Below are 57,049 nucleotides of genomic sequence, written 5' to 3'. Positions count from 1 at the left end.
GGCGCTGGAACATGCTGCGATCGAGGGCTTTTTTTGCCAGCAGCTCTTCGATCTCGATATCGCTCAGGGCGTTGCCCGGCAGTGGCTTAGCCATGGTCGATCCCCAGCAGGTCACGGTAAGTCGGGTTGCGCTGCAGCAGTTGCGCGTGGGTGCCGCTGTCGGCGATGGCGCCGTGGTCGAGCAGCAGCACACGGTCGGCGCGTTGCACGGTGGAAACCTTGCTGGCGATCAACAGCAGGGTGGTGGCGCTTGCCTGCTGGCGCAGGTTGTCCAGCACCCGGCCTTCGCTCAGCGCATCCAGGGCGCTGGTGGCATCGTCCAGGCAGAGAATGGCCGGCGCCGCGAGCAAGGCCCGGGCCAGGCACAAGCGCTGGCGCTGGCCGCCCGAGAGGGTTACGCCGCGATCGCCGAGCGGGCTGTCGAGGCCTGCGGGCAGGCGTTCGAGGATGTCGTCGGCAGCAGCCTGGTGCAGGGCCTGGAGCAGTTGCGGGTCGCTGGCGTCGGGCGCACTCAGGCGCAGGTTGGCGGCCAGGCTGTCGGCAAACAGAAAACTCTCCTGGGGCAGCACATGCACGCGCCGGCGCAGGTCGCGCAGCTCCAGGTTGCGAATGTCCTGCCAACCGGACTGCGCGTTGCCGAGCAGCACACGGCCCTGGGCAACATCGCTCAGGCGTGGCAACAGGCTGGCCAGCAGGCTCTTGCCGGTGCCGGTGGCGCCGACCAGGGCGACGGTTTCACCGGGGGCCAGCTCGAACGAGCAGTGACGCAGGATCGCCTGGCCACCGCCAGGGGCGGCGACACTGACGTCTTCAAGTCTCAGCCCCAGCGGCCCCTCGGGCAGGCGCTGACTGCCGCCGACAATCGCCGCCGGCGCATCGAGCAACTGCCAGATCCGCCCGGCCGAGGCGCGGGCGTCGGCGAAGGTCTGCATCACCCGGCCGATGCCTTCGATGCGAAATACCAGGGTGGTGGCGATCAGCAGCGACGTGACCAGTTCGCCAATGCCGATCCGGCCGGCGGCGACCAATTGCGCGCCCACCACCAGTATCCACACATGCCCCAGCGCCACCACCGCTTGCGGCAGTGGAATCCGCGAACTGGCGTAGGCCAGGGCCTGGCGTGCCAGGCTGCTGAACTGCAGGACCTGACGCTCGAAGCCGTCGATGCGCTGGGCTTGCAGGCCGAACGACTTGATCACCCGTACCGCGCCAATGCCTTCAGCGAGGTCCTGGTTGACCCGGTCGTAGGCGGCGCCGACCGCGCGGTCGAGGCTGACCAGGCGCTCGGTCTGCACTACGAATATCCACACACCGATCACCGTCAGCAGCAGCGGCCCGAGCGCCAGCCACGGGTGGTACCAGGCCAGCAGGCCGACGGTGGCGAGTATCACCAGCGGCGTTTCGACCAGCTGGCGCCAGAAGCTCACCAGTGCATCGCGGACCTTGTCGGCATCGCGGGTGGTGCGGGTGACCATCTCGCCCATGCCGTGCTGCCAGTGATAGCCCAGGTGCAGGCGCAGCACCTGCTCCAGCAGGCGCTCGCGCAGGCGCGTGAGCAGCGCCTGGCCAAGGATCAGCGAGCCGATGGCGGCGGCGTACTGCAGCAGCGCGCGGCCCAGGGCCACGCCGAGGATCAGCCAGAACCAGCCCCAGGCGCGCTGACCGTCGAGGCTGCCATCGGCCAGGCGCTGCACCGCCGTGCCGGCGCTGACCTCGTTGAGGGCGTGGCCGATCAGCCATTGTTGCCAGACCAGGCCAAGGTTGATGGAAACGAACAGCCCGGCGACCAGGGCGAAACGCCAGGGCATTTCACCGTAGATCGCCAGGCTGCGCAGCAGCGGGTGTCGAGGGCTCATGAAGGACTCGCGGCAGGAGGAAAGTGTGTGCTCAGCGGTTGGCGCCGGCCTTTTGCTTGGCATTGAGGATGGCGGTGTATTCGCCGGGGTCGATGCCGTTGAGGTAGTAGTTGCCGACGTGGTGCAGGCGCCAGCGGATCGGGTCGTGGGTGGTGTGCACCCGGGCGTTGCGCCAGAAACGGTCGAGGTTCCACTTGCTCAAGGATGAGCTGGCGCCGAGCAGCGAGAAGATGTCGCTGGAGATCTTCAGCGCAGCGCCATCGGAATGGGCGCGGGCGCTGGCCACCGAAAGGATCAGCTCGTCTTGCAGGGCCTTGTTGTCCGGGTCCTGCTCGTGGGCGTCGAAGGTTCGCGCGGCGTCGCGCAGCAGTGATTCGGCGGCGCGCAGGGCCACCGCGTACTCGCCGATCTGGCGAATGATGTGCGGCTCGTCGCTGGCCCGTTCCACCTCGCTCTCGACCCACGGCCGGGCGTGCTGGTTAAGGTAGTCGATGCCGGCCTGCAGGGCGCCGGCGGCGATACCGGTGTCGATGGCGGCGTGAAGGATCTGCGGGAAGGTCAGGCCGGTGCGCTTCATCGGGCCCTGGCGGCGCAGCACGTAGCGCTCGTCCAGCTCGATGTTGTCGAAGATTACCGTGCCGCTGACCGAGTTGTTCTGGCCGAAGGCGTCCCAGTCATCGACCAGGGTCAGGCCGGGCGTGTCGCGCTGCAGCAGCACGCCGGCGCCGCCGTCATCGCTGGCGGCGGTCAGCGAGATCCACTCGGCCAGGTAGGCGCCGGTGGAGTAGAACTTGCTGCCGTTGAGGATCAGCTTGCCATCGGCGCGGCGCTCGACCCGGGTCTTGAGGGCGAACTTGTTCTTGCCGCCGACCTCGGCCAGGGCATTGCCCAGGCGCTTGCCGGCCAGTACATCGGCGATCAGCCGATCACGCACGGCATCCGGGTAGCCGCTGAGCACGCCGCGCAGCATCACGTTGTGAATCTGCAGCAACTGGCCGACGCCGCCGTCGGCGCGGGAGATGATCCGCACGGTCTCGACGATGGTCTCGACCGACGCGCCCAGGCCGCCGAGCGCTGTCGGTACGCCGATGGCGGTGATGCCGCTGTCGGACAATAACTGCGCCTGGCGCCGGGGCAGTTCGCGGTTGAGCAACGGGTCGGCAGCGAGGGCGGCGATTTGCTCGGCAATTTCATGGGCCGCGGCGATGGCCTGGGCGGGGCTGTGCAGGCGATGGGGCAGGGTACTCACGATAGGGCTTCCTTGAATGAACAGGTACCCAGGGCCTTGAGCAGGTTCTGTGCCAGTGGCGGCAAAGCCCCGTGGGGCAGGGCTTGCGGCGTTTTTGCCGGTGCCGGGTGTTGCTGGGGCAGCAGTAAGCCGGTGATTGTTGCTCTGGCAGCAGCAGGCTTGCGGCCCGACTGCTGGCAGATCAGCAGTCGCGCCTTGCGGCAAGGGGCAAAGCCCAATGAAATCAGGGCTTTGCCGAGTTGGCACGGGCGCTGCAATAGCTCAGGCACAGGCCACCTGGCCGATTCGATCCGCTTGATGGAGCATGCCCATGACAATCGCCGCCACCTTGCCACTGCCCAGCGCAACCACGCTTGAGCAACTCTGGTTCACCCGCTGCCCGGTGCCGACCGCTTCCGGCATCGCCTACACCCTGGGCTGGCTCACGGAAGAATTCGCCGCCGACGGCCTGCCGGTAGAAACCCTGCAGGAAGTCCGGCAACTGGGTCATCACCACTACGATCACCAACTGCCCGGGCTGTTTCGCGAGGGCGGTAACGTGCCGGCGTTGGCCGCCCGCGCCGCCGGTGCACCGAGCCGGCTGATCGGCCTGACCTGGATCGAGGAATGGCAGACCATCCTGGTGCGCCCGGATTCGGGCATTCGCAGCGCCGCCGACCTCAAGGGCAAGCGCCTGGCGCTACCGGCCTGGGGCGCCAACCGCCCCGGCAGCATCGCCCGGGCCATGAGCCTGCACGGCTACAAGGGCGCGCTGAGCCTGGCCGGGCTGAGCTTCGATGATGTCCAGCTGGTGGAGGTGGCGCTGCAGTCCCAGGACGATGCACCGACCCCGCAGCAGGGCCTGCAACGCCTGTGGTCGGGCCTGGATTACCTGGTGCGCGGCGAGGTCGATGCGGTCTACGTCAAGGGCGCTGCCGCCGCCGATGCCGCCCGGCGCCTGGGCCTGGTGGTGGGCATTGACCTGGACCAGATCACAGACCCACGCTATCGCATCAACAACGGCACGCCACGGCCGATCACCGTGCACCAGAGCCTGCTCGACGATCACTTCGAGCTGGTGGTGCGCTTTCTTGCCCAGACCCTGCGCGCCGCCGACTGGGCCCGCGACAACCGCGACGGCCTGCTGCGCATCCTCCAGGACGAAACCCGCGCCGGTGCCGAAGGCGTCGATCAAGCCTACCGCGGCGACTTTCATACCACCCTGGCCCCGGACCTTTCGGCCGAACGCCTGGCGTACCTCGACATCCAGAAAACCTTCCTCAACCTGCACGGCTTTCTCGAAGCCGATTTTGCCCTGGCCGACTGGGTCGACCCGCGTCCACTGCAAGCCGCCCAGCAACTGCTGGCTGAACGCCGCGCCCGCGCTTAAAGGAGCATTGCCATGACCGTACTGACCACCGAGCACCTGATCGACGCCGAGCTGCAAACCTTCATCGAGCAGGTGCTCGACGAGGCCGGGCAGGCCTTCACCGTGTTCCGCGAAACCAACACCATCACCGCCAACGGCACCGTCGGCTTTATCGAACGGGTACCGGGGCGCGAGCTGCTGGTGTCGGTCAACTACCCGGGGCCGTGGGAGTACCGCAAACCGCTGCAGGCCACGGTCAGCGACCTGGCCGGCAACCTGGTGCATGGCCAGGGCAAGGGTGGCCTGGGCCGTTACGCCAAACTGTTCCGCGAGCAGGCGCAGATCACCACGGTGTCGCATGTGCACTCGCCGTACCTCGGCGCCTGGGCCCAGACCCAGCGCACCTTGCCGTTCAACTACGTGCCGGTGCAGCGCTTCCAGCTGGCCCGCGAGCTGCCGACCTACATCGACCGGCGCCAGGACGAGGTCGATTTCATCCTCGAACGCCTGGCCGAGAACCCCTTCACCCCGGCCATCCTTGAAGCCAACGGTGGCGCCACGGTGTGGGGCCAGCAGGGCCTGCGCGCCACTGCCGAGTTCATCGTGCTGCTGGAGGAGGGCGCGCAACTGCAACTGCTGGCCGAAGCCATCGGCGGCTCGCGGCCCTTCGGCCCGGGCGTGCTCACCCAGCAATGGAAGATGAGCAGGCTGATCGACAAGGCCAGCGAGCTGGGCCTGATTCCCGCCACCGACCGCATTCGCGCCTGAGGAAAGACCATGGCAGTGAAAATTCTCTGGTACCTGACCAGCCCCGATGGCCCCTATCCGTGGGAAGCCCAGGGGCGCTGGAAAACCGATTTCGCCCACCTCAAGCAACTGGCGGTGGCCAGCGATCGCCTGGGTTACTACGGCTCGCTGCTGGGTTCAAGCCCCAACGAAAGCCTGGCAGTGGCCGCCGCGCTGATCGACGCCACCGAGCGCCTGCGTTTTCTGGTGGCCCAGCATCCGGGCGAGCTGTCGCCGGCGGTGCTGGCCAAGTGGGCGCTGACTTTTGACGAGTTCTCCAACGGCCGCCTGTTGTTCAACGTGGTCAACGGCAGCGACGCCGGCCTGGCCACCCTCGGCGTGCATTACCCGCACGACGAGCGCTACCAGTTCAGCCTGGAATACTGGCGCGCGTTCCAGAGTATTTATACCGGCGAAACCGCAGGCTTTGACGGTCAGTACGTCAAGCTGGCGCCGCGCCCGGCTGCGGCGGCACGTCACCCGCTGGGCGGCTGGCACCCGCCAAAACGCGCCAGCGTGCCGCTGTGGGGCGCCGGCACCTCGGGCCCGGGCGTGGCTCATGCGGTGCAACTGCTGGACGTTTACTTGAGTTTTGCCGACACCCCGCCAAAGCTTGGCGACAAGTTCCGCCGGGTAGCGGCAGAGGCGGCGAAGATCGGCCGCGAACTGACCTTTGGCACGCGCCTGCAGATCATCGTGCGCGAAACCGAGGAAGAGGCCTGGGCCCACGCCGAAAAACTGCTGCAGCAGACTTCGCTGGCCACCGCCCGCGCCGCCATCGAACGCCAGTTGCCGCCCGGGCAGAGCCTGGAGACCTTCAGCAGTGACAACCCGCAGATCCAGCGCAATGTGCAGAGCATTCGCGACGGCCGCCTGCCCACCGCGCGGGAGCTTGAGATCTATCCCAACGTCTGGACCGGCCCGAGCCTGTTCGGTTTCAACATTCTCGGCCCGGCGGCCGGTACCTACCTGGTCGGCAGCGCCGAGCAGGTGGCCGAACGGATTCGCGAGTACGAGGCCCAGGGCACCTCGGCGTTCATCCTCTCGGGCTTCCCGCTGATTGATGAAGCCCACCGGGTCGCCGACCTGCTGTTCCCCTTGCTCGACCTGGACCACGGTTTCGACATTGCGCACCTGAGTGTGCGCACGGTTGCCGAACCGGCTTAAGGAGTTGCCCATGCCAAACGAATTTTCCCGCCGGGTGTTTCTCGGCAACAGCCTGGCCGTCGGTGGCGGCCTGTTGCTCGGCTCCAGTTTGCTCACAGGTTGCGGCGCCGGCGAGCCGGCGGTGGTCGGCGCCATCAGCCGGCCCACCCAGCCGGTGCGTGGCGGGCGCTTGCGGGTTGGCATCATCGACGGCGACCAGGCCGGCAATCTTGATGCCCACAAGCCGTCTGGCGGCGGGATCATTCGCGGCTGGGCGTTGTACAGCAAGTTCTGGGAGTGGAACGACGACGTCAGCACGCGCCTGGGCCTGGCCGAGTTCGCCGAGCCCAACGCCGATGCCAGCGCCTGGACCATCCGCATCAAGCCGGGCCTGGAGTTCCACCATGGCAAGAGCATCACTGCCGACGACATGCTGTTTTCGATCCTGCGCCTGACCGACCCGAAACTGGCCTCGCCGTTTGCCGGGCTGGTCGGTGCCATCGACCGCCAGGCCTTGCGCAAGCTCGATGAGCGTACCATCGAGATCCGCTTCAAGCAGGGCCGCAGCTTCTTCCCGCTGGACGAAACCCTGATTGCCTTCGGCGCTATCGTGCCGACCGATTACGATCCGCTAAGCAACCCGGTGGGGGCGGGGCCGTACCGGCTGAAAAGCTTCGTGCCAGGCCAGCGCGCGCTGTTCACCCGCTTCGAGAATTACTACAAACCCAACCAGCCCTACGCTGACGAGCTGGAGATCATCGAATTCAAGGACCAGGTGTCGCGGGTCGCCGCCCTGCGCGCCGGGCAGATCGACGTCGCCAGCGGTGTGCAGGCCGAGCACAGCGCCCTGATCAAGGCCGACCCACGCTTGCAACTGGTGGTCTCGCCCACCACCTCGTTCAGCGGCTTCAACCTCAACACCGCCAAGGCGCCGTTCCAGGACGAGCGGGTGCGTCAGGCCTTTCGCCTGCTGGCCGATCGGCAAGAGCTGATCGGCCGTGGCCTGAATGGTTTCGGGCGCATCGCCAACGACCTGTATTCGCCGCAAGACCCGACCTACAACCACGCTATCGCCCAGCGCGGCTACGACCTCGACCAGGCCCGCTCGCTGCTGCGCCAGGCCGGTGCCACCGACCTGCGCGTCGAGCTGACCACCACCGCCAACGAAGTCAACGCCGCGCTGGTGTTCGCTCAACAGGCGAAGAAGGCCGGGGTCCAGGTCAAGGTCACACCCGTGGACAGCTCGGTGTTCAACGGCCCGCAGAAAGAGCAGTGGCTGATGTCGCCAGGCTCCACGCCTGCCCGTGGCTTCCTGGCCACCGGCCTGCACAACGACGCGCCGCTGGCGATCTACAACCGCAGCAATTTTCGCGATGAGCGTTTCTCCGAGCTGTTCACCCAGGCCCTTGGCCAGCCCGACCTTGAGCGGCGCAAGCAACTGGTGCACGAGGCCCAGAGCATCCAGCACCAACGCGGCGGCTTGCTGATCTGGGGCTTTACCGACGTGCTCGATGCCGCCTCCAGCAAGGTCGGCGGCTTGCACGGCGAACAGACCACCTTCGCCTCCTGGCGCTTTGACAGCCTGTGGTTGAACCATGCCTGAACCGTGCGCACGAACTTCCCGACTGCCTGCCTGGCTGCCCTGGTTCATCGGCCGCCTGGGCTACGGCCTGCTTACCGCCTGGGTTATCAGCCTGGTGGTGTTCATCGCCACCCAGGCATTGCCGTCGGACCCGGCGCGGGTCATCCTCGGCCCCGAGGCGCCGCTGCAAAGCGTGCTGACCCTGCGCGAGCAACTGGGCCTGAACCGGCCGATCCTGGTGCAGTATTGCAGCTGGCTTGGCCAGGTGCTGCGCGGTGACTTGGGCATCTCGCTGGACTCCAGCCAGCCGGTGGCCTCGATCATTTTCAGCCGCTTCGGCAATACCCTGGCGCTGCTGGCCGGCGTGCTGGTACTGGTGGTGCCGCTGGCCTTGGGCATCGGCGTCAGCCTGGCTTTGCGCCGCGACAGCCGCCTGGACCGTTTTGGCCTGTCGGCGCTGATCTTCCTTAAAGCCACGCCTGGGTTCTTGCTGGCCATCGGCCTGGTGCTGCTGTTCTCCATGCCCCAGGTCAACCTGCTGCCGGCGGTGTCGATCCTTGATCCGGACAAGGCCCTGTGGCAGCAGCTTGAGTACCTGCTGCTGCCGATCTTCGCGTTGAGCCTGTCGTCGCTGCCGTACCTGGCGCGCATGGTCCGCGCCTCGATGATCGAAGCGCTGGAGTCGGACTACGTCAGCGCGGCGCGCCTGCGCGGCATCGCCGAATGGCGCATCGTCTGGCGCCACACCTTGCCCAATGCCCTGGTGCCGGCGATCCAGGGCGTGGCCCTGACCCTGCGCACCTTGATCGGCGGCGCCTTGCTTGCCGAGGTGATCTTCAGCTACCCGGGCATCGGCACCCAGCTCAACAGCGCGATCCAGATGCGCGACCTGCCGCTGGTGCAGGGCGTGGTGCTGGTGATCACCCTCGGGGTGGTGCTGATCAACCTGGTGGCCGACCTGCTCACCGTGCTGCTGACCCCAAAACTGCGCACCGCCCGCCGTGCCACCCTGATCCAGCGCAACCGCCGTGGTATCCAGAGTTGGTGGCGGCGCCCGGCAGCCAAAGCCCCTTGAGAGGAATCGCCCATGTTCAATTCACGCTGGTGGCGTGAGCCGCAGATTCGCCGCGGCGCCCTGGTGACCCTGGCCATTGTCCTCCTGGCGCTGTTCGGGCCGTGGCTGGCGCCCCATGCGCCCACCGACATGGTCGGCGGGGTGTACGGCACGCCGGCAACGGATGCGCCGCTGGGCCATGATTTTCTTGGCCATGACGTGCTGTCGCGGTTGCTCAATGGCGGCCTGTCGATTTTGTGGATGTCGTTGGCGGCAGCGGCGATTGCTTTGGTCGTCGGCACCGTACTGGGTCTGCTGGCCGGTCTGTCGCGCCAGCGCCTGGACCAGGCGATCACCTGGCTTGCGGATGTCTGGCTGGCGTTCCCCGACCTGATCCTGGTGCTGTTGATCGTCTCGATGCTCGGCCGCGCGCCGTGGCTGATCGTGCTTACCGTGGCCATTGCCTTCACCCCCGGGGTGATCCGACTGGCCCGGGGTAGCGCGGTAGCGGTGGCCAGCCAGGAGTTCGTCGAGGCGGCGCAGATGATGGGCTTTTCGCGCACGCGCATCCTTGTGCGCGAGATCCTGCCCAACGTGCTCACGCCGTTGCTGGTGCACTTTGGCAACATGCTCACCTGGGGCATCGGCATGCTCTCGGGCCTCAGTTACCTGGGGTACGGCGTGGCGCCGCCGGCTGCCGACTGGGGCCTGATGATCAATGAAAACCAGGCTGGCCTGCTGGTTCAGCCCTGGGCGGTATTGGCCCCGGCGCTGCTGATCGGGGTGTTCGCCTACGGCACCAACATCTTCGCCGAAGGCATTGCCCGGCACAGCGCGGGAGAGCGCCGATGAATTCCTATGCGCCATCGCGGGTCAAGCCCGCTCCCACAGGCTTGACCCGCGAAAAGCCGGCCCTGCGGGTGCAAAACCTGCGGGTTGAACTCAACACAAGCGCCGACATCATCGACCACATCAACTTCAGCCTGGCCCCCGGTGAAATCCTCGGCCTGGTCGGTGAGTCCGGCTCGGGCAAGACCACCCTGGCCACCGCCTTGCTGGCCCACGCCCGGCGCGGTGCACGGATTGCCACCGGGCAGATCGCGGTCGCCGACGTCAGCCTCCTTGAGCTGCGCGGCGAAGCCCTGCGCCAGGCCCGTGGCGGGCTGATCGGCTACGTCGCCCAGGACCCGGCGCAAGCCCTCAACCCGGCGCTGCGCATCGGCCGCTTGTTGCTGGAAACCCTGCACGCCCACGAACCGCAATTGGCAAAGGAGGCGCAGCAACAGCGCCTGCAGCAGACCCTGATAGACGTCGGCCTGCCGGGCGACGCCGAGTTCCTGCGGCGCTTCCCTCATCAGTTGTCTGGCGGCCAGCAACAGCGGGTGATGCTTGCCCTGGCCTTCGTGTTGCGTCCACGGCTGATCGTCCTCGACGAGCCGACCACGGCGCTGGACGTCAGCACCCAGGCGCACATCCTGCAAACCCTGCGCCGGCTGTGCAAGGAGCAGGGCGTGGCGGCGGTGTACGTGTCCCACGACCTGGCGGTGATCAAGGACCTGGTCGACCGGGTGATGGTCATGTACGCCGGGCGCATCGTCGAAGTCGCCAGCCGCGAACGGCTGTTCGCCCGCCCCAGCCACCCTTACACCCTGGGCTTGCTGGCGGCGATTCCAGACGTTGCCCGCCAGCACCCGCTGCAAGCAATTCCCGGCCATGCCCCGGCGCCGGGCCAGCGTGCCCATGGCTGCGCGTTTGCGCCGCGCTGCCCACGGCGAACGGCTGCCTGTGAACAGGCCGAGCCGGGCTTGCAAACCCTCGAGGCGCAGCAACAGGTCGCTTGCCTGCATCCGCAGCTTGAGGCACCAGCACCGATCGCGGCGCTGCAGGTTCGGGCGATTCGCGCCGATCAGGCACCGCTGCTGGCGATCAGCAATCTGAACCTCAGCTACGACCGCCAGGTGCTGTTCGACCTGGCCCTCGACGTGCAGGCAGGCGAATGCCTGGCGGTGGTCGGCGAGTCTGGCTCGGGCAAGACCAGCCTGGCCCGCACCCTGGCAGGCCTTGGCGACAACGCCAGCGGTGAGCTGCGTTTCGACGGCCAGCCGTTGAGCCTGCTGGCCCGGCAGCGGCCCAGCGCCAGCCGACATCGCATCCAGTATGTTTTTCAGAACCCGTACCGCGCCCTGAACCCCCGGCAGACCGTGGCCCAGTGCCTGCAGGCGCCGCTGGAGCACTTCTTCAAACTCAAGGGCCAGGCCTGCCGGGCGCGTATCGAGGCGGCCCTGCAGCGGGTGGCCTTACCCGCCTCGGTGGCTGACAAGTACCCCCATCACCTCTCCGGTGGCGAGCGCCAGCGGGTGGCGATTGCCCGCGCGCTAGTGTGCGAACCCAGCGTGCTGATCTGCGATGAAGTGACCTCGGCGCTGGACGTTTCGGTGCAGGCGGCGATCCTGGCGTTGCTCAAGCAACTGCAAGGCGAAGGTATGACCCTGGTGTTCGTCACCCACGACCTGGGGGTGGTGCGGGCGATTGCCGATCGGGTGGTGGTGATCCAGCAGGGGCGCATCGTTGAGCAGGGCCCGGTGGATCAGGTGCTGGACAGACCGGCAGACCGCTACACCCAGAGCCTGCTGGCCCATACGCCACGCCTGGCGGCGGTCTAGCGGCTGCGCCAGGGCGCGCCGTGGGCAAAGCGCGCCTCGATCCACTGCTTGAAGGCGAGGGTCGCGGCGCTGTTGTAGCGGGCGCCGGGGCGCACCAGGTAAATGCCGGCGTCGGCATCCAGCTGCCAGTCGGGCAGCACCCGCAGCAGGCGGCCGCTGTCGAGGTCGTGCTGCATCAGCCAGTCGCCACCGGCAAGGATGCCAACCCCGGCCCGGGCGGCGGTCAGCAGCGCTTCGTTGTCGTTGCTGACCAGCGAGCCGCGCACTTTAACCGTGTGTTGCTGGCCCAGACCGGCCAGGCGCCACTCCGGGTACGAACGCAGGCCGGTAAAACCCAGGCAGTTATGCCCGGCGAGGTCGGCCGGGGTTTGCGGCTGGCCGTGCTGTTGCAGGTAGGCTGGCGCTGCGCAGAGGATACGCCGGTGCTCACAGAGCTTGCGCGCCACCAGGCGGCTGTCGGCCAGCTCGCCAATGCGGATCGCCGCATCGAAGCCTTCGGCGACGATATCGACAAAACGTTCGGCGTATTCGGTCTCAAGCTGCACCTGGGGAAACGCCAGGGCAAACTCGGCAAGCATCGGGCTCAGCCACAGCCGGCCCATGGACGAGGGCAGGGCGATGCGCAGGCGCCCGCGCACCTGGGTCGCACCTTCGGCGGCTTCGCGCTCGGCCTCGCTGATCAGGCTGGCGGCCTGGCGCAGGCGCTCGACCAGGCGTGCGCCTTCGTCGGTGAAGCGCAACTGGCGGGTGGTGCGCTCGACCAGGCGAATGCCTAAGCGCTGTTCCAGGGCCCCGAGGCGCTTGGACAGCACCGACGGGTGGCGCTGCAGCGTGCGCCCGGCAGCGGCAAACGAGCCGTGCTCGAACAGCGCCAGGAGGGTGGCAAGCTCATCGGCCTGGCGACTGTCGAACGGGTCCATCGCGGTTACCTCGGTAGGTCAGGGCGTGAGGATGATTGCGCCCTGTGAGCGTCCTTGTTGCAGGTCGTCATGGGCCAGTGCGGCGTCGGCCAGGGCATAACGCTGCCAGATCTGCGCGCGAATGATACCTGCCGCCAGCGCTGCCAGCACCTCCCCGGCGCGCTGCTGGTACTCGCCAGCGCTTGCCGTGTGCGCCGCCAGCGAGGGCCGGGTGATGAACAACGAGCCCTTGGCGTTGAGGGTGCTCAGCTCGATGGCTGGCGGCGCTCCCGAGGCCATGCCGCAGGACACCAGCAAGCCGCGCGGGCGCAGGCTGTCCAGTGAGGCCTCGAACGACAGCCGGCCAATCGGGTCTTAGACCACGTCGAGTTTGCGCCCTTGAGTGATATCCAGCACCTGCGCAGCGAGGGTCGCGGCGTCGAACACCAGCACCTGATCACAGCCGGCGGCACGGGCGCGGGCGACACTTTCCGGCTTGGAGACCACGCCAATCACAAATGCGCCCAGGTGCTTGGCCCAAGGCACCAGCAACTGCCCCAGGGCCCCGGCGGCGCCGTAGATCATCAGCCGCGTGCCGGGCCCGACCGGGTACGTGCTGTGAAGGAGGTAATGGGCGGTGATGCCCTTGAACAGCACGGCGGCGGCTTGCTCCAGGCCAAGATCATCGGGCAGTTTCACCAGCCGCTCGGCGGGGTACAGTCGGGCGCTGGCATAGGCGCCCAGGGGGCCGGTGGCGTAGCCGACGCGCTCGCCGACAGCCAAGCCGCTGACGCCGGCGCCGATTGCCGCTACCGTTCCGGCGCCCTCAAGGCCCAGCCCGCAGGGCAGGGCGATGGGCACATCGCCCTTGCGCTGGCTGACGTCCAGCGGGTTGACGCCGATCGCCGCCTGTTCAAGCCAGACCTCGCCGGGGCCGGGGGCTTGCGCGCTGGTTTGTTCGAGGTGCAGAACACTTGGTGCGCCCGTCTGCTGGAGGCGGATGTGCATGACCATGGTTGAGAGTCCTGAGACACAGTTAAGGTGCGTTCAAGGGTATTTTTTCAACCAGGGTCCAGCAATCGGCTTGCATGCAGTTGATTGCTGCAGCCAGTGCACGAGTCTGAGTGTTTGAACCTGCTTATGCCAGCAAAGGCCGTAATACGCCCGCTACGATGGTGTCGTTGAGGTACTCGACGATGCCGTGGCGGTTATCGCTGCCGTTGCTGGCGTTGCTGTGGTTTTGCACCGCAGGTGCTCCACTGAAGCGCGCGGCGGGAATTTCGTAGAGCGCCACCACATCGCGTTTGTCACGAATGTTGACCCAGCTGGGTACGCCATCCGGGGCCTTGCGCGGCGAACCGTTGGAGGGCAGCCGGCTCAGGATGGCTTCAATGCCCAGGGGCGAGCCGAGGGTCACCAGGCCCTTGATGTTGCTGCGTGCAGGCCGGTTCATCAGCAGGTTATAGGCAATGATGGTGCCCAGAGAGTGAGCTACCACGATGCACGGATCGTTTTCTGGAAGCTGGGCATCGACCAATTTGTTGACCGCGTCACGGATGGTTTTTTCGGTCAGGTAGTACCACACATCGCGGGTGAACAGCTCGACCGAAGTCGCGCCGACACCGGGCAACTGGTCGAGCAGGCGCAGGGCCGCCAGCACGCCGCGCCAGTTCTGAACACCTTTCTCAAGCATCTCGCCATTGGCCTCGGCGTTGATCTGTTCCTTGCTGATACCTTGCTGCTTGGCGATGTCGTAAATGACCTGGCGCATGAACTCTTCTTCCTCGCCACCCGGGGCCGCGGCGTCGGCGCCTTTGTCGGTGAGTACCTGAAAGTCTTTCTGCGCTCTGCGGTAGGTTTCGTCGAACAACAGATCACCGTAGTAAGGGAAGGCCACATCGACCACGCCAGGGTAGGGCGAACCGATGCCTTCAAAACCCTTGATCAAGGCATTGGTCCAGGTGTTTTGCAGGGTGAGCGGGTTTTTACCTTGTTGCGACCGGCCATGGATGAACACGACTTTCATGACAACTCTCCTTGTAGAAAAGCTTCGATAAGCGGTTGGGTATCGCGGCGGCGAAAGGTCGACCATTCAGTATTGAGCCGGTATTTACCGGCTTCGAGGATTGCAGGGTGGAGCTTCTGGTTCTTGCCATGGGCTGCCAGCACTGTCCAGCCAAGGCTCATCATCGGGCAGAACGGTGCGATCAGCGGCCGTGCCTTGCGCTTGCCGGGTGCCTGGGCGCCGGCGAGCAAAGCCACATCGAACGGCACGGGCAAAGGCGGTTGGGACGATGCCTGGTAGTCAAGGAAGTAGCTCAGCACCGAACGCACGCCTTGGTCGTCAGCGGCCAGCAGATAGGCGTAGGCGGCGTAGATGCCCAAGGTCGGGTCCAGGCGCTTTTCCTGGCGCAGGACATCGGCGAAGCTCGATGCCTGGGTCGCGGCCAGGGTGCGCAGTTTGGCGCTGCTGGCGAAGGCTGCGGCAAGTGCTTGCAAGTGGTGCAGGTGCAGGCGCCTGCTCGGAGTTTGCGCAAAGGTCTGGGCCAGGGTCCTACCCATCTCGAACGAAACCGACTGCACCAGGCCTTCGTCTACGTGGACTGTGCCTATGTAGCCGGGCATGACCGGTAAGACGATCAGGGTGTCGTCGCTGAACGTGACGATGACTGACTGCGCCTGAGCAGACGGCGCCAGGCTGATGATGCTCTGCTGGTCATCGGTTTGCACATCGGGCGCCGCTTGGCCGGGGGCCACCAGGACGCTGATGGCCTGGCTACCGATGATGCGCAATCCGCTTTCGGCCGGGCTCTGGGGGAGTGCTGTGTAGCGCCGCAGGTTGCGCCGGTAGGCTTCGTCGAGGCCGGCTTGTTCAAGCAATGTGGTGCTGATGTACGCCTCGGGTTCCTTGAGAAAGCTGCTGGCCACCTGTTGTATCGCCTGGTTTCGGCTGGTGACCCTGAGGTTTGCTGGAAACAGCTCGGGAAGCGGCAAGATCTGGATTTGCTCAAAGTAGGGTGCTCCGGCTTCAGCGGGCAGGCCGTAGTCCAGCGGCCCGGGGCCAGGCAGCGGGGGAGGGCTGGCAAAGACTAGCGGCGGGCTGGCATAGCCGAGGAACAGCGGTTGGCGCGCCTGGACAATGATGTCCGGCGTTTGCTCGAAGCGCGGTGTTTGCTGCTGGGCGCGGGTCGGCACCTGGTTGTACAGGTAGTCTTCCAGAAGCCAGGTGGGAATGATCGGCACGCTGGAGCTCGGCCAGGTCTCGCAAATTTCTGTCGGTGGGCTTTGCAGCGCTTCGAGCAGGACCTTGGTAAAGAATCCTTCGCCTTTGTACTCCTTGGCGGTTTGTGACGGTTCGGTGGCGTAGAAGATATCGACCTTGCCGGGCTTGATGCCGACCACCGCACCGCGTTTCACCGCCGGCCTGCCACTGACCTGGCCCAGTGAGCCAAAGGGGTCGACCGCATTGCGACAGGCGTCGGAGATGATCACGACATGGGGTACGCCAATATGGCGGGCGTTGAGCGCCGTTGCAGCAATGTTGATGGCTTCGTCGGGGTAGTCCTTGACGTTCGACAGCAAGACTTGTTCATCGGCGCCGTTCTTGACAATGCCGTGCCCGGAGAAATACAGGATCAGCAGGTCGAGCCCGCCGACCGCGAGCAAGTCGCGGGCGGCGGTCTGGATCGCCTTGGCTTCGACCACCTGGTCATTCTGATCGGTCAGTACGCTGATGCTCGGGCTGATGCCGAACTGCTGTTGCTCCTCCAGCCAGCGGGCAAATTGCAGTGCCCCGCTGGCCGCGCCTTTCAACGAATCCAGAATGCCAGTGTGATCCACCCCGACGGCAATCAAACCAACGTTTCGGCTCATGGTCCGGCCCTCGGTCCGCTAGAGGCGTAGTGCTATCAGTATGGGGCGGTTTTTGCGCTTATCCAGTGCTGTGCCGCTGCCGGGCGACGAGGTACCAGCAGGATTGCATCTGGTTCTACGAGCGCACCAAGTCGCACCGCAAGCGGCTGCGTCAGGAGTAGCCGCTGTTGTAGGCATGGTCTGATGCCCGGGTTTAAACGCGCGGCAAGCACACAGCGCTAAACCGGTGCATGCCGGCTGTTTAAACAACCCCCTCCAGCGCGCCATCTTGGCCCGCTATGTGCTTTGCCTCAGCTATCGATTACTGATCGATTGGTCAAACCTGCAAGTCGCTGGATTCGCTTGAGCGCGTAGGTTGTTTCTTGCAAATGCGTCTGTCGCCGAGTTGGTGCAGCGTTTACTGGAACCTGAGGCATGTCGCTCCCCGCAACCCCCGACCTGGACACCGCAGATGCCGGCTGGCGCGCCGAGCTGCGGCTGCGTTTCGTTCGGGGCGAGAGCAAGACCTGTATTGGTGCGCGGCGCCATTTCGGTCCTCTTTTGGTGCAGCGGCCGTTCTATCCCGAAGGCGCACCGTGCCACGTCTACGTGCTGCACCCGCCGGGTGGCGTGGTCGGCGGCGACAAACTGCTGCTCGATGTGCACCTGGAACCCGGCAGCCATGCGCTGCTGACCATGCCCGGAGCGACCAAGTTCTACCGCAGCGGCGGCCCGACCTCGATCCTCCAGCAGCATTTTTACCTGGACGAAAACAGCACGCTCGAATGGCTGCCCCAGGGCAACATCTGTTTTGCCGGCGCCCGCGTGCGCCTGGAAAACCGCTTTACCCTGGCGCCTGGCGCGCGCCTGCTGGCCTGGGAAACCCTGTGCCTGGGCCGCCCGGTGATGGCCGAGACCTTCAGTCACGGCGCCGTCGACAGTCGCCTGCACATCGAGCTGGCCGACGACCCGGGCCTGCACGAGCGTCTGCGCATCGACGGCGGGCAGCTCGACAAAGTCGCCGGCTTGCCGCTGCAAGCAACCTTTTGCGCCTATCCGGCCAGCAGCGAACTGCTTGAACAGAGCCGCGCCTTGCTTGAAGACCTGGGCGCTCCGGCCGGCGCGACCCTGCTTGGCCAGTTGCTGGTGGTACGCCTGCTCGATCACGACAACCAACGCCTGCAACTTACCCTGCAGCGGCTCTGGCACGCCTTGCGACCCGTCGTGGTCGGCCTGGCGCCATGCCCGCCGCGTATCTGGGCCACCTGAGAGAACGCCATGGAGCTGACCCCGCGAGAGAAAGACAAACTGCTGCTGTTCACCGCTGCACTGCTGGCCGAACGGCGCCTGGCCCGTGGCCTGCAGCTCAACTACCCGGAGGCGGTGGCCTTGATCAGCGCCACGGTGATGGAAGGCGCCCGCGACGGGCGCACCGTTGCCGAGCTGATGAACCTCGGCCGCGAGGTGCTGCGCCGTGACCAGGTGATGGCCGGGGTCAGCGAGATGATCGCCGATGTGCAGGTGGAAGCGACCTTTCCCGACGGCACCAAGCTGGTCACCGTCCATGACCCGATTGTCTAGGAGCACAGGATGATTCCCGGAGAAATACAGGTTGCCGACGGCGACATCGAACTCAACGCCGGCCTTGAGGTGATCAGCGTCACCGTCGCCAACCACGGCGACCGGCCGGTGCAGGTCGGCTCGCACTATCACTTTTTCGAGGTCAACAACGCCCTGGTGTTCGAGCGCGAGCCGACCCGAGGTTACCGCCTGGACATCGCCGCTGGCACCGCCGTGCGTTTCGAACCGGGCCAGGCGCGGACCGTCCCGCTGGTGCCGTACCGCGGCAAGCGCGAGGTCTACGGCTTTCAGGGCAAGGTCATGGGCAAGCTGGAGAATCAGGCATGAGCCGCATATCGCGCAGGGCCTATGCCGACATGTTCGGCCCGACAGTGGGCGATCGCGTACGCCTGGCCGACACCGAGCTGTGGGTCGAGGTCGAGAAGGACTTCACGATCTATGGCGAGGAGGTCAAGTTCGGCGGCGGCAAGGTCATCCGCGACGGCATGGGCCAGGGCCAGATGCTTGCCGCGCAGGCGCTGGACCTGGTGCTGACCAACGCGCTGATCATCGACCACTGGGGCATCGTCAAGGCCGACATCGGGATCAAGGACGGGCGCATCGTCGGTGTCGGCAAGGCTGGCAACCCCGATGTGCAACCGGGAGTGACCTTGCCAGTCGGGCCGGGCACCGAAGTGATCGCCGCCGAAGGCAAGATCGTCACCGCTGGCGGCATCGACTCGCACATCCACTTCATCTGCCCGCAGCAGGTCGAAGAGGCGCTGACCTCGGGCATTACCACCTTCATTGGCGGCGGCACCGGGCCTGCGACCGGCACCAATGCCACCACCTGCACCTCCGGGCCCTGGTACCTGGCGCGCATGCTCCAGGCCGCCGACCAGTTGCCGATCAATATCGGCCTGCTGGGCAAAGGCAACGCCTCGCGGCCCGAAGCCTTGCGCGAGCAGATCGAAGCCGGCGCCGTGGGCCTCAAGCTGCACGAAGACTGGGGTTCGACCCCGGCAGCCATCGACTGCTGCCTGGGCGTGGCGCAAGAGCACGACGTGCAGGTGGCGATCCATACCGACACCCTCAACGAGTCGGGCTGTATCGAGGACACTCTGGCGGCGATTGGCGATCGCACCATCCATACCTTCCACACCGAAGGCGCCGGCGGTGGCCATGCGCCGGACATCATCCGCGCGGCGGCCTTTGCCAATGTGCTGCCGTCCTCGACCAACCCGACCTTGCCCTACACCCAGAACACCGTCGACGAGCACCTGGACATGCTCATGGTCTGCCATCACCTGGACCCGAGCATTGCCGAGGACGTGGCGTTTGCCGAGTCGCGTATCCGCCGCGAGACGATTGCCGCCGAAGACATCCTCCATGACCTGGGCGCGTTCTCGATGACTTCGTCCGACTCCCAGGCCATGGGCCGGGTCGGCGAAGTGGTGCTGCGCACCTGGCAGGTGGCGCACCAGATGAAACTACGCCGTGGCCCCTTGGCGCCGGATACCGCGCGCAGCGACAACTTCCGGGTCAAGCGCTACATCGCCAAGTACACCATCAACCCGGCGCTGACCCATGGCATCGCCCACGAAGTGGGCTCGGTGGAGGCCGGCAAACTCGCCGACCTGGTGCTCTGGGCGCCGGCGTTCTTCGGCGTCAAGCCTGCGCTGGTGATCAAGGGCGGGATGATCGCCATGGCGCCGATGGGCGATATCAACGGCTCGATCCCGACCCCGCAACCGGTGCACTACCGGCCGATGTTCGGCGCCCTCGGTGCCGCGCGCCACGCCACGCGCATGACCTTCCTGTCGCAGGCGGCGATCGCGCGTGGCGTGCACCGGCAACTGGGGCTGCAGAGCCTGATCGGCGAGGCCCGGGGCTGTCGCACAGTGCGCAAGGGCGACATGGTCCATAACGGCCTGTTGCCGATGATCGAGGTCGACTCGCAAACCTACGAGGTGCGCGCCGACGGTGAACTGCTGGTGTGCGAACCGGCCACGGTGTTGCCGATGGCCCAGCGTTATTTTCTGTTTTAAGGAGCGAAGATGATCCTGTTGACCCGTCGCCTGAGCGACGCCGCCACGGTAAGCGGCACCGTCACCCTCACTGTCGATACGCGGATCAAGAGCCGCGTGCGCGTCACCCTCGACGATGGCCGCGAGGCCGGCCTGATGCTCGAACGCGGGCAGTTGCTGCGCGGTGGCGAGCTGCTTGGCGAAGCGCAGGGCGGCGAGGTGATTCGCGTGCTGGCGGCGGCCGAGCAGGTGTCCAGCGTGCGCTGCGCCGATCCACTGTTGCTGACCCGCGCCGCCTATCACCTGGGCAACCGCCATGTGCCGCTGCAGATCGAGGCCGGCCTGCTGCGCTATCAGCACGACCATGTGCTGGATGAAATGGTCCGTGGCCTGGGCCTTGACGTAACGGTCGAGCAAGCACCGTTCGAGCCTGAAGCCGGGGCCTACCAGAGTGCCCCGCACAGCCATGCCCACAGTAACCACCTGTTCGTTCGCGTCGCTCACCACTGATTGTCGATAAGGAGATTGTCCCATGAAAAAACTCGTCACCCTCGCGTTGCTGCTGGTTGCGCTTCCGGCCTTTGCCCACCCCGGCCATGATGCCAATCCGCTGCAGGATGGTTTGCTGCACCCGCTGACCGGCCTCGATCACTTGCTCATGCTGCTTGGCACCGGGGTGCTCGCGGCGCTGACCGGGCGTACCCTGGCGCTGCCGTTGCTGACCCTCGGGGCGATGTTCGGCGGGGCGCTGATGGGCCATGTGTTCGGCGGTGTGATCGGCATGGAGCAGATGATCATCGGCTCGCTGCTGGTGGCCGCTGCCGCGCTGCTGCTGCCCAGCCGCCAGGTGCTGCTGGCCCTGGCCATGCCGCTGTTTGCCCTGTTCCACGGCTGGGCCCACGGCGTTGAAGCCAGCCCGGGTGCGTTCTGGGTGTTCAGCGCAGGTTTCGTCACGGTCAGTGGCCTGTTGCTGCTGGCAGGCTTTGCCGGGGGTTGCCTGCTGCGTCGGCACACCGGCCTGCAGAAAGTCTTCGGTGGCGGCTTGCTGGCCGGTGCCGCGCTGGTGCTGGCCGGCTGATGAGCAGCAACCTGAAGCTGCTGCGCCTGTTGCAGCTGGCAAGCCCCAGCCTGCCGGTAGGCGGCTTTACCTACTCGCAAGGCCTGGAGTGGGCGGTGGAGGCCGGCTGGGTGCAGGGCGCCGAAGGCTTTCGCGCCTGGCAACGCCAGCAGATCGAGGACACCCTGTGCCACCTCGACTGGCCGCTGCTGGCGCGCTTGTACCAGGCTTGCCTGGCGGATGACGCCGAAGCCTTCGCGCGCTGGAGCCGGTTTTTGCTGGCCAACCGCGAAACCGCCGAACTGCGCCTGGAAGAACGCCAGCGCGGCAAGGCCCTGACCCGTTTGCTCGACGGCTGGCAACTGGGCCAGGCACCCCAATGGCGCAGTTCGCTTGAGCTCAGCCAACTCGGCGGCATGGCCTGGCTGGGCGTGCACTGGGATATCCCCTTGGCTGACCTGGCCCTCGCGCACGGCTATGCCTGGCTCGAAGGCGCGGTGATGGCCGGGGTCAAGCTGGTGCCGTTCGGCCAGCAAGCAGCGCAGACCCTGTTGCGTGACCTGAGCGAAACCTTGCCCGCTGTGCTGGTAACTGCTCTGGCCCTGGACGATGACCAGCTTGGCGGCGGCCTGCCGCTGCTGGCGATTGCCTCGGCGCGCCACGAAACCCAATACACCCGATTGTTCCGCTCCTGAGGAAAGCCCCATGCAAAGTTATCAGCAACCCCTGCGCGTTGGTGTCGGCGGCCCGGTCGGTTCCGGCAAGACCGCGCTGCTTGAAGCGCTGTGCAAGGCCATGCGCGACCACTATGAAATCGCCGTGGTAACCAACGACATCTACACCAAGGAAGACCAGCGCATCCTCACCGAGGCCGGCGCCCTGGCCCCCGAGCGCATCGTCGGAGTGGAAACCGGCGGCTGCCCTCACACCGCGATCCGCGAAGATGCCTCGATGAACCTGGCGGCGGTGGAAGAGCTGGCGCGCAAATTCGGCAACCTCGAAGTGATCTTCGTCGAGAGCGGCGGCGACAACCTCAGCGCCACCTTCAGCCCGGAGCTGGCCGACCTCACTGTGTACGTGATCGATGTTGCCGAAGGCGAGAAGATCCCGCGCAAGGGCGGGCCGGGGATCACCAAGTCGGATTTCCTGGTGATCAACAAGATCGACCTGGCGCCTTATGTCGGCGCTTCGCTGGAGGTGATGGAAAAGGACACCTGGCGCATGCGTCCGGAAAGACCCTGGGCCTTTACTAACCTCAAGACCGGGCAGGGGTTGCAGCGGGTGATTGATTTCATTGTCGAGCGGGGGATGTTGAAAGTGTCGGTGTAGCCAAAAGCATCGCGGGGCCGCGCAATCCTGTGGGAGCGGCGGTGCGACGCCTCGACTTGCCCCGCGATCAATCTATCTGCGCCCCACAAAAGGCAACAACATCCCGACCTTGCGCTGATACTGCCGATACTGCTCGCCAAACAACTGCACCAGGTCCTTCTCCTCCAGCAGCGTGCCCATCAGGATGTACAAGGTACTCACCCCGGCAAACAGCAAGTGGCCAACCGTCATGTGCGGCGTCGCCCAGAAGCTCATGACAAAGCCCAGGTACAACGGGTGGCGCACCAGCCGGTACAGCCAGGGGGTCTTGAAGGCGCTGGCTTCGCCGGGGTGTGGGCGAAAGGCGTCGAACGCCTGCTTGAGGCCGAACAGTTCGAAGTGGCTGAGCAGGAAGGTAGCCAGCACCAGGATGATCCAGCCCAGCCAGTAGAGCGCTTCGATCAGCCCGCGGGCCGGTTGCGCCTGGACATCCCACAGGGTCAGGGGAATCGGTTGCCAGAGCAGGAACAGCAGGCTCAGCGCCAGGCTGCTGAACAGCACATAGGTGGCCCGCTCGATGGGCGCCGGTACCCATTGCAGCCAGAACTGCTTGAAGCCCTTGCGCGCCATGCCGCTGTGCTGCAGGGCGAACAGGCTGATCAGCAGCACATTGATCGGCACCGCGAAGTACCAGGCGGTCGGCGGGCCGGAGTTGATGTCCTTGGGAACTTCCGGGGGGCCAATAAAGCCCACGAAGTACGCCAGCACCAGCATGGAGAACAGGTAACAGACCAGGCTATAGAGCAAGCCGAGGCATTTGCGCAGCAGGGGGATCTCGTCCATGAGGGGCTCCTTTGAGTCAGCACCTGAACGTCCTGCTCAGGTGGGGTGCAACGGCTGAACCCTTAACCCTAGACCAGTACAACGGCTGCCAGACCCGGTGGGGCAATCAGCCGCAGCTCAACTTTGCCCGGCGAGCCTGCTAGAGTCGCGCCCCTTAACCAATCAATCCGGTGCAGGAGGCAGCTTTGATGATGTGCAGTCAGTGCGGTAACGACCACGGCGATGAACTGGGGGAACTTGCGTTTCGGCGCCCGGATGCGCTGTTCGCGCTAGCCGCCGAGGAACGCCAGAGCAAGGTCAGGGAAAGCAACGACTGGTGCGTGATCGCCGGCGAGCGGTTTTTTTTGCGGGCACTGTTGCCGCTGGCCGTGGCGCAAATCAACGATAGTTACTGCATCGGTATCTGGGTCGAACTGCAGCCGGCGGATTTCGAGCGCGTCTGTGAGCTCTGGCGCGATGAGCACCAGGCCGCCGAGCCGCCTTTTGCCGTGCGCCTGGCCAACAGTATTCCGACCCTGGCAGAAACCCTGGGGCTTGAAGGCCGGTTGCAGTTGAGCGGCCCGACCTCGCGCCCCAGCGTGACCCTGGCCGCCAGCAGCCACCCATTGGCGGTGGAGCAGGCCAAGGGCATTTCCCTGCACCGCGCCCACGAGTACAGCCAGGTGTTTGCCTGACAGGCTCAGGCCTTGAGCGTGGCCATGTCGATGACGAAGCGGTACTTCACATCGCCGGCGATCATGCGGCTGAAGGCTTCGTTGATGTTACCGATATCGAGCATCTCGATGTCGCAACTGATGCCGTGCTCGGCGCAGAACTCCAGAACTTCCTGGGTTTCGGCGATGCCGCCGATCAGCGAGCCGGCCAGCACCCGGCGCTTCATTACCAGGTTGGCGGCGTGCAGCGCCGGGTCGACCGGCTCGATCAGGCCGACGAGAATGTGTACGCCGTCGAACTTCAAGGTCTGCAGGTAGGGGTTGAGGTCGTGCTGGACCGGAATGGTGTCGAGAAGAAAATCGAAACGCTCGGCCGCGGCGCGCATCTGCGCCTCATCGGTGGACACGATCACGTGGTCAGCCCCCTGGCGCCGGGCTTCTTCGGCCTTGGCCGGCGAGCGGGTGAAGAGGGTGACTTCGGCGCCCATGGCCTTGGCGAATTTGATGCCCATATGGCCCAGGCCGCCCATGCCGAGAATGCCCACGCGGTCACCGGGCTTGACCCCGTAATGCTTGAGCGGTGAGTAGGTGGTGATGCCGGCGCAGAGGATCGGCGCCGCGCTGGGCAAGTCCAGGCCTTGTGGAATGCGCACGACAAAGTGCTCGCTGACCACGATGCTGCTGGAGTAACCGCCCATGGTGTTGCTGCCGTCGACCCGGTCGGGGGTGGCGTAGGTCATGGTCGGGCCTTGCAGGCAGTATTGCTCCAGGTCCGCCTGGCAGGCTTCGCAGTGGCGGCAGGAGTCGACCATGCAGCCCACGCCCACCAGGTCACCGACCTGATAGCGGCTGACCTTGGCGCCGACGGCGGTGACCTTGCCGACGATCTCGTGGCCGGGCATCAGCGGATACACGGCGATGCCCCACTCGTTGCGGGCCTGGTGGATGTCGGAGTGGCACACGCCACAGTAGAGGATCTCGATCGCCACATCGTCGGCGCGCGGGCTGCGGCGCTGGAAGGTCATGGGCGCCAGGGGCGTGGTGGCGGACTGGGCGGCGTAACCGATGGCTGTGTACATAGGGCCTCAATAAACGGTGATCGGTGAAGGCTGCGCATTCTGCGCATCCAGCGTCGGCTCGCCTATCGTCATTCCTCCGCCAGTCATGCCTAAAACTCCGTACTTGGTCGCCGGACTCTGGCGCCTGGCCGCGAAGCTGCGATGATGTCAGTGTCCAATCCTCCGTGCGGTTTTTCATGCAGCTCACTCGCCACTCCGATGCCAACGCCACCCTCTGTACCCTGATCCGCTCCCTGGCGCTGCGCCCGGGTTTTGTCGACACGCCACTTGCCCAGGTGCAGGTGCTGTCGGCCAGTCACTACGTGGCCAGCAGCCCGCAGATTTACGAACCGAGCCTGATGATCCTCGCCCAGGGCAGCAAGCTGGCGCGCCTTGGGCCGCGTACCCTGGAATACGGCGCCGGGCATTACCTGGTGCAGGCGCTGTCGGTGCCGTTCATGTGTGAGACCTTTGCCACCGAGCAGGAGCCGCTGCTGGGGGTGTCGGTGGCCATCGACCGCGGCGTGCTCGGGGAGCTGGTGCAGAGCATGGGCCTGGCGCCAGACCGGGCGATCACGGCGCAAACCCCGGAGTCGATGACCTCGGCGGCGCTGGATGAGGCCATGCGCGACAGCGTCGAGCGTTTGCTGCGCTGCCTGCTCGACCCGCTGGACTGCCAGGTAATGGGCCAGGCGCGGGTGCGGGAGGTGCTGTATGTGGCCTTGCGCGGGCCGCAGGCCGGGGTGTTGCGGGCACTGGTCGAGCAGCAGGGCCACTTTGCCCGCATCGCGGCGGCGCTCAGCTACTTGCGCGAGCACTATGCCGAACCGCTGAGCGTCGAAGCGCTGGCGGCGTGCGCGAACATGAGCGCCTCGACCTTTCACGAGCACTTCAAGCGCAGCACCTTGCTGTCGCCGATGCAGTACCTCAAGCGCCTGCGCTTGCTCAAGGCCCAGCAGATGCTGATCGGTGAGGGCATGGGCGTGGCCCAGGCGGCGCACCGGGTGGGCTACCAGAGCACCTCGCAGTTCAGCCGCGAGTACAAGCGCCATTTCCAGCGCAGCCCGGGGGAAGAACAGCCGTATCTGTGACCCGGCCTGGCTCTCGTCTGCTTACACATTGTGGTTTAAGGTGGGCACCTGCCTCTCATGACAGGGATCGATCATGAAACACCCGCTTTTGCAGCCCCTCGTTGTCGCGCTGTTGCTGGGCGCTGCCGTGCAAGCCCCGGCGGCGTTGCCCAGCGCGCCGTCGTATATCGACGATAGCCTGTATTCCCCGGCTGCCAAGCAGCGCATCCTGCCAGCGATGTTCGCCCAGACCCTGGCCAGCACCCGTTACCTGGCCAGGCCGGACAACCCGCTGATCACCCAGGCCGAGGCGAGCGAATTTCGCCAGACCAGCAACTACGACGAAACCCGTGCCTACATGACCCGCCTGGCCGCCGCCTCCGGGGGCAGCATCGTGCTCAACGACCTGCCGGAGAAAAGCGCCGAAGGCCACCCGATGTTGATGGCCATCGCTTCCCTTGAGGTCGACAAGTCGCCGGCCGGGCTCAACGAGTCGGGCAAGCCGACGATTTTCGTCGAAGCCCAGATTCACCCCGGCGAAGCCAATGGCAAGGACGCGATGTTCATGCTCCTGCGCGACATGACCACTGGCGACAAACCGCTGGCTGCGTTACTGGAGAAGGTCAACATCCTTTTCATTCCCACCGTCAATGTCGACGGCGACCTGCGCCGCAGCGCCTACGGGCGCATCAACCAGAACGGCCCGGATGAAACCGGCTGGCGGGTCAACGGCCTGAACTACAACCTCAACCGCGATTTCACCAAGCTCGACAGCGCCGAGATCCGCAACGTCGCCTGGGTGTTCAACACCTACCAGCTGAGCTTTTTTGCCGACACCCATTCCACCGACGGCGCCATGTACCCCTACGACAGCTCCTATTGCCACAATGGCAACGGCTGGTCGCCGGCCAGCAGCGCCTGGATCGACAAGGTCATGCGCGCACCGGTGTACCAGGCGCTGGAGGCCGACGGCCATGTGGTGCATGAATGCATCAGCCTCAACAGCAACCAGGACCCGACCCAGGGTTACTACCCGTACCGCACAGACTACGCGCGCTTTTCCAACCAGTACGGCGACATCCGCAACGTGCCGTCGATCCTCATCGAGCAGCACGCCTTGCACCCGTATCAAACCCAGGTGCTGGGCAACTACGTGATGCTCAAGAGCATGTTCCAGGTGATTGGCGATCAGGCCACGTCGCTTGGCGAAGCCATCCGCCAGGACCGCGAACGCCTCGAAGCCCAGGAGCAGGTGACCCTCACCTGGAAACCGGGCAAGGCCCAGAGCACCGCCTTTACTGTCGGTGACTACCGCTATGAGCAGTCGCCGATCACCGGTGCCAGGACCCTCGTCTGGAGCAACACGCCGAAGAAGCTCAGCGTGCCGGTGACGGGCAACACCGAGCCCGACCTGGTGGTCAAACGGCCTAAACAGTATGTGGTGCCGGGCCAGTGGCGCGAGGTGATTGCCCGGCTCAAGGCCCATGGCATCCACATGACCACCCTCGACAAGCCGACGCCGATTGCCGTCACCCTGTATCGCATGGACCAGGTAAAAGTGGCGGGGGGCTTCGAGCCCGATCGCACCCAGGTCAACCAGATCCCGGGCTACGAAGGGCGCTTGCTGGTCAGTGGCGTGGCCAAGCCGCTGGAGCGCTTGCAGACCTTCCCGGCCGGCTCGGTGGTGATCGATACCGACCAGCCGCTGGGCGTGCTGGCGGTCAACCTGCTGTACCCCGAAAGCCCCGACTCGTTCTGGGCCTGGGGCTTTTTCAATGCGACCCTGGTGGCGGCGGAAGAACCGGAGGAATACGTGATGGAGCCGATGGCGCGCAAGATGCTCGCCGAAAGCCCCGAGCTCAAGGCCGAGTTCGACAGCAAGCTCAAGGGTGACAAGGCCTTCGCCGCCAGCCCCAGCGCACGCTTGCACTGGTTCTACCAGCGTACGCCGTTCTATGACGTCAATGCCTTTGTCTATCCGGTGGGGGCGGTGTACTGAACCGGTATCGATCGGTCTGAAAACGGTATTGGTCATACGCAAAAACCGTGATCTATAAAGGCTCTGGTCTTCCCGCCCGAGCCTTTATGCATGAACACCCGCCGTCGTTCACTGATTGCCGCCAGCATGGCCCACGCCGTGCACGATGGCCTCACCGATGTCATCTACGTCTTGCTGCCGCTGTGGCAGGCGCAGTTTGCCCTGAGCTTCGCCCAGGTCGGCCTGCTGCGTGGCGCCTACGCCGGGATGATGGCTGGCCTGCAATTGCTGGCCAGCCGCGCGGCAAAACGCTGGGGCCGTGAGCGTCTGCTGGTCGGCGGCACCGCCCTGGCCGGGCTGGCCTACCTGGTGGCTGGCCAGGCCGGGGGCCTGGGTATGCTGCTGTTCGCCTTGTTGCTGGGCGGCCTCGGTGCCAGTACCCAGCACCCGCTGGCATCGTCGTTGGTCAGCGATAGTCATGAGGCCGGCGGCGAGGTCAAGAAGGCGCTGGCGCACTACAACTTTGCCGGTGATATCGGCAAGATGCTGGTGCCCGCCGGAGTCGGCCTGTTGCTGGTGGTGACCAGCTGGCAAACCAGCGTCACCGTGCTGGGCATCCTTGGCCTTGCGGCCGCTGCGCTGCTCTGGTGGCTGATCGCGCCGCAGCCGTCGGCGGCGCCGGGCGTGCGCAAAGCAGTGATTGCTGTTGGCAGCGACTCCGCCAGCGGCCTGGCCGCCTTGCTGCTCACCGGCACCCTCGACAGTGCGGTACGCATGGGCTTTCTCACCTTTCTGCCGTTTCTGCTGCAAGCCAAGGGCGCAGGCTCCGCCGGTATCGGCCTGGCGCTGATGCTGCTGTTCGTCGGCGGCGCCTTCGGCAAGCTGCTGTGCGGCTACCTGGGCGCACGTATCGGCATGATGAAAACCGTGTGGTGCACCGAGTCGCTCACTGCGCTGCTGATCGTGTCGATGCTGTACCTGCCGCTGACGCCGATGCTGGTGCTGTTGCCGCTGTTGGGCCTGGTGCTCAATGGCACCTCGTCGGTGCTCTACGGCGTGGTGCCGGAGCTGGCGGGGGCGGGCAGGCGCGACCAGGCCTTTGCCCTGTTCTACACCGGCACCATCGGCGGCGGCGCCCTGGCACCGGTGGTGTTTGGCGCTGTTGGCGATAGCGCCGGCATCACCACGGCGGTGATCAGCCTGGCGGCACTCCTGCTGCTGACCCTGCCGCTGTCCTGGTGGGTGGAGCGGCAACTGCATTGCGGCTTGCCTGGCAAATTTGGATCTAACTATAATGAATGAGATTCATTACCAGATAACTTTGCCCAGGCCGCCTCCATGTCCAGCGCTGACCCTTCGCTGCAACTCGCTGTTCACACGCTGTATGAGGCGCATCACCCGTGGCTGTGCGGCTGGCTGCGCAAGCGCCTGGGCTGCCGCGAGCATGCCGCGGACCTCGCCCAGGACACCTTCATCCGCGTCATGACCCAGCGCAAGGCCCCGGAACTGCGTGAGCCACGGGCCTACCTGAGCACCGTCGCGCGCAGCCTGATGATCGACCTGTTCCGCCGCCGCGCACTGGAGCAGGCCTACCTCGAAACCCTCGCCGCACGCCCGGAGCTGCTCGACATCTCGCCGGAAACCCGCGCCCTGGTGATCGAGACGCTGATGGAAATCGACGCCATGCTTGACGGTCTGGGGCGCAAGACCCGCGAGATCTTTCTCATGGCCCAGCTCGACGGCCTGAGCTACGTGGAAATCGCCCGGCGCCAGAACCTCGCGGTCAACACGGTGAAGAAACACGCCGTGCGCGCCCTGACCCATTGCCTGCTGCTGGCCGAGGACTGAGCGGTGAGCGCCCAGCGCCTGGATCGCGCCACCCTCGAAGCGGCCGCCCACTGGTTCGTCGAACTGCGCTGCGAAGCGCCAGACCCGGCTACCCGCCTTGCCCACCAACAGTGGCTGGCCGGTGATCCGCGCCACCGCCAGGCCTGGGAGCGCTTGCAGCGGGTACAAGGCACCTTTGCTCAGGTCAGTGCTGGCGTTGCCCGGCCGCTGCTGGCCAGCGCCCAGGCCAAGCGCCGCGAAGTGCTCAAGGTGCTGTCGCTGCTGCTGGCCGCGGGCGGGGCAGGGACCCTGGCCTGGCAGACCACGCCGTTGCCGGCCTTGATCGCCGACCAGCGCACCGGCACCGGCGAGCGGCGCAGCATAGGCCTGCAGGATGGCAGCCAGTTGCACCTGAACACCGCTACCGCGGTGGATATTCACTACAGCGGGCAGTTGCGCGAACTGCGCCTGCTCAGCGGCGAGATCCTCATCGAAACGGCAAAAGATGCCCTGGCCCGGCCCTTCATCGTGCATACCGGCGAAGGCAGCATTCGCGCGCTGGGCACGCGTTTTATCGTTCGCCGCGACGCCGGGCGCACCCGGGTGAGCGTGCAGGAGCATGCCGTGCAAGTGCGTTGCAGCGCTGATCTGCTCACCCCCGTGCGGGTCGAGGCCGGCCAGCAACTGAGCTTTGAGCGCGCCAGCATCAGCCCGTTGCAGCCCGCCAACCCCGAGGCCGACGCCTGGCTGCGCGACCTGCTGGTGGTGCACGACTGGCGCCTGGACGACTTTATCAACGAATTGCAGCGCTACCGGCCCGGGCACCTGGGGTGCCACCCGGCGGTGGCCGGCCTGAGAATTTCCGGGGCCTTCCAGTTGGCCAACAGCGACCCTATTCTCGCCAACCTGAGCAGCACCTTGCCGGTGCGTATTCGCCAGTTCAGCCGCTACTGGGTCAGGGTCGAAGCGGCCTGAAACGCAGCAGAAAATTATTTTCACAAGGGGGGTGTTGATTCAGATTCTCATTCGACTTGTAGGTAGAGGCGCCTCAGACGCCACCACCACTGCCAACGGGCGAAAGGAAACTGCATGTCCCTTTGTAATCCACACTCCACGCGCAACCTGCGCACACTCACCCCTTTGCGCCGTGCCATTGAGGCCGCGCTGTTCGGCTCGGCCCTGGCAGGCGCCGGCGCCAGCCTGATGGCCGCTGCGCCGGCCTGGGCCGAGACCCGCGTCGAAAGCCAGTTCGACATTCCCGCCGGCTCCCTGGAGTCGGCGCTGACCCGCTTTGCCGCCAGCGCCGGGGTCACCGTGTCGTTCCAGCCGGCCGATACCCGTGGCCTGCAATCGCCAGGCTTGCATGGCCGCTACAGCGTCGAGGCCGGCTTGCGCCAGCTGCTGGCCGGCAGCAACCTGCAACTGCTGCGCCAGGACAGCGGTAGCTACTCGCTGCTGCCAGGGGCGGGCGATGACGCCAGCGTGCAGCTGGACGCCACCGCCATCAACGGCAAGGCGGTCGAGTCGGCCTACGGGCCGGTCGATGGTTATGTCGCCACCCGCAGCGCCACCGGCACCAAGACCGACACGCCGATCCTGGAAATCCCCCAGGCGGTCAACGTGGTCACCGCCGCCCAGGTCGAAACCCAGGGCGCGCGCAATCTCACCCAGGCCCTGCGCTACACCCCGGGCCTGAGCGTCAACGGCTTTACCGACCGCAACAACATTGCCGACGAGATCACCAGCCGCGGCTTCGCCCCGACCCCGCTGTACCTGGACGGTGCCTACCTGCCGTACGCCGGAAGCCTGGGCGGTGCGCCGCAGATCGACCCCTACACCCTCGAACGCATCGAAGTGCTCAAGGGCCCGTCGTCGGTGCTGTATGGCCAGAACCAGCCGGGCGGTATCGTCAACATGGTCTCCAAACGCCCGACCCGCGAACAGCGCAACCAGGTCAAGTTCGGCCTGGGCAGCTACAGCCGGGTCAATGGCGCGATTGATCTGAGCGGCCCGATGGATGAAGCCGGGACCCTCAGCTACCGCCTGGTGGGCGTGGCGAAAAAGGGCAACGACCAGCTCGACCACACCAACAGCCAGCGCATGCTGCTGGCGCCGAGCCTGACCTCGGCGCCTAACGAAGACACCGCGCTGACCCTGTATGCCCAGCTGCAGCGCGATGACGGCCTGGCCGATTACCAGGCCTTGCCGAAAATCGGCTCGCTCGACCGCGGCCCCGATGGCCAGCGCATCGACCGCGATGCGTTTCTCGGCGACTCCCATTACAACGACTACCGGCGCGACCAGTTTGTGCTCGGCTACGACTTCAGCCATGCCTTCAGCGACGACTTGAAGTACCGCCAGACCGCGCGCTACATCGACATCCGCGACCGCTACAAGGGTTTCTACCTGCGCGGCTTCGTCAGCGATGCCGACACCGGCGTGCTCGACCAGACCCACGCCACCCGCACCAAGCTCGACTGGCGCCAGCACAACACCGCCTACACCATCGATAACAACCTGGAGTACAAGTTCGCCACCGGCCGCCTGCAGCACACCACCCTGGTGGGCCTCGACTACCGCCGCTTCAACCGCAAGTACACCGGCTACAATGCCTATGGCGTGGCCCCGGTCGATCTGTACAACCCGAGCAACTACCCCACCGACGACGTGGTGCCGCAGCTGACCACCCAATGGGACAACACCATCGGCCAGACCGGCCTGTATGTGCAGGACCAGATCAGGCTCGACCAGTGGATCATCACCGTCGGCGGGCGCCAGGACTGGGCCAAGGTCGAAAACAAGGACCTGCTGGCGCGGACCATCACCGAGCAGAACGACCAGAAATTCACCGGCCGGGTAGGGCTGACCTACGTCACCGAGTTCGGCCTGGCGCCTTACATCAGCTATTCGCAGTCGTTCCTGCCGACCATCGGCACCAGCGCCCCGCAGCGCGGCGCCAAGGCCTTTGAGCCGACCGAGGGCGAGCAGTATGAAATCGGCGTCAAGTACCAGCCGCTGGACAAGACCCTGATCACCGCCTCGCTGTTCGAGCTGACCCAGAAGAACGTCAAGACCGGCGACAAGCTCTACCCTGAGTACGAAAGCCAGGACGGCGAAGTGCGCTCGCGCGGTGTCGAGCTCGAGCTCAAGACCCGCCTCGACAACCTCGACGTGCTGGCGGCGGCCACCTACATCGACTCGTTCTACACCAAGAGCAACTATGGCGATAAGGGCAACCGTTCCGAGGCGCAAGCGCCGGTGTCGGCTACCCTGTGGGCCGACTACCACTTCACCCAGGCTGCGCTCAACGGCCTGACCGTCGGTGCCGGCGCGCGCTACACCGGGCGCAAGCCGGGGGATTCGGCCAACGCCTTCGACGTGCCGGCGTTCGTCGTTTACGACACCACTATCCGCTACGACCTGGGCAAACTCGACCCAAGCCTGCGCGGGCTGCAGACCAGCCTGAACGTGCAGAACCTGTTTGACCGCGAGTATGTCTCGGACTGCAACTATTCCTTTGGCTGCTACTACGGGCAGGAGCGGGTGGCGTCGCTTGAAATGACTTACGACTGGTGATATGAGCCGGCCTCACTGGCGATGGGCCGCATAGCGGCCCTGGGCTGGACGCTCTTGCACCCCTGTGTCACTGTCGGCGCCACCGTTCGGCAGCAAACAGGGTTGGCCAATGCTCAGCAGTACCCAGTTCAAGGCGTTCAATCGTTGTGTCCTGCAACTGGCGAGCTTGGCCCGCGAGGGTGGCGGCTCGCATTTCATCGCCGAGGGCCTGCAGGCGTTTCGCGCAATAGTGCCGTTTGCCTCGGCCTGGTGGGGCGAGATGTCTGGGGCTGGCGCAACCGCTGCGCCGCAAAGCTGGATGCACGGGCGCATCGACCTGCCGCCGGCCTTTGCCCGCGAATGGAGCGAGGTTGCCGGCATCGACTGTTTCGCCCACACCACCCTGGCGCGGCCAGGGCAGGTGGTGCGCGACAGCGAGTTCACCGACCCCAACGAGGCGGTCAATGTCTTCGCCCGCCGCTACGACCTCTATCACCTGATGTGCATTACCTTCGAGCTGCCACAGAGCGGCCTGAACTTTTACGTCTGCCTGTACCGCGGCGAGCACGACGCTGCCTTTTGCGAAAGCGAAGACGGCTTGTTCGCCGCCTTCTGCGAGCAGCTGCTGCAACTGTGGCGCTTCCAGGTGCAGGACATGATCCGTCTCGATACCGGCAACGCGGCTGCCGATTTCGCCATTGCCCGTCTCGATGGCAGCTTGCTGTATGTGGGCGCGCGGGTGTGCGCGGCAATCGAGCAGGCGCTGCCGGGCTGGAGCGGCTCGTTGCTGCCGCCCCAGGTGTGCGCGCAACTGGCCAGGGCGCCGTGCGTGATGCGCCTCGGGCGCAGCAGCCTGACCCTCAGCGCCAATGGCGAGCATGTGATTGTGTCGCTGGAAGCACCCGCGCCAGGGGTGCTGCTGGCGCCCCGCGAGCGCACCGCAGCCATGCTGTTTGCCGCCGGGCACTCCTACAAGGAAATCGCCCGGATGCTGTCCTTGAGTCCGGCGACGGTGCGCACCTACCTGCGCAATTGCTACGTGCAACTGGGGGTCAAGAGCAAGGTGGAGCTGGGTGCGGCGTTGCGCCTGTCGATGCCGGTGGCGGAAAAAACCGCCTGACCCTCCTCATTTGCAGAGGTCCATTGCCGCGCTGCGCGCTATAGGGTGTCACCAGCCCTATAACAACAAGAGAGCGCTGCAATGCAACGATTGATCCCCACGCTGTTGGCCACTGCCCTGGCCTGTGCTTCGCTGCCGGCCCTGGCCGCCGCCGACCTGGTGCTGTTCAACGGCAAGGTCTACACCGGCGAACCCGGCCAGGGCTTGATGCAGGCGGTTGCGGTCAAGGATGGCAAGGTCCTGCAAGTGGGTAGCGATGCGCAGATCCAGGCCCTGGCCGACACCCACACGCAACGCATCGACCTGGCCGGCAAGGTGCTGATGCCCGGCATGATCGACAGCCACAGCCACCCGGTGGTGGCGGCCTACGACAGCCTCGGCGCCAACCTGCAGGATGAGGTCAAGCCGCTGCCCGCGCTTGAGCAGTGGATCCTTGCCGAGGTCGAACAAGGCCGTGGCAAGGCTGGCGATGTGATCAGTGTCGCCGGGGCGAGTTCGGCCTACTGGGACAACAGTCGCGAACTTGGCCAGTTGTTCAACCAGGGCCGCTGGGCCACTCAGCCGCTGGTGCTTAGTGGCATCGACGGCCATACCGGTTGGGCCAACCAGGCCATGCTCAAGCGTATGCAGATCGACGCGGCGTGGGTCAAAAGCCTGTCCGAGCAAGACCGCAGTTATGTCGGCCACGAGGCCGACTTCAGCCCCAACGGCTACTTCGCCGAAGCGCGCTGGGACCAGGTCCGCAGCCAGATCCCCGCAGCCAGCCAGGAAGTGATGCTCAAGGCCGCACGCGAGGCGGTCAGGGTCAACAACCAGTATGGCGTCACCGCCTGGATGGATGCCGCAGCCAATGCCGGCAGCGGCGATTCGCTATTCGATTTCAAGGCCACGGCGCAAACCGTTGGCGTGCTGCCGCTGTACCGGGCGCTGGCCGAGCGCGGTGAGCTCAATGCCCATGTCGCGGCGCTGATGATCACCAACCCCAAGAGCCGGCCGGCCGACCTTGAGGTGCTGGCCCAGGTCGTGAAGCAGTTCGAGGGGGTGCCCAACCTGAGTTTCCCGGGCATCAAGGTGTTTGTCGATGGCGTGCTCGAATATCCGGGGCAGTCGGCGGCGGTCATCACCCCATACAGCAACAGCCACAAGAACGGCCAGTTGTTGATCGAGCCGCAGCATTTCGGCGAGCTGGTGGCCGCGGCCGAGCAGCGCGACTGGATTGTGCACATGCATGCGGTCGGTGACCGGGCGGTGCGCGAATCGCTCAATGGCGTGGCCTATGCACGCACGCTGCAAGGCAAGCCGCTGGCGCACAGCATCAGCCATCTGCAGATGGTCGACCCCAAGGACTTTGCGCGCTTCAAGCAACTGGGGGTGATCGCCTCCATGCAGATGCTCTGGGCGACCGCTGAAAACTACACCGTCGAGCTGGTCAAACCCTACGTCAGTGCCCAGGGCTACGCCTTTCAATACCCGGCGCACTCGTTGCAACAGGCCGGTGCGCTGATCGCCGGCGCCAGCGACTGGCCGGTGTCCAGCCCCAACCCGTGGAATGCCATTGCCCAGGCCATGACCCGCAAGGGCCCGCTGGGTGTGCTCAATGCCAAGGAACGTGTCGACCGCCAGGTCATGTTCCAGGCCTACACCCTCAACGCCGCCAAGGCCCTGCGCCTGGAACGGCAGATCGGCTCGATAGCGCCCGGCAAGCAGGCCGACCTGATCGTGCTCGATCGCGATGTGTTCAAGGTCAGCGCCCAGGAGCTGTTCGACACCAGGGTGCTCAAGACCTACTTCGCCGGCAAGCAGGTGTACGCCAGCGAGTCCTGACAGCGCCGTTACCCGCACACGCATAACAACAAGGGTCTGGTATGAACACACGCTTGCTCATTGCTTTCGCCTGCCTGGCGCCGCTGACGGCCCAGGCATTGACACTCAACGATTCCTTCAGCCTCGACATGAGCCTGGCCGCGACCAGCGACTACCGCTCCCGGGGCATCTCGCAAAGCCTCGGCGACCCGGCGCTGCAGGCCGGCGCCACGCTGATGCACAGCAGCGGCCTGTACCTGGGCGCCTGGACTTCGACGGTGGATTACGGCTTCGACTACAAGACCCGCCAGGAAATCGAGTACTACGCCGGCTGGTACTGGCAGGCCAGCGATGCCATCAGCCTGGATATTGGCTACCTCAAATACAGCTACCCCAAGGAAGGCCAGTTCAACATGAGCGAGGTCTACGCCATCCTTGACCTCTATGGGCTCAAGCTGGGCGCCTATTACTCAAGCGATGCGCCCAACGCCTTTGGCAAGGACCAGGACACCCTGTACAGCTATGTTGCCTACAGCTTCGCCTTGCCGGCCGAGGTCGGCCTGGAACTGCGGGCAGGGCGCAACGATGTCAAGGACCCGGCGTTCTGGTCGGCCAGTGGCGATGACCGCAATGCGTACTATGAGTGGGAGGCAAAGCTGAGTCGCGAGTTTGTCGGCGTGACCTGGGGCTTGAGTTACATCGACACCGACCTGTCCAAAAGCGAGTGCAGCAATTGGTATGGCTATGACGACCTGTGCTCGGCGACTGTGGTGGTAAGTGCCAGCAAGGCGTTCTGAGCCGGCATCAATCCAATGCTGAAGGCAGCGCCGAACCTGTGGGAGCGGGCTTGCCCCGCGATCGAGTGCGCAGCGCTGGTAATTTTCTGGCTGCACAAAGCCCATCGCTGGCAAGATGGGCGCAGTCCGGTAGAACGAGCGTTGTATGCCCCACGCCAACGATCACACGCCATGGCAGGTTTTCCTGATCTTCCTGCGCCTGGGCCTGACGTCGTTCGGTGGCCCCGTCGCCCACCTTGGCTTTTTTCGCCAGGAGTTTGTCAGCCGTCGGCGCTGGCTGAGCGAGCGCAGCTATGCCGACCTGGTGACGCTTTGCCAGTTTCTGCCGGGCCCTGCCAGCAGCCAGGTCGGCATCGCCCTGGGCCTGTCGCGCGCAGGTTACGCCGGGGCGCTGGCGGCCTGGCTGGGATTCACCCTGCCTTCGGCGCTGGCCCTGACCCTGCTGGCCCTGGGGCTGGGCGGTTATGCCGAGGCGGTGCCGGCCGGCATCCTCCATGGTCTTAAGGTGGTGGCGGTCGCGATTGTCGCCCAGGCGGTGTGGGGCATGGCCCGCACGTTGTGCCCGGATGCGCCGCGGATTGTGCTGATGCTGGCGTCTGCCGGGCTGGTGCTGTTGCTGCCCGGTGCCGGGGCGCAGGTGGCGGTGATGGTTGCAGCGGCTGGCGCGGGGTTGATGCTGCTGAAACCGGGCAGCAGCGTTGTCCACGAGCCTTTGCCGATCGGGGTCAGCCAGCGCGCTGGCGGCTGGTGGTGGCTGCTGTTCTTCGCCCTGTTGCTCGGTTTGCCGCTGCTGGCCGGGCTCTGGCCCGATCCGACCTTGAGCATGATCGATGCCTTCTACCGCACCGGCGCGCTGGTGTTCGGTGGCGGACACGTGATGCTGCCACTGCTGCAGGCTGAAGTGGTGCCCACCGGCTGGGTCGGCAACGAGACGTTTGTGGCAGGTTACGGCGCTGCCCAGGCTGTGCCCGGCCCCTTGTTCACCTTTGCCGCCTTTCTTGGCGCCTCGATGCACGGGCCGCAGTCCGGCTGGCTGGGGGCGGTGCTGTGTCTGCTGGCGATCTTCGCCCCGGCGTTCTTGCTGGTGTTCGCGGCGTTGCCGTTCTGGGAGCGCATGCGCCGCAACCCGCGCCTGCAGGCGGCGATGCTGGGCGTCAATGCGGCGGTGGTGGGGCTGTTGCTGGCGGCGTTGTATCAGCCGCTGTGGACCAGCGCCATTGGCCAGCCGCTGGATGTTGTCCTGGCGTTGCTGGCGCTGGTCGCACTGATGGCCTTCAAGCTGCCGCCCTGGCTGGTGGTGATCGGCTGTGGCCTGGGCGGGCAGTGCTTGAGCCTGTTTAGATAAAAATCGTGCCGCGCAGGTACAGCGCCGCCTGGCCGCTGATGATCACCCGGCCGTTGTCGAGCACTTGGCAATGCAACTGGCCTTTGCGCAGGCCGCCTTGCTCGGCGCTGAGGCTGTGCTTGCCCAGGCGCGCGGCCCAGTAGGGCGCCAGCGAGGTATGGGCAGAGCCGGTGACCGGGTCTTCATTGACGCCTACCCGCGGGCCGAACCAGCGCGAGACGAAGTCAACCTCGCGGCCCGGGGCGGTGACGGCGATGCCGCGCACGTCAAAGGCGGCCAGGGCGGCGAAGTCGGGGGCAAGCGCTGCGACCAGCGCCGGGTCGTCGACCACCACCAGGTAGTCATCGGTGCGGTACAGCGCCTCGATCCGCTCAAGCCCCAGGGCCTGCAACAAACCCTCGGGCACGGCCAGCGCCTGTGGCTGGCGGGCCGGGAAGTCCATGGCCAGGCGAGCGCCGTCACGCCGAACGCGCAACTCGCCGCTGCGGGTGGCAAAGCGCAGGGTGTCGCGTTGTTCGCCCAATTGCTCGAACAGCACCCAGGCCGCCGCGAGGGTGGCGTGGCCGCACAGGTCGACTTCTACCGTCGGGGTAAACCAGCGCAGCTCGAACAGCTCGCCATTGGCGACCACGAACGCGGTTTCCGAGAGGTTGTTTTCGGCGGCAATCTGCTGCAGCGTCGCGTCTGCCAGCCAGGCTTCAAGCGGGCACACCGCTGCCGGATTGCCGCCAAACGCCGTGGCTGAGAACGCGTCTACCTGGAATATTTCAACTTGCATGGGTCATTGCTGTCCGTTGTCTGTTGCCCGGAGCTGCTCCAGGTAGTTGTAGATGGTGTAGCGGGTCACGCCGAGCGATGCCGCGGCCTTTTCGATGCCACCCTTGACCAGAAACAGGCCGCGTTCCTGCATCAGCCGCACCGCTTCGCGCTTTTGCGCCGTCTTCATGCCGAGCACACCGCCGGGGCAGGCGTCGTGAATGATCTCGGCCATCAGCTGTTGCAGGTCCCTGGTCTCGTCCGCCACCGGCGCGGCCGCACTGGCCAGGCCCAGCAGCCCGCCGAGCAACTGGTGCGCAGCTTCGACGGCGCTCAGATCGGCATTCACGCACAGGCTGGCAAACGGCTGCCCGCTGCTGTCGCGATAGACCACGGTAGCGCTGCGCAAGGTGCGGCCGTCGGGGGCGAGGGTGGCGTAGTTGTCGACCACGATCGGCTCGCAGCTGCTGCGATCGTCCATGGCCCGGCGCACCGCGGCAAAGCCCAGATCATGACGCGGGCTGCCGAGCAGCGAATCACCGACCCGGCGCCCGGTGACATGGCCGTTGGCGATGGCGAGGATCGAGCGCTCAGGGTTAAGCAGGTCGTGCAGGACAACCTCGGTATGGTTACCGACGACCTGGCTGAGCATTTTCAGGGTGCTGTGCAGTACGCCGAGGATAAGTTGCTGTTCGTGGTTCTTTGCTGGGCAAACCTTCATCGCAGCCTTCGTGGGCGTTGGACGGTGAAGGTAGGCTATCAACGTAAATTTTAAATATCAACACTGTGTTGAATTTGCTGTTTGTAGTCGCAGCAACCGCTCGACCTGCGCCAGCTCCCAGGTGCTGAGCAAGCTCACCGGATCTGTGCCCCATTGCCAGCTGTCCAGCGTGCCTACACGGCCATCGCTGCTGCGGCAGGCGAGGCAATGGTGCAAGTGGCTGCCGTCGAAATCCAGGTGCAGGCGCCAGCCATCGATGTCGATCTCAACCCCGACACGGCGCAACGGGCGAAGGCCGAGGGCGGCGTCACGCAGTTGCTGGCAAACCTCGCGGGCACTCAGGGCTGGCATCTGTTTCATTCTCAAAAGCGGGGGGCTGAGCTTAAAGCCTGCCGGCGCCAGTGTCAGCCGTTGCCCGGGCTTGATCTGCGCGAGCCAAGTGCGTAGCGTCCGCGCCCTGGTCCTTTGAGAAATTGCTATGACCCTGATGGAACGACTCTTCACCTGCGCGTTGGGATTGAGCGCAATCGCCCCGGCCGTGGCCGCCGACAGCCTGGCCATTGAACACTGGACCCAGCCCAGTGGCGCGCGGGTCTACCTGTTGGCGCAAAGCCAGGCCAGCGACCTGCAGATCCAGGTCGACTTCGATGCCGGCAGCCGCCGCGACTCACAGGACCAACCGGGCCTGGCGGTGCTTGGCGCGGTCCTCGCGGTGGAAGGTGTGCACGCCCAGGGCGACGCCCCGGAACTGAACGGCAACGCGCTGCGCATGGACTGGATGCGCCTGGACAGCCAACTCACTACCCAGGTCGATGCCGACCGTTTCAGCTACATCCTGACCATTACCGATAACAACCCCCAGCGCCAGGCCGAGGCCAGCGCCTTGCTCGGCCGGCAGATTGCCGAGCCGACCTTTGCCGGCAGTATCTGGTTTCGCGCCAAGCCCTATTACATTCGCCAGGTCAACGGTGAAACCACCAAGCGTTTTCCCGGGGTAGGGCATCGCTTTGCCCAGGCGCTGTACGGCGACCACCCTTATGCCCGCGAGCTGACCCGCCCGGGGCTGCAGCGCAACAAGCAGATCGACCTGTACGAATACGCGCTGCCGTTCGGCTATGCCCTGACCCCGGCCATGCTCGAACGTACCCGCATGGAAGATCTGCGCAGCCATTACACGGCAATGATGCTGCCGTGCCGGGCCACGGTCAGCCTGGTCGGCAAGCTTGACCGGGCCCAGGCCGATGCCGTGGCCAGCGCGGTACTGGGGCGCTTGCCGAGCGGTCAGTGCACGGCATTGCCGGCGCTGCCCAAGGTGCAGGCCCTGAGCCAGGCCAGCCACCAGCAGATCGAGCCACAGCAAGGCACGATCTGGATACAGATCGGCCAGCCGGCGGTGCCGCGCAGCGACCCGGACTTTTTCCCGTTGCTGCTGGGCAGCGACATTCTCGGTGGCGAGCACTGGCCGACGCGGCTCAATCGGGCCATCGGCCAGGCGCTTGGCGGTGATGTCAGTTGGCAGTCGGCCAGCTATTTCGCCATGGGCCAGCAAGCCGGGGCGTTTGTGATCTCTGTGGAAGTGAGCGCCGGGTACCAGCAGCAGGCCGAGCAAGCGGTTCATCAAGCGTTGGCACGCTTTGTCAGCGAAGGCCCGAGCCCGGAGGAGCTGGACGAGGCCAAGGCGCGTTTGCTTGCCCATTTTGACGGTACCAGCCGCCAGCGCCTGCTTGAACATGTGGCGCAGGTCGCCTTGAACCAGCTGCCGGACGACACCCTGGTGACCTGGCGCGAGCAGCTTGAGGCGGTGACGCCTGCGCACGTAAAAGCGGCATTCCAGCGCGTCGTACAGCCGGGTAAACAGGCGACGGTGGTGGCGGGGCAGGACTACTGAGTTTACCCCGCGATCAGCCGCGCAAAAAATCCGGGGTATTGAAATTGCTCAGGCGCGGGTCTCCCTCGGCGCACTCCAGCGCCCGCAGCGGATGCTGGCGCAAGGTTCGCTGCACCCCCCGGTCGCCGGCGTCCCAGGCTTGCTGCAAGTCGCTGCGCAAGGCGCAGGGGATCAGGCTGAACATCGGCTGCCAGTAACCACCCTGGCGAATCATCGCCGGTTGCTGCTGGTCATTGGCCAGGTTCATCAGCTCAAGGATCAGTGCCTGGTCAATCAGTGGCGCATCGCAGGCCAGCACCAGTATCCAGTCGTGGCGCGCCACTGCAAGCCCGGCCAGTACTCCGGCCAGCGGCCCGGGGAAGTCCGCCTCGGCGTCGCCGACCAGTTGATCGGCATAGGCCCGGTAGCGGTCCTGGTTGCGGTTGCAGGAGATGATCAGGTCGTCGGTCAGCGGCCGCACCACGGCGTGGATGTGGGCGATCAGCGGCTGGCCCTGCCAGTCGAGCAGGCCTTTGTCCTGGCCGCCCATGCGCTGGCCACGGCCACCGGCAAGAATGAGGATGGAGCAGGGAGGCGGGGCGGCGGGCATGGTCAGGGTTCCTGGCAGTATCAGCCGCTCACCTTCCCATGCACGCCGCGGTCTGTCCAGATCAGCTGTCGCTGGCTTCTGGCGCAGGGGCTTGAGCCTTGGCCCGGCGTTTGCCGGTCAGGCGCATCACCACAACAAAGAACACCGGCACGAACACCACCGCCAGGGTGGCGCTGAGCATGCCGCCGATCACCCCGGTACCGATCGCCTGCTGGCTGGCGGAGCTTGCGCCGCTGGCAATTGCCAGGGGCACCACGCCGAGGATGAATGCCAGCGAGGTCATGACGATCGGCCGCAGGCGCAGGCGCGCCGCCTGCACGGTGGCATCGACCAGGTCGTGGCCTTCATCGACCAGGCTCTTGGCGAACTCGATGATGAGGATGGCGTTCTTCGCCGACAGGCCGATCAGGGTGATCAGGCCGACCTTGAAGAACACATCGTTGGGCATGCCGCGCAGGCTCACCGCAATCACCGCGCCGAGCACCCCCAGCGGTACCACCAGCAGCACCGAGGTCGGGATCGACCAGCTCTCGTACAAGGCCGCCAGGCACAGGAACACCACCAGCAGCGACAAGGCCATGAGGATCGGCGCCTGGGAGCCGGACAAGCGCTCCTGCAGCGACAGCCCGGTCCATTCCAGGCCCATGCCCAAGGGCAGTTGGTCGACCAGGCGCTGGATCTCGTTCATCGCCTCGCCGGAGCTATAGCCCGGTGCCGGCTCGCCCGACACGGCAATCGCCGGGTAGCCGTTGTAGCGGGTCAGCTGCACGGGGCCGGTGATCCACTTGGCCTGGACGAACGCCGACAGGGGCACCATCTTGCCGCTGCTGTTGCGCACGTGAATTTTCAGCAGGTCATCGACCTGGCTGCGCTGGTCGCCTTCGGCCTGCACCACCACGCGCTGCATGCGCCCCTGGTTGGGGAAGTCGTTGACGTAGTTGGAACCCACCGCAGTGTTGAGCACGTTGCCGATATCGGCAAACGATACGCCCAGGGCGTTGGCCTGCTTGCGGTCGACTTCCAGCTGCACCTGCGGGCTTTCGGCCAGGGCGCTTTCGCGCACGTTGACCAGCACCGGGCTCTTCTCGGCGGCGGCGAGCAACTGGTCACGCGCCGCCATCAGCCCGGCATGGCCGAGGCCACCGCGGTCCTGCAGGCGGAACTCGAAACCGCTGGAAGTGCCCAGGCCGTCCACCGGCGGTGGCAGCACCGAATAGGCGATGGCGTCCTTGAGCTGGCTGAAGGCGGCGTTGGCGCGGTCGGCGATCGATTGCGCGCTGTCGTCGCTGCCGCGTTCGGACCAGTCCTTGAGGGTGGTGAATGCCAGCGCCGCGTTCTGGCCGTTGCCAGAGAAGCTGAAACCGAGAATCAGCGTGCTGTTGCCCACGCCAGGTTCGGTGGCGTTGTGCGCCTCGATTTGCGCCGCCACCTGTTCGGTGCGGGCGCGGCTGGCCCCCGGCGGCAGCTGGATGTCGGTGATGGTGTAGCCCTGGTCTTCGGTGGGCAGGAACGAGGAGGGCAACTGGCTGAAGCCGTACACCAGCCCGGCCACCAGCACCGCGTAGACCAGCAGGTAGCGACCGCTGCGCTTGAGGGCCTGGATCACCCAGCGCTGGTAGCCGTTGGTCATGCTCTCGAAGCGGCGGTTGAACCAGCCGAAGAAGCCGGTTTTTTCGTGGTGCGAACCCTTGGCAATCGGCTTGAGCAAGGTCGCGCACAGGGCCGGGGTCAGGCTCAGGGCGAGGAACGCCGAGAACAGGATCGACACTGCCATCGACACCGAGAACTGCTGATAGATGACCCCCACTGAGCCTTTCATGAAGGCCATCGGCAGGAATACCGCCACCAGTACCAGGGTGATGCCGACGATGGCGCCGCTGATCTGGCTCATGGCCTTTTTGGTCGCCTCGCGCGGCGCCAGGCCTTCCTCGCTCATGATCCGCTCGACGTTCTCGACCACGACGATGGCGTCGTCCACCAGGATACCGATGGCCAAAACCATGCCGAACAGGGTCAGGACGTTGACCGAGAAGCCCAGCGACAGCATCACCGCAAAGGTGCCCATCAGCGCCACCGGCACCACCAGGGTCGGGATCAGCGTGTAGCGGATGTTCTGCAGGAACAGGAACATCACCGCGAACACCAGGGCCATGGCTTCGAGCAGGGTGGTGATCACCTGCTGGATCGAGACCTTGACGAACGGCGAGGTGTCGTAGGGGATGTCGAACTTGGCCCCCGGCGGCAGGTAGCGCGACAGCTCGCTGAGCTTGGCTTGCACCAGGGTCGCGGTTTCCATGGCGTTGGCGCCGGGCGACAGCTGCACGCTGAAGGCACTGGTCGGCTTGCCGTTGAGGCGGGTGCCGTACTGGTACTCCTGGCTGCCGATCTCGACCCGGGCGACATCGCCAATGGTCACGGTCGAGCCATCGGGGTTGGCGCGCAGGACGATGTCCTGGAACTCCTGGACCGTGCTGAGCTGGCCCTTGATCACCACGTTGGCGGTGATTTCCTGGGTGCCGGTGCCCGGCAGGTCGCCGATGCTGCCCGGCGCCACCTGGGCGTTTTGCGCGGCAATGGCCTCGTTGACGTCATCGGGGGTGAGGTTGAAGCCGATCAGCCTGGCCGGGTCGATCCAGATGCGCATGGCCCGCTCCGAACCATACAGCTGGGCCTTGCCGACACCCTTGAGGCGGCGGATCTCGTTCATCACGTTGCGGGCGAGAAAATCGCTCAGGGTGACTTCGTCAAGGCTGCCGTCCATGGCCGTGAGGGTCACCATCAGCAGGAAACCGGTGGAGACTTTCTCGACTTGCAGGCCTTGCTGGGTGACCGGGCGCGGCAGGCGCGACTCGACCACTTTCAGGCGGTTCTGCACATCGACCTGGGCCAGGTCCGGGTTGGTGCCCGGTTCGAAGGTGGCGGTGATGGTGGCGCTGCCCAGGCTGCTTTGCGAGCTGAAATAGAGCAGGTTGTCGGCACCGTTGAGCTCTTCCTCGATCAGGCTGACCACGCTGTCGTCGATGGTCTGCGCCGAGGCACCCGGGTACACGGCGTAGATTTCCACCTGCGGCGGCGCCACGTCGGGGTACTGGGCCACCGGCAATTGCGGGATGGCCAGGGCGCCGGCAAGCAGGATGAACAAGGCGACCACCCAGGCGAACACCGGGCGGTCAATGAAAAACTGCGGCATGAATCAGGCCCTCACTGGCCGTTGGACTGAACGATGGGGAGGGCGTCCTTGCCCGCGTTGTCGACCTCTACCTGGTCGCCGGGGCTGATGTGCTGCAGGCCTTCGACCACCACCCGGTCACCGGGGGCCAGGCCTTCGCTGACGATCCAGCGGTCGTTCTGCACACTGCCCAGCACCACCGGGCGTTCGCTGACGCGCTGTTCGCCATCGACCAGCATGACCTTCGGCTTGCCGGCGCTGTCGCGCAGGATGGCCCGCTGCGGCACGCTGATGCCTTGCTGCTTGACCGCCTGCTCCAGGCGCACGCGGATGAAGCTGCCCGGCAGCAGGTCGAGGTCGGGGTTGGGGAACTCGCTGCGCAGGGTGATCTGGCCGGTGCTCGGGTCGACGCTGATGTCCGAGAACAGCAGTTTGCCCGGCAGCGGGTAGGGCGTGCCGTCGTCCTGGATCAGCGTCGCGCTGGCCTGGTCCTGGCCCACCTGCTGCAGTTCGCCGGCACGCAGGGCGCGGCGCAGGGCATTGAGTTCGCGGGTCGACTGGGTGACGTCGGCATGGATCGGGTCGAGCTGCTGGATGGTCGCCAGCGGTGTGGTTTCGTTCTGCCCGACCAATGCCCCTTCGGTCACCAGGGCGCGGCCGATGCGTCCGGAAATCGGCGCGGTGACGGTGGCGTAACCGAGGTTGAGCCTGGCTCGCTCAAGCGCCGCCTTGGCCGCGGCGACGTCGGCATCGGCCTGCAGGAAGGCGGCGCGGGCATCGTCGTGCTGCTGGCGGCTGATGGCATTGATGGCGATCAGTTCGCGGTAACGCTGATCCTGCAGGCGCGCCTGGTAGCGCGTGGCCTCGGCGCGGGCCAGGGCGGCGCGGGCACTGTCGAAGTCGGCCTGGAACGGCGCCGGGTCGATGCGAAACAGCACATCGCCCTGTTTGACGTCGCTGCCTTCGCGGTACACGCGCTTGAGCACCACGCCGGCCACCCGCGCGCGCACTTCGGCAGTGCGCGGGGCGAGGATGCGGCCATTGAGCTCGGTGGTGATCGCCAGCGGCTGCACCTGCACGGTCTCGACCCGCACTGCGCTGGGCGGGGCCTTTTCTTCGGCAGGCGATTTGTCGTCGCAGGCGCTCAGGGCGAAAGTGATCAACAACAGCGGCGCCAGGGCGCGCAGACGGGCGGGACTTGAACTGGACATGCGGATCTTCCGAAAATGACCCGGCAATGCTAAGGCAGGCGACCGACGGGCAACAGTTAAGCTGTGTAGGCCATGTGTAAAAAAGTGTGAAGCTTTATCCTGCGAGCGCGTGAGCTCTTATATCCTGCCTGACTTTCCCAGCCTGTCAAACTGCCCATGCCCAATATTCTCCTGGTCGAAGACGACTGCGCCCTGTCCGAACTGATCGCCAGCTACCTGCAGCGCAACGACTTCAGCGTCAGCGTGATTGCTCGTGGCGATCACGTGCTGGCCGAGGCGCGGCGCAACAAACCGGACCTGGTGATCCTCGACCTGATGCTGCCGGGCCTCGACGGCCTGCAGGTGTGCCGGCTGTTGCGCGCCGAGTCCCAGGCCCTGCCGATCCTCATGCTGACCGCCCGCGACGATAGCCACGACCAGGTGCTGGGCCTGGAAATGGGCGCCGACGACTACGTGACCAAACCGTGCGAACCACGGGTGCTGCTGGCGCGGATACGCACCTTGCTGCGCCGCAGCAGCATCAACGAGCCACGCCTTGAGAGCGACCTGATCGTGGTCGGCGGCCTGCGCATCGATCTGGCCGAGCGCAATGTGTTCTGGCGCGAGCAGCCGGTGGAGCTGTCCAGCGGCGAATTCAATCTGCTGGTGGTGCTGGCGCGCAATGCCGGCGTGGTGCTCAGCCGCGACCGCATCCTCCAGCAACTGCGCGGCATCGAGTTCAACGGCACCGACCGCTCGGTGGACGTGGCGATTTCCAAGCTGCGGCGCAAGTTCGACGACAGCGCAGGCGAGGCGCGCAAGATCAAGACCGTGTGGGGCAAGGGGTATCTGTTCAGCCGGGTCGAGTGGGAGTTCTAGCGGCTCATGCTGAAAATCCTCATCCGCCTGTACCTGATCACCATCGTCGCCTATGCCGGGGCGATTTTTTTGATTCCCGATGCCATCGTCGGCGCCTTTCACCAGCGTTTCATTGCCTACAACCTTGACCAGGCCCGTGGCGTGCAACGCTTGATCGTCAAGCAGTTCGAGCAGGTGCCGAGCACTGAATGGCCGGCCAAGGCCAAGGAACTGGCGGCGGATTTCGCCCCGCTGGAAATCCAACTGCGCCGCCAGGACCAGATTGGCCTCAGCTATGCGGAGCGCGACCGCCTCAAGGCCGGCCTGAACGTGGTGCGCCTGGGCGACTGGGGCTACTACGAGACCGCCCTGGCACCACTGGACGACACCTGGCTGGTGGAACTGAGCAATCCGCCCGATCCTCTGGACATCAGCCTGCTGTCCTGGGTGGTGACCGTGCTGATCGGCGCCGCGTTGCTCGGCTGCCTGCTGTTCTGGGTCTGGCCGCACTGGCGCGACCTTGAACGGCTCAAGGAAACCGCCCGGCGTCTGGGCCAGGGCGAGCTGTCGCAGCGCACGCATATTCCGCCGCGCTCGAACATCGGCGAACTGGCCCAGGTGTTCGACACCATGGCCCAGGACGTCGAACGCCTGCTGACCCAGCAGCGCGAACTGCTCAATGCCGTGTCCCATGAGCTGCGCACGCCGCTGACACGCCTGGATTTTGGCCTGGTGCTGCTGTTTGACGAAGTCCCGCCCAACTGCCGCAAGCGCCTGCTGGAACTGGTCGGCCATGTGCGCGAGCTGGATGAACTGGTGCTCGAGCTGTTGTCCTACAGCCGTCTGCAGAACGCCGACCAGGCCCGCGAGCGGGTCGAGGTGTCGCTGCTGGAGCTGGTCGACAGCATCCTCGGCAGCTTTGCCGAAGAGCTCGATGGCCGTGGCATCGAATGGCAGGTGCGCGCCGACGACAACCTGCCGCGCTTCATCCTCGACCCACGGCTGACCGCCCGTGCCTTGCAGAACCTGGTACGCAACGCCATGCGCTACTGCGACGGGCAGATCCTCCTGCGCCTGAGCCTCGACCCCCAGGGCCATTGCCTGCTGACCGTGGAGGACAACGGCATCGGCATCCCCCACGACCAGCGCGAGCTGATCTTCCAGCCGTTCTACCGCCTGGACCGCAGCCGCGACCGTACCACCGGCGGCTTCGGCCTGGGCCTGGCGATCAGCCGCCGGGCCATCGAAGGCCAGGGCGGCACCCTGACGGTCGGGCAGTCGGCGCTGGGCGGTGCGCAGTTCAAGATCAGGCTGCCGCGCGGCTAGCGGCGCGGGCGCAAGTCGCGCCAGTGCTGCTCGACGTAGTCCAGGCACAGCGCTTTGCGCTGCGGGCCGAACACCGCCTGCCAGCCGGGCGGGCAGGCCAGGTAGGCCGGCCACAGGCTGTGCTGGTGCAAGTGATTGCGCAGCACCTGGAATTGCCCTTGCGGGTTGTCGAATGGGCTGCTCATGGGTTCACCTCCTGGGCACGGCGGGCGGTTTCGCTGGCCTGCAGGGCCCTGGCCAGCAGCGGTGCGATCTGCGCCACGGCGTCGGCACGCAGCATGTTTTCGTGCATGCAGGCAATATCGTGGACCTGCAACCGGCCATCGACGTGGGTGCGCCAGTGCTCGGGGTCTTGCCACAGGGCGTCACGCAGCCCTTCGGTAGCGCGCAGGAACAACACCTCGCCGGCAAACACCTGCGGTTTGAAACGCTCCATCAACGGCACGGTCTGGCGCACTTCATCGCAGAAGGCCTGGACGATCGCGCCTTCCAGGTTGAGCACTTCGGCCAGGTAACGGCGCTGCTCGGCGATCGGTTGCAAGGGCTGGCTGAAGTCTGCCGGGCTGTTGGTCAGGGTGCCGATCAGCAGGGCCAGCAGTTGTTGGTCGCTCAGTTGCGGGACCTGGCTGTGAGGTTGCAGCGGGTAGCCGTCGAGCAGCGCCAGCAGTGCCACTGACTCGCCCTCGCGCTGCAGCAAGGTCGCCACGGCGTGGGCGACATGGCAGCCGAATGACCAGCCGAGCAAATGGTACGGGCCAACCGGCTGGACCTTGCGGATCTGCGCCAGGTAGTCGCTGGCGCAGGCTTCGACGCTCTGCGGGCGTAGCCCCGGGTTGCGCAGGCCGCGAGCCTGCAGGGCATACAGCGGGCGGTCGGGCAGGTAACCACTGAGCGCCGCGTAAGGCCAGCCCAGGCCGCCGCCCGGCGGCAGGCAGAACAGCGGCGCCTGGCTGCCCTCGCTGCGCAGTTCCAGCAGCACCGTGAACGGGTCGCCAGGACGGACCAGGTCCGCGCTGCGCTGGAGCTGCTCGGCAAACTGGTGCAGCACCGGGCGGGTGAACAGATCGGTGGGCATCACTTCTATGCCCAGTTGCTGGCGCAAGCGTGCGGCGACTTGCACTGCCAGGATCGAATGGCCGCCCAGTTCGAAGAAGTGGCTGTTGCGGTCGATACCCTGGCGCTGCAGCAGTTCACTCCAGATCTGCACCAAGGCCTGTTCGAGCGGGCCTTGCGCAGGCTCGGCGGGGCGTTGTGCCTGCAGGTGCTGCGCCGGCACCGGCAGCGCCCGGCGGTCGAGCTTGCCATTGGCGGTGCACGGCAGTTGCGCCAGCACCACAAATACCTTGGGCACCATGTACTCGGGCAGGCGCTCGCCCAGGTAATAGCCAAGCTGGCCCAGGTCCAGCGCCTGTTCACCGGCCAGCACCAGGTAGGCCACCAGTTGTTGCTGGCCGGGGCAGTCTTCGCGCACCTGCACCGTACAGCGGGCAATCTGCGGATGGCTGGCCAGCAGGTGCTCGATCTCGCCGAGCTCGATGCGCAGGCCGCGCAGCTTGACCTGCTGATCAACCCGCCCGAGGTATTCAAGCTGGCCGTCGGCGCGCCACAGTGCCAGGTCGCCGGTACGGTACAGGCGGCTGCCGGGCGGCCCGAACGGGTTGGCGACAAAGCGCTCGGCGGTCAGCCCCGGGCGGCGGTGATAACCCCGGGCCAGGCCGATGCCGCCCAGGTACAGCTCACCAGGGCTGCCGATTGCCTGCTGGTGCAGGCTGCTGTCGAGTACATAGGCCTGCAGGTTGGCGATCGGTTGGCCGATCGGCACGCTGTGGCTACCATCGTCGCGACAAGTCCAGTGACTGACATCGATGGCCGCTTCGGTGGGGCCATAGAGGTTGTGCAGGGCGGTATTGGGTAGCGCCTGCAGCACCTGGTGCTGCAGCTCGGCGGGCAGCGCTTCGCCGCTGCAGATGATGTGCCGCAGGCTTTGGCCCTGGCCGGGTTGGAGCTCGGGCACAAACACCTGCAGCATCGACGGCACGAAGTGCAGGGTGGTGACCTGGTAGCGCTGGATCAGCGCCAGCAACTGTTGCGGGTCGCGGTGGGCCCCGGGCTCGGCGATGGCCAGGCGGGCACCGCTCATCAACGGCCAGAAGAACTCCCAGACCGACACGTCAAAGCCACAAGGGGTCTTCTGCAGCACAGTGTCGGCGCTCGTCAACGGGTAGGCCGCCTGCATCCACATCAACCGGTTGTACAAGGCCTCATGGCTGTTGCTGGCACCCTTGGGCTGGCCGGTGGAGCCGGAGGTGTAGATCAGGTAGGCGAGGTTGCTGCCTTGCACGTGGCTGAGGGGGGGATCGTCGTTGCCGTGCTCATCGTCCAGCAGGTCATCGAGCATCAGTTCAGGGGCAAGATTGGCGCCAAGGCCGCTGTACGCCTGCGCTGTCAGCAACAACTGGACTGCGCTGTCCTCGATCATGAAGCGCAGTCGCTCGCGCGGCAGCTCCAGGTCCAGCGGCACATAAGCGGCGCCGGCCTTGAGGATGGCCAGCAGGCCGATCACCAGTTCCAGCGAGCGCGGCATGGCGATGGCGACCAGGCTGTCGGCGCCGATGCCGTGCTGTTGCAGACGATTGGCCAGGCGATTGGCCTGCTGGTTCAGGCGCCCGTAGCTGAGCTGCTGGTTGGCGAACAGCAGCGCGCAGGCATCGGGTGTGCGCCGGGCCTGCTGTTCGATCAGTTGGCTGACCGGCTGCCACGGCGAGTAGTCCACCGCGGTGCGGTTCCAGGCGTGCAACTGCTGGTGCTGTTCGTCGCTCAGCAGTTCGATGCGGGCAACCATCTGTTGGGGCTGTTCGATCAGCGCGTCGAACACCTTGAGCAGGCGCTGCTGGTGTTCGGCCAGTGCCTGGGCGCTGTACAGCCCGGGGTTGGCGTCGAAATCGAACTGCAGGTCCTGGCCCAGGCCGCGCTCATAGAAGAAGATGCCCAAATCGTCGGTGGTGCCGTTGGACAGGTTGCGTGCGCGGGTAGGGTGGCCGTCGAAGGCAATGGCGTAGTCGAAGGGCTCGATATTGACCAGGGTGGTGAACAGCTGCTGATGAGCCCCGTGCAGGCCCAGGTCGTTGCGCAGGTGCTCGTAGCGGTATGACTGGTGGCGCAGCAACTGGCGCATTTGCCGCGATACCTCCTGGACCAGCTCGGCCAGGCTCATGTCCGGGCGCATGCTCAGGCGCATCGGCATGGCGTTGGCGACCATGCCCGGCACCTGGCGCATGCGTGCGTTGCGCCGGGCGCTGAGCGGCACACCGATGACCATGTCCTGGTTGCCGGTGGCCCGATAGAGGTAGGCGGCGGTGGCGGCGGTGAGGATCTGCGGCAAGGTGCTGCCCAGTTCGCTGGCGCGCTGGCGCAGGGCGTCGACCCTGGCCGCGGGCAGGTGGGCGGTGCGGCGCAGCAGGCCGTCGTGGTTGAGGGTGCGCTGGCGCGCCAGGCTCATCGGCGCCGGCAGGTCGGCGAAGCGCTGCATCCAGTACTCGCGGTCACGCTGAAAGCGCTCCGACTGGCGATACTCGCTGTCTTGTTCGGCCAGTTCGCTGATCGGCAGCAAGGCGCTGGCGGCGGACACCGGCTGGCCTTCGCCGAGGGCCTGGTAGGTGTCGGCCAGGCGCCGCACCAGCAACCCGGCGCCAAAGCCGTCGAGGATGATGTGGTGCGGGCGCTGGTACCAGACAAAATGCGCCGGGCCCAGCTTGAGCAGCGCCGACATCCACAGCGGGTCGCAGCCCAGGTCGACGCGGCGCTGGATGTCGTCATGCATCCAGGCATCGGCACTGGCCCGTGGATCATCCGCCGTGCTGAAGTCGAGAAACGGCAGTTCCCCCCTGAATCGCGGGGCCAGCAGTTGCCGCGGGCCTTCGGCGCTGTCAACGAAGTTCAGCCGCACCGCTTCGGCCTCATCAGCCACTCGGCGCAGGGCGGTCATGAAGCGCTCGACGTCCACCGCGCCAAATATGTCGACGGACTCCGCCAGGTTCATGTTGGTCTGGGGTGGGGCAAGCTGGGCGTTGAACCACATGCACAGTTGGCCTGCGGTCAAGGGGTGGCCGGTTTCGCTGGTGATGTTCGAATCCATTCGAGTGTTCCTCTGTCCGGGTTTGCGCGAAATTGCAGCGTAGAGCGGCGCAAATGATCTGCAAGTGCACGCGGACGGGGGCTTTGAGAGGCAGCGCAAGGGGGCTTGGCGATGACCGGCAGAGCACTACTACAGCCGCTGTGACGGCACGATTGCGGCCTTTACCGGCAGGATGGTCGCGGTTGGCCGCAGGCTTGCACTCGCTGCCAGGCGGCTCGGCAGGGGTGGCGGGAGCATCTCGGCGAAGGCGCGGCGCCATTGGCGGCCGCCGCGAAGGGCTGAAGGCTTACAACCCGAGAGGCTCGCGCCACAGCACGTAGCGGTCCTTGCCACTGCGCTTGGCCTCGTACAACGCCTGGTCGGCCTTGACCAGGGCGTTGCTCAGGGTGTCTTCGGCGAGGATTTGCGCCAGGCCGATACTGATGGTCACCGGATGCTCGGCGACTTCGTCACGGACCCGCCGACACAGGGCGTCGATGCGCCGTTCGGCGTCGGCCTGGTTGAGCCCCCAGACGTAGATCACGAACTCTTCACCGCCCAGCCGTGCGTACTCGAATTCGCTCATCGAGGCCTTGATGTCGGCGGCGATGCGCTTGAGCACCACGTCGCCGATGTCGTGGCCGAACTGGTCGTTGACCTTCTTGAAGTTGTCGATGTCGATCATCGCCAGGTAGCGCGTGGCGGCCGCGTCCTGCTGCAGGTGTTTTTCGGCCTTGGCCATGAACGAACGGCGGTTGGGGATCTCGGTCAGGGCATCGACGTAGGCTTGCTCGAGCAGCAGCTTGGCCATGTAGAAGTTGTACAGCTTGGCCCGGCGCATCTTCAGGTAGCTGTACAGGGTCAGGCCGTTGAGAAACACCGCATAGCAGACGAACATGCTGCCACGCAGCTCGAACAGGTGCATGTCCGGGACCTGGAACGGGTTGAGGTTGACCCAGGTCACCAGCATCGTCGCCAGGAACGACCAGCGCCGCACCGGCAGCACCGACACGCTGTACAGCACACTCGAGGCGCCGAGGACCATCCAGGCCGGGCGCAGCGCTTGCGGCAGGCCGTCGATCACCATTCGAACCGCCAGGGTGATCACGGCGATGAACACCAGGTTGAGCACATCGAAATGCGCCGCCTTGCGGACGAAGCCGAGGATGATGGTGAGCATGCCCATCACCGCGATGAACAGCGCCGACAGCCAGGTCAGGCCCTGATTGCCCTGGTAGCTGACGATCAGGTCGAACAGAATCCAGATCCCCAGGCTCAGCACGAACACCAGCAAGCTGAACGACTTCAGGCTTTCGAAGTCGTGCTGGCGGAATTCTTCGCGCAGTTGCGGCGGTGCGACGTTCCTGCGCACTTGCTGTTCGATGGTCTTGTACATGGCAGCCCTGAATGCTCGAAGAAGACGGTTTCAGTGCCCGGCCAAGGGCAGTACCCCCTGGGTCCAGGGTCGGTAGCGCAACGAGAACACTGCCCGCGGATGACAGTCGCTGCGCAGCTGCGGTGGCGCTGCCACGGCAGTGAAGGGCTGGCCGGCGGCGCTGGTCTGGCGAAAGGCTTCGTTGACGATGCCGATGCTGCAGGGCAGGGCATCCTCGTAGTGCTGGCGCACCAGCGGCGCCAGGCGCCCGGTGCCGGCGCCGTCCTGCCACCAGACCAGCAGCTTGAGGCTGGCCAGCTGCTCGAGCCAGCGAGCATTGACTTGCGGGCTCAGGCGCGCGGCGCTGAAAGCGCTGATGTGCAGCGGCGCATCCAGGCGGCGATTGAAGGCCTGTAGCTGGGTGTACAGCGCCTGGCGGCGGTCGGCACTGTGAAAGTGCAGGTCGTCCAGCTCCATCGGCAGGTACCAGCCGGCCACCGGCAACTGCCAGTCCTGGCGGATCTTGCGCTGCTGGGCCAGGGAATTGCCCAGTTGCGCGCGCCAATAGGCGGCCAGGCCGGCGCCATCGAGTTCGTCGATGCGCTGGTAATAGGCGGCGTCCATGTACAGCCCCAGCACCAGCTGCAGACCTTGTTCGTGGGCCAGGCGCAGGCTGTTGGCCAGCCAGCCCCGGGCACCGCCGAAGTCGCTGTCGCCATAGGCGCTCCACTGCACGATCAGGGTTTTGCCGCCCTGGGCCGCAGTGGCTTGCCACAGCGCGCGCCACTGCGCCTCGCTCAACTGCGCGTCGCGGTTCAGCGGTTGGTAGAACAGGCGCTCGTCGGCAGTTGCCTGCAGGCTCAGGACGAACAGCATCACAGCGATCAAGCGGCGCATCAAAAGGTCAACTCCGCACCCAGCAACACGCCGTTGGCGTGTTCATAAAGATTGCCGCCCAGCGACTGCTGGTATTCGGCGCGTACTTTCAGCGAACCGCGATAGGCGTTGTAGCGGTCGTCGTCGAACCACCATTGCCAGCGCAGGCCCAGGCCGGTGCGCAGGTCCTGGCGCCAGTCGTTGCTCGGGTCCTGGCTTGAGAACTCGAGAAAACCATACGGCATCAGGGTTTGTGGCGAGGCACTGGGCAGCTTCCAGGTGTGCCCGCGCTGGTAGCGCGACAGCCATTGATGGTCGCCGGCGCGGGTCCACCAGGCGGCATCGAGGTAGAGGAAACGCTCGTCCCACTCGTCCTCGTCGACCCGCCAGTCGTTGCGCCATTTGCCCTGGTCGAGGTACGAGGCGGTGGCGCGCAGCAGCAGGTCGTTGCTCGACTCGGCATGGCCGCGCAGGTCGCCATAGTTGTCGCCGACCTTGCTCGGGCTGAGCAACTGGCCAAGGCTCAGGCCGCCGTAACGGGCATCGTCGATCTGGCGCTGGTGGTACAGCTCGGTGTACAGGTTCAGGTTGCTGGTGCCCAACGGCTTGTAGCGCAGGCCGACGCCGGTGCCCATGCTCTGCGCATAGTCGTTGCGCCCGCTGCCGCCGAACAGCACCCGGCCGTAGACCGAGAAGGTGCTGCCGTTGCGGCTCGGCTCTTCACCGAGGGCGTGGTCCCACATCGCCAGTTGCACGTTTTGCGAAGTGGCGCGGCGGTCCTGGCGGTCATCGCGAAAGTTGTCGTTGGTCGAGACGCCGGCCGGCGACCAGGTGCTGGCCAGGGTGAAGCTGTCGCGCCGCGACAGCGCCTCGTGGGCGCGGCGCTGACGGTACTTGCGGGCGTCCAGGCTGCCGAACTGGTCGTCGCCATCGACCAGGTCGTGTTCGACGTCCAGCACCCGGCGCAGCTCTTTACGGGCCGCCGCGCTGTTCTCGACTTCGTCGTAGCGCCAGGCCAGGGTTTCGCCGATCCGGTAATCCTCGGGGAAGGCCTGAGCGGCGCGCTCAAGGTAGGGGATCGAGCGGGCGCGGGTTACTTGTTGTTCCGAGCCCGCCAGGCGCATGCCGTAGTCGGCGCTGTAGCGCGGCTGCTCTGGCGCCAGGCGCACGGCCTCGGCAAGCCAGGCGGTGCTCTGCGCCAGGTCGCCATTCTGCGCGGCGGTCACCGCAGCGCCATAGTAATGGTCGGGGCGCGGTTGCTGCGCGAGGGCCTGGCGCTGGTAGTCCATGGCGTCGTGGACCTGGTAGTCGCGCTGGGCGATGGCCGCGCCCAGCGCCCAGTCATCGGCCGTTACCGGCGTTGCCTGTTTCCAATAGGTGTATGCCAGGTGAGGATTGTCGGCGTTCAGCGCACTGCGCGCGGCGGTAAGCCGGGCGTTGGCGGTCCACTCGCTGTCGGCCAGGGCTTTCCACAGCGGTTGCGCGGCGTAGGAATCGCCGGCGGCTTCCAGGGCGTAGGCCAGCGGCAGGCGGCTGCCGGTATCGCCCAGGTCTGCGGCGGCCTGGTAATAGACCACCGCTTCGCCAGGGCGCTCGGGCATGGCGCAGCGGCCCAGGGCACGCAACTGGCCGACTTCGCTGGGTGTGGCGGGGATCGCCTGGCGGACCGTGTCGCACTGCCCGCGCTCGGCCAGGCGGGCGAGCAGCAGGGCGCGGTTGGCGGCATCGACCCGCGGGATCAAGCCGGCCAT

Annotated in this window: 49 protein-coding genes and 1 pseudogene (2 of these 50 cut by a window edge); 29 read left to right on the top strand and 21 right to left on the bottom strand. The window is 65.8% G+C overall.

Annotated features, from left to right (window positions below; all coding sequences use genetic code 11):
• The 4 genes in view from BLR26_RS18165 to BLR26_RS18150 are tightly spaced (at most 31 nt apart) and all read right to left on the bottom strand, a layout consistent with a single transcriptional unit that may run on beyond the window.
• Positions 1 to 94: the 5' portion of an ABC transporter ATP-binding protein gene (locus BLR26_RS18165; RefSeq protein WP_093383592.1), read on the bottom strand. The gene continues 1,745 nt to the left of window position 1, outside the view; the window shows 94 of its 1,839 coding nt (coding positions 1–94); the start codon lies at positions 92 to 94; its stop codon lies off the left edge, out of view.
• Positions 87 to 1,856, bottom strand: a complete 1,770-nt coding sequence (locus tag BLR26_RS18160; RefSeq protein WP_093383586.1) for an ABC transporter ATP-binding protein — start codon at positions 1,854 to 1,856, stop codon at positions 87 to 89. The genes BLR26_RS18165 and BLR26_RS18160 overlap by 8 nt, the downstream gene beginning before the upstream one ends.
• 31 nt (positions 1,857 to 1,887) lie before the next feature.
• Entirely contained in the window at positions 1,888 to 3,105 is a 1,218-nt protein-coding gene (locus BLR26_RS18155) for an acyl-CoA dehydrogenase family protein (RefSeq protein ID WP_093383581.1), read from the bottom strand.
• Positions 3,102 to 3,374, bottom strand: coding sequence for a hypothetical protein (locus BLR26_RS18150; protein ID WP_143013291.1), 273 nt, complete (start codon positions 3,372 to 3,374; stop codon positions 3,102 to 3,104). Before BLR26_RS18150 ends, BLR26_RS18155 begins: the two co-directional genes overlap by 4 nt.
• Positions 3,375 to 3,415: 41 nt before the next feature.
• Between BLR26_RS18150 and BLR26_RS18145 the strand changes: the two genes are divergently transcribed.
• From BLR26_RS18145 to BLR26_RS18115, 7 genes are read left to right on the top strand one after another with little or no spacing between them, the layout of a single operon-like run.
• Positions 3,416 to 4,474 (top strand): ABC transporter substrate-binding protein, encoded by a 1,059-nt coding sequence (locus tag BLR26_RS18145; protein ID WP_093383571.1) that lies wholly within the window; start codon positions 3,416 to 3,418, stop codon positions 4,472 to 4,474.
• Between the two features lie 12 nt (positions 4,475 to 4,486).
• The gene (locus BLR26_RS18140) at positions 4,487 to 5,221 is read left to right on the top strand and encodes a class II aldolase/adducin family protein (protein WP_045198608.1); all 735 of its coding nucleotides are present in this window, start codon (positions 4,487 to 4,489) and stop codon (positions 5,219 to 5,221) included.
• Positions 5,222 to 5,230: 9 nt separating this feature from the next.
• A complete protein-coding gene (locus BLR26_RS18135) occupies positions 5,231 to 6,406 on the top strand; it encodes an LLM class flavin-dependent oxidoreductase (RefSeq protein WP_093383566.1) in 1,176 nt (391 codons plus the stop codon).
• Positions 6,407 to 6,416: 10 nt separating this feature from the next.
• Positions 6,417 to 7,988: an ABC transporter substrate-binding protein gene (locus tag BLR26_RS18130; RefSeq protein ID WP_093383562.1), complete on the top strand. Its 1,572-nt coding sequence runs from the start codon at positions 6,417 to 6,419 to the stop codon at positions 7,986 to 7,988.
• On the top strand, positions 7,981 to 9,042 hold the full coding sequence (locus tag BLR26_RS18125; protein ID WP_093383558.1) for an ABC transporter permease: 1,062 nt from the start codon (positions 7,981 to 7,983) through the stop codon (positions 9,040 to 9,042). The genes BLR26_RS18130 and BLR26_RS18125 overlap by 8 nt, the downstream gene beginning before the upstream one ends.
• Before the next feature lie 12 nt (positions 9,043 to 9,054).
• Positions 9,055 to 9,873, top strand: coding sequence for an ABC transporter permease (locus BLR26_RS18120; protein ID WP_093383553.1), 819 nt, complete (start codon positions 9,055 to 9,057; stop codon positions 9,871 to 9,873).
• A complete protein-coding gene (locus BLR26_RS18115; protein ID WP_093383549.1) occupies positions 9,870 to 11,684 on the top strand; it encodes a dipeptide ABC transporter ATP-binding protein in 1,815 nt (604 codons plus the stop codon). The genes BLR26_RS18120 and BLR26_RS18115 overlap by 4 nt, the downstream gene beginning before the upstream one ends.
• On the opposite strand, the gene BLR26_RS18110 is transcribed toward BLR26_RS18115, so the two are convergent.
• From BLR26_RS18110 to BLR26_RS18095, 4 genes and pseudogenes are all read right to left on the bottom strand, one after another.
• Positions 11,681 to 12,604, bottom strand: a complete 924-nt coding sequence (locus tag BLR26_RS18110; RefSeq protein ID WP_093383544.1) for a LysR family transcriptional regulator — start codon at positions 12,602 to 12,604, stop codon at positions 11,681 to 11,683. The genes BLR26_RS18115 and BLR26_RS18110 overlap by 4 nt on opposite strands.
• 18 nt (positions 12,605 to 12,622) lie before the next feature.
• A pseudogene (locus tag BLR26_RS18105) lies at positions 12,623 to 13,597 on the bottom strand (quinone oxidoreductase).
• Positions 13,598 to 13,721: 124 nt separating this feature from the next.
• Complete coding sequence (locus BLR26_RS18100; RefSeq protein ID WP_093383533.1) at positions 13,722 to 14,609, bottom strand: alpha/beta fold hydrolase; 888 nt, start codon at positions 14,607 to 14,609, stop codon at positions 13,722 to 13,724.
• Positions 14,606 to 16,456, bottom strand: a complete 1,851-nt coding sequence (locus BLR26_RS18095) for a caspase family protein (protein WP_093383529.1) — start codon at positions 16,454 to 16,456, stop codon at positions 14,606 to 14,608. The genes BLR26_RS18100 and BLR26_RS18095 overlap by 4 nt, the downstream gene beginning before the upstream one ends.
• A gap of 414 nt (positions 16,457 to 16,870) precedes the next feature.
• Between BLR26_RS18095 and BLR26_RS18090 the strand changes: the two genes are divergently transcribed.
• Genes BLR26_RS18090 through ureG form a run of 8 tightly spaced genes read left to right on the top strand, consistent with a single transcriptional unit; the run spans position 16,871 to position 22,408 of the window.
• Positions 16,871 to 17,704: an urease accessory protein UreD gene (locus tag BLR26_RS18090; protein WP_093383524.1), complete on the top strand. Its 834-nt coding sequence runs from the start codon at positions 16,871 to 16,873 to the stop codon at positions 17,702 to 17,704.
• Between the two features lie 9 nt (positions 17,705 to 17,713).
• Positions 17,714 to 18,016 (top strand): urease subunit gamma, encoded by a 303-nt coding sequence (locus BLR26_RS18085; RefSeq protein WP_093383521.1) that lies wholly within the window; start codon positions 17,714 to 17,716, stop codon positions 18,014 to 18,016.
• Positions 18,017 to 18,025: 9 nt separating this feature from the next.
• On the top strand, positions 18,026 to 18,343 hold the full coding sequence (locus BLR26_RS18080) for an urease subunit beta (RefSeq protein WP_045198635.1): 318 nt from the start codon (positions 18,026 to 18,028) through the stop codon (positions 18,341 to 18,343).
• Positions 18,340 to 20,043, top strand: a complete 1,704-nt coding sequence (gene ureC, locus BLR26_RS18075; RefSeq protein ID WP_045198637.1) for an urease subunit alpha — start codon at positions 18,340 to 18,342, stop codon at positions 20,041 to 20,043. The genes BLR26_RS18080 and ureC overlap by 4 nt, the downstream gene beginning before the upstream one ends.
• Before the next feature lie 9 nt (positions 20,044 to 20,052).
• Positions 20,053 to 20,532 (top strand): urease accessory protein UreE, encoded by a 480-nt coding sequence (gene ureE / locus BLR26_RS18070; protein WP_093383518.1) that lies wholly within the window; start codon positions 20,053 to 20,055, stop codon positions 20,530 to 20,532.
• A gap of 22 nt (positions 20,533 to 20,554) precedes the next feature.
• A complete protein-coding gene (locus tag BLR26_RS18065) occupies positions 20,555 to 21,100 on the top strand; it encodes a HupE/UreJ family protein (RefSeq protein WP_093383515.1) in 546 nt (181 codons plus the stop codon).
• Positions 21,100 to 21,774, top strand: a complete 675-nt coding sequence (locus BLR26_RS18060; protein ID WP_093383509.1) for an urease accessory protein UreF — start codon at positions 21,100 to 21,102, stop codon at positions 21,772 to 21,774. Before BLR26_RS18065 ends, BLR26_RS18060 begins: the two co-directional genes overlap by 1 nt.
• Before the next feature lie 10 nt (positions 21,775 to 21,784).
• Positions 21,785 to 22,408 (top strand): urease accessory protein UreG, encoded by a 624-nt coding sequence (gene ureG / locus BLR26_RS18055; RefSeq protein WP_045198646.1) that lies wholly within the window; start codon positions 21,785 to 21,787, stop codon positions 22,406 to 22,408.
• Positions 22,409 to 22,480: 72 nt separating this feature from the next.
• Here the strand turns inward: ureG and mddA are convergent, their stop codons facing one another.
• Complete coding sequence (gene mddA / locus BLR26_RS18050; RefSeq protein WP_093383500.1) at positions 22,481 to 23,230, bottom strand: methanethiol S-methyltransferase; 750 nt, start codon at positions 23,228 to 23,230, stop codon at positions 22,481 to 22,483.
• A gap of 188 nt (positions 23,231 to 23,418) precedes the next feature.
• Here mddA and BLR26_RS18045 point away from each other — a divergent pair, with 188 nt between their 5' ends.
• Positions 23,419 to 23,904 carry a DUF2199 domain-containing protein gene (locus BLR26_RS18045; protein WP_093383494.1) on the top strand — a complete coding sequence of 162 codons (486 nt, stop codon included), beginning with the start codon at positions 23,419 to 23,421 and terminating at the stop codon, positions 23,902 to 23,904.
• Positions 23,905 to 23,909: 5 nt separating this feature from the next.
• On the opposite strand, the gene BLR26_RS18040 is transcribed toward BLR26_RS18045, so the two are convergent.
• On the bottom strand, positions 23,910 to 24,962 hold the full coding sequence (locus BLR26_RS18040) for an NAD(P)-dependent alcohol dehydrogenase (protein WP_045198652.1): 1,053 nt from the start codon (positions 24,960 to 24,962) through the stop codon (positions 23,910 to 23,912).
• Positions 24,963 to 25,138: 176 nt separating this feature from the next.
• Here BLR26_RS18040 and BLR26_RS18035 point away from each other — a divergent pair, with 176 nt between their 5' ends.
• The 10 genes from BLR26_RS18035 (at position 25,139) to chrA (ending at position 38,436) form a co-directional block, all read left to right on the top strand.
• Positions 25,139 to 26,032 (top strand): AraC family transcriptional regulator, encoded by an 894-nt coding sequence (locus BLR26_RS18035; RefSeq protein WP_045198654.1) that lies wholly within the window; start codon positions 25,139 to 25,141, stop codon positions 26,030 to 26,032.
• A 73-nt stretch (positions 26,033 to 26,105) separates the two neighbouring features.
• Positions 26,106 to 28,010 (top strand): M14 family metallopeptidase, encoded by a 1,905-nt coding sequence (locus tag BLR26_RS18030; RefSeq protein WP_093383489.1) that lies wholly within the window; start codon positions 26,106 to 26,108, stop codon positions 28,008 to 28,010.
• A 90-nt stretch (positions 28,011 to 28,100) separates the two neighbouring features.
• The gene (locus tag BLR26_RS18025) at positions 28,101 to 29,291 is read left to right on the top strand and encodes an MFS transporter (protein ID WP_093383484.1); all 1,191 of its coding nucleotides are present in this window, start codon (positions 28,101 to 28,103) and stop codon (positions 29,289 to 29,291) included.
• Between the two features lie 36 nt (positions 29,292 to 29,327).
• Positions 29,328 to 29,837: a sigma-70 family RNA polymerase sigma factor gene (locus BLR26_RS18020; RefSeq protein ID WP_045198658.1), complete on the top strand. Its 510-nt coding sequence runs from the start codon at positions 29,328 to 29,330 to the stop codon at positions 29,835 to 29,837.
• Positions 29,838 to 29,840: 3 nt separating this feature from the next.
• Positions 29,841 to 30,791, top strand: a complete 951-nt coding sequence (locus BLR26_RS18015; RefSeq protein WP_045198659.1) for a FecR domain-containing protein — start codon at positions 29,841 to 29,843, stop codon at positions 30,789 to 30,791.
• 114 nt (positions 30,792 to 30,905) lie between these two features.
• Positions 30,906 to 33,392, top strand: a complete 2,487-nt coding sequence (locus tag BLR26_RS18010) for a TonB-dependent siderophore receptor (protein ID WP_093383480.1) — start codon at positions 30,906 to 30,908, stop codon at positions 33,390 to 33,392.
• A 109-nt stretch (positions 33,393 to 33,501) separates the two neighbouring features.
• Complete coding sequence (locus tag BLR26_RS18005) at positions 33,502 to 34,491, top strand: helix-turn-helix transcriptional regulator (RefSeq protein WP_045198664.1); 990 nt, start codon at positions 33,502 to 33,504, stop codon at positions 34,489 to 34,491.
• A gap of 81 nt (positions 34,492 to 34,572) precedes the next feature.
• Positions 34,573 to 36,315 (top strand): amidohydrolase, encoded by a 1,743-nt coding sequence (locus BLR26_RS18000; RefSeq protein WP_093383475.1) that lies wholly within the window; start codon positions 34,573 to 34,575, stop codon positions 36,313 to 36,315.
• Positions 36,316 to 36,356: 41 nt separating this feature from the next.
• Positions 36,357 to 37,091, top strand: coding sequence for a TorF family putative porin (locus BLR26_RS17995; RefSeq protein ID WP_045198667.1), 735 nt, complete (start codon positions 36,357 to 36,359; stop codon positions 37,089 to 37,091).
• Between the two features lie 145 nt (positions 37,092 to 37,236).
• Positions 37,237 to 38,436 carry a chromate efflux transporter gene (gene chrA, locus BLR26_RS17990; protein ID WP_093383471.1) on the top strand — a complete coding sequence of 400 codons (1,200 nt, stop codon included), beginning with the start codon at positions 37,237 to 37,239 and terminating at the stop codon, positions 38,434 to 38,436.
• Here the strand turns inward: chrA and BLR26_RS17985 are convergent.
• From BLR26_RS17985 to BLR26_RS17975, 3 genes are read right to left on the bottom strand one after another with little or no spacing between them, the layout of a single operon-like run.
• The gene (locus tag BLR26_RS17985) at positions 38,429 to 39,214 is read right to left on the bottom strand and encodes a PhzF family phenazine biosynthesis protein (protein WP_093383466.1); all 786 of its coding nucleotides are present in this window, start codon (positions 39,212 to 39,214) and stop codon (positions 38,429 to 38,431) included. The genes chrA and BLR26_RS17985 overlap by 8 nt on opposite strands.
• 3 nt (positions 39,215 to 39,217) lie before the next feature.
• Positions 39,218 to 39,913, bottom strand: a complete 696-nt coding sequence (locus BLR26_RS17980; protein ID WP_093383461.1) for a helix-turn-helix transcriptional regulator — start codon at positions 39,911 to 39,913, stop codon at positions 39,218 to 39,220.
• 57 nt (positions 39,914 to 39,970) lie between these two features.
• Positions 39,971 to 40,264 (bottom strand): DUF7693 family protein, encoded by a 294-nt coding sequence (locus tag BLR26_RS17975; RefSeq protein WP_093383457.1) that lies wholly within the window; start codon positions 40,262 to 40,264, stop codon positions 39,971 to 39,973.
• 136 nt (positions 40,265 to 40,400) lie between these two features.
• Here BLR26_RS17975 and BLR26_RS17970 point away from each other — a divergent pair, with 136 nt between their 5' ends.
• Positions 40,401 to 41,801: a M16 family metallopeptidase gene (locus BLR26_RS17970; RefSeq protein WP_176794264.1), complete on the top strand. Its 1,401-nt coding sequence runs from the start codon at positions 40,401 to 40,403 to the stop codon at positions 41,799 to 41,801.
• Between the two features lie 13 nt (positions 41,802 to 41,814).
• On the opposite strand, the gene mobA is transcribed toward BLR26_RS17970, so the two are convergent.
• The 3 genes from mobA to BLR26_RS17955 form a co-directional block, all read right to left on the bottom strand.
• Entirely contained in the window at positions 41,815 to 42,390 is a 576-nt protein-coding gene (gene mobA, locus BLR26_RS17965) for a molybdenum cofactor guanylyltransferase MobA (RefSeq protein ID WP_093383449.1), read from the bottom strand.
• Positions 42,391 to 42,451: 61 nt separating this feature from the next.
• Positions 42,452 to 45,580 carry an efflux RND transporter permease subunit gene (locus tag BLR26_RS17960; RefSeq protein ID WP_093383444.1) on the bottom strand — a complete coding sequence of 1,043 codons (3,129 nt, stop codon included), beginning with the start codon at positions 45,578 to 45,580 and terminating at the stop codon, positions 42,452 to 42,454.
• Positions 45,581 to 45,591: 11 nt separating this feature from the next.
• On the bottom strand, positions 45,592 to 46,770 hold the full coding sequence (locus BLR26_RS17955; RefSeq protein ID WP_093383439.1) for an efflux RND transporter periplasmic adaptor subunit: 1,179 nt from the start codon (positions 46,768 to 46,770) through the stop codon (positions 45,592 to 45,594).
• 156 nt (positions 46,771 to 46,926) lie between these two features.
• Between BLR26_RS17955 and BLR26_RS17950 the strand changes: the two genes are divergently transcribed.
• On the top strand, positions 46,927 to 47,628 hold the full coding sequence (locus BLR26_RS17950) for a response regulator (protein ID WP_045198685.1): 702 nt from the start codon (positions 46,927 to 46,929) through the stop codon (positions 47,626 to 47,628).
• A 6-nt stretch (positions 47,629 to 47,634) separates the two neighbouring features.
• A complete protein-coding gene (locus BLR26_RS17945; protein ID WP_045198688.1) occupies positions 47,635 to 48,933 on the top strand; it encodes an ATP-binding protein in 1,299 nt (432 codons plus the stop codon).
• Here the strand turns inward: BLR26_RS17945 and BLR26_RS17940 are convergent.
• From BLR26_RS17940 to BLR26_RS17920, 5 genes are all read right to left on the bottom strand, one after another.
• Positions 48,930 to 49,118, bottom strand: coding sequence for an MbtH family protein (locus BLR26_RS17940; RefSeq protein WP_045198690.1), 189 nt, complete (start codon positions 49,116 to 49,118; stop codon positions 48,930 to 48,932). The genes BLR26_RS17945 and BLR26_RS17940 overlap by 4 nt on opposite strands.
• Complete coding sequence (locus BLR26_RS17935; protein ID WP_093383434.1) at positions 49,115 to 53,068, bottom strand: non-ribosomal peptide synthetase; 3,954 nt, start codon at positions 53,066 to 53,068, stop codon at positions 49,115 to 49,117. Before BLR26_RS17935 ends, BLR26_RS17940 begins: the two co-directional genes overlap by 4 nt.
• Before the next feature lie 286 nt (positions 53,069 to 53,354).
• Positions 53,355 to 54,443, bottom strand: coding sequence for a GGDEF domain-containing protein (locus BLR26_RS17930; protein ID WP_093383429.1), 1,089 nt, complete (start codon positions 54,441 to 54,443; stop codon positions 53,355 to 53,357).
• Between the two features lie 30 nt (positions 54,444 to 54,473).
• Complete coding sequence (locus BLR26_RS17925; protein ID WP_093383425.1) at positions 54,474 to 55,319, bottom strand: DUF4434 family protein; 846 nt, start codon at positions 55,317 to 55,319, stop codon at positions 54,474 to 54,476.
• On the bottom strand, positions 55,319 to 57,049 hold the 3' portion of the coding sequence (locus tag BLR26_RS17920; RefSeq protein ID WP_093383420.1) for an NfrA family protein. The gene runs 1,245 nt beyond the window's last position; 1,731 of the gene's 2,976 nt are visible here — the last part of the coding sequence; its start codon lies beyond the right edge, outside the window — the gene reads right to left on this strand; its stop codon occupies positions 55,319 to 55,321. Before BLR26_RS17920 ends, BLR26_RS17925 begins: the two co-directional genes overlap by 1 nt.

The sequence above is a fragment of the Pseudomonas sp. UC 17F4 genome, from assembly GCF_900101695.1.
In the GTDB taxonomy this organism is placed as follows: Bacteria; Pseudomonadota; Gammaproteobacteria; order Pseudomonadales; family Pseudomonadaceae; genus Aquipseudomonas.
The sequence above is the reverse complement of the archived record's forward strand: the minus strand, read 5'-3'. Positions and strand labels throughout refer to the sequence as shown.

Coding starts and splice junctions, on each gene's coding strand:
- BLR26_RS18160 (WP_093383586.1), bottom strand. CDS start 1,856: ATGAGCCCTCGACACCCGCTGCTGCGCAGCCTGGCGATCTACGGTGAA.
- BLR26_RS18145 (WP_093383571.1), top strand. CDS start 3,416: ATGACAATCGCCGCCACCTTGCCACTGCCCAGCGCAACCACGCTTGAG.
- BLR26_RS18140 (WP_045198608.1), top strand. CDS start 4,487: ATGACCGTACTGACCACCGAGCACCTGATCGACGCCGAGCTGCAAACC.
- BLR26_RS18135 (WP_093383566.1), top strand. CDS start 5,231: ATGGCAGTGAAAATTCTCTGGTACCTGACCAGCCCCGATGGCCCCTAT.
- BLR26_RS18130 (WP_093383562.1), top strand. CDS start 6,417: ATGCCAAACGAATTTTCCCGCCGGGTGTTTCTCGGCAACAGCCTGGCC.
- BLR26_RS18125 (WP_093383558.1), top strand. CDS start 7,981: ATGCCTGAACCGTGCGCACGAACTTCCCGACTGCCTGCCTGGCTGCCC.
- BLR26_RS18120 (WP_093383553.1), top strand. CDS start 9,055: ATGTTCAATTCACGCTGGTGGCGTGAGCCGCAGATTCGCCGCGGCGCC.
- BLR26_RS18115 (WP_093383549.1), top strand. CDS start 9,870: ATGAATTCCTATGCGCCATCGCGGGTCAAGCCCGCTCCCACAGGCTTG.
- BLR26_RS18110 (WP_093383544.1), bottom strand. CDS start 12,604: ATGGACCCGTTCGACAGTCGCCAGGCCGATGAGCTTGCCACCCTCCTG.
- BLR26_RS18100 (WP_093383533.1), bottom strand. CDS start 14,609: ATGAAAGTCGTGTTCATCCATGGCCGGTCGCAACAAGGTAAAAACCCG.
- BLR26_RS18095 (WP_093383529.1), bottom strand. CDS start 16,456: ATGAGCCGAAACGTTGGTTTGATTGCCGTCGGGGTGGATCACACTGGC.
- BLR26_RS18090 (WP_093383524.1), top strand. CDS start 16,871: ATGTCGCTCCCCGCAACCCCCGACCTGGACACCGCAGATGCCGGCTGG.
- BLR26_RS18085 (WP_093383521.1), top strand. CDS start 17,714: ATGGAGCTGACCCCGCGAGAGAAAGACAAACTGCTGCTGTTCACCGCT.
- BLR26_RS18080 (WP_045198635.1), top strand. CDS start 18,026: ATGATTCCCGGAGAAATACAGGTTGCCGACGGCGACATCGAACTCAAC.
- ureC (WP_045198637.1), top strand. CDS start 18,340: ATGAGCCGCATATCGCGCAGGGCCTATGCCGACATGTTCGGCCCGACA.
- ureE (WP_093383518.1), top strand. CDS start 20,053: ATGATCCTGTTGACCCGTCGCCTGAGCGACGCCGCCACGGTAAGCGGC.
- BLR26_RS18065 (WP_093383515.1), top strand. CDS start 20,555: ATGAAAAAACTCGTCACCCTCGCGTTGCTGCTGGTTGCGCTTCCGGCC.
- BLR26_RS18060 (WP_093383509.1), top strand. CDS start 21,100: ATGAGCAGCAACCTGAAGCTGCTGCGCCTGTTGCAGCTGGCAAGCCCC.
- ureG (WP_045198646.1), top strand. CDS start 21,785: ATGCAAAGTTATCAGCAACCCCTGCGCGTTGGTGTCGGCGGCCCGGTC.
- mddA (WP_093383500.1), bottom strand. CDS start 23,230: ATGGACGAGATCCCCCTGCTGCGCAAATGCCTCGGCTTGCTCTATAGC.
- BLR26_RS18045 (WP_093383494.1), top strand. CDS start 23,419: ATGATGTGCAGTCAGTGCGGTAACGACCACGGCGATGAACTGGGGGAA.
- BLR26_RS18040 (WP_045198652.1), bottom strand. CDS start 24,962: ATGTACACAGCCATCGGTTACGCCGCCCAGTCCGCCACCACGCCCCTG.
- BLR26_RS18035 (WP_045198654.1), top strand. CDS start 25,139: ATGCAGCTCACTCGCCACTCCGATGCCAACGCCACCCTCTGTACCCTG.
- BLR26_RS18030 (WP_093383489.1), top strand. CDS start 26,106: ATGAAACACCCGCTTTTGCAGCCCCTCGTTGTCGCGCTGTTGCTGGGC.
- BLR26_RS18025 (WP_093383484.1), top strand. CDS start 28,101: ATGAACACCCGCCGTCGTTCACTGATTGCCGCCAGCATGGCCCACGCC.
- BLR26_RS18020 (WP_045198658.1), top strand. CDS start 29,328: ATGTCCAGCGCTGACCCTTCGCTGCAACTCGCTGTTCACACGCTGTAT.
- BLR26_RS18010 (WP_093383480.1), top strand. CDS start 30,906: ATGTCCCTTTGTAATCCACACTCCACGCGCAACCTGCGCACACTCACC.
- BLR26_RS18005 (WP_045198664.1), top strand. CDS start 33,502: ATGCTCAGCAGTACCCAGTTCAAGGCGTTCAATCGTTGTGTCCTGCAA.
- BLR26_RS18000 (WP_093383475.1), top strand. CDS start 34,573: ATGCAACGATTGATCCCCACGCTGTTGGCCACTGCCCTGGCCTGTGCT.
- BLR26_RS17995 (WP_045198667.1), top strand. CDS start 36,357: ATGAACACACGCTTGCTCATTGCTTTCGCCTGCCTGGCGCCGCTGACG.
- chrA (WP_093383471.1), top strand. CDS start 37,237: ATGCCCCACGCCAACGATCACACGCCATGGCAGGTTTTCCTGATCTTC.
- BLR26_RS17985 (WP_093383466.1), bottom strand. CDS start 39,214: ATGCAAGTTGAAATATTCCAGGTAGACGCGTTCTCAGCCACGGCGTTT.
- BLR26_RS17980 (WP_093383461.1), bottom strand. CDS start 39,913: ATGAAGGTTTGCCCAGCAAAGAACCACGAACAGCAACTTATCCTCGGC.
- BLR26_RS17975 (WP_093383457.1), bottom strand. CDS start 40,264: ATGCCAGCCCTGAGTGCCCGCGAGGTTTGCCAGCAACTGCGTGACGCC.
- BLR26_RS17970 (WP_176794264.1), top strand. CDS start 40,401: ATGGAACGACTCTTCACCTGCGCGTTGGGATTGAGCGCAATCGCCCCG.
- mobA (WP_093383449.1), bottom strand. CDS start 42,390: ATGCCCGCCGCCCCGCCTCCCTGCTCCATCCTCATTCTTGCCGGTGGC.
- BLR26_RS17960 (WP_093383444.1), bottom strand. CDS start 45,580: ATGCCGCAGTTTTTCATTGACCGCCCGGTGTTCGCCTGGGTGGTCGCC.
- BLR26_RS17955 (WP_093383439.1), bottom strand. CDS start 46,770: ATGTCCAGTTCAAGTCCCGCCCGTCTGCGCGCCCTGGCGCCGCTGTTG.
- BLR26_RS17950 (WP_045198685.1), top strand. CDS start 46,927: ATGCCCAATATTCTCCTGGTCGAAGACGACTGCGCCCTGTCCGAACTG.
- BLR26_RS17945 (WP_045198688.1), top strand. CDS start 47,635: ATGCTGAAAATCCTCATCCGCCTGTACCTGATCACCATCGTCGCCTAT.
- BLR26_RS17940 (WP_045198690.1), bottom strand. CDS start 49,118: ATGAGCAGCCCATTCGACAACCCGCAAGGGCAATTCCAGGTGCTGCGC.
- BLR26_RS17935 (WP_093383434.1), bottom strand. CDS start 53,068: ATGGATTCGAACATCACCAGCGAAACCGGCCACCCCTTGACCGCAGGC.
- BLR26_RS17930 (WP_093383429.1), bottom strand. CDS start 54,443: ATGTACAAGACCATCGAACAGCAAGTGCGCAGGAACGTCGCACCGCCG.
- BLR26_RS17925 (WP_093383425.1), bottom strand. CDS start 55,319: ATGCGCCGCTTGATCGCTGTGATGCTGTTCGTCCTGAGCCTGCAGGCA.